This window comes from Qipengyuania sp. NPDC077410, from assembly GCF_044543405.1.
In the GTDB taxonomy this organism is placed as follows: domain Bacteria; phylum Pseudomonadota; class Alphaproteobacteria; order Sphingomonadales; family Sphingomonadaceae; genus Qipengyuania; species Qipengyuania pacifica.
This window is the reverse complement of record NZ_JBITWB010000001.1, coordinates 563239-619822: the sequence shown is the minus strand read 5'-3', so window position 1 is coordinate 619822 and position 56584 is coordinate 563239. Positions and strand designations below refer to the sequence as shown.

The window sequence follows — 56584 nt, the reverse complement described above, 5'->3', positions numbered from 1 at the left end:
ACCTATTGCCGAAAACGCGATTCGGCGCGTGAAGCAGCCGAGCACAAGGCGCGCCGTGACGCTCGTCGCGCGGCTGCTTCGGCCAAGCCCGCCATTCCGTAACGGCACACTTCGCGCGGTTGCGCACCCCCTTTGCATGCGCCATGAGTCGCGCCGCATCGTGCGGTAGAGTCGCGCGAAACCAAGCGTTCTGAGTAGAGGAGAGGCGAGTATGAGCCCGCAAGAACTGGCAGAGAAGGTTGGACAGCAGATCGGCACCAGCGAATGGGTCGAAATGAGTCAGGACCGCATTAACAAGTTTGCCGATGCGACCGGCGATCACCAGTTCATCCACATCGATGAAGAAAAGGCCAAGATGACGCCCTTTGGCGGGACAATCGCGCATGGCTTCCTCACATTGTCGATGATCCCCTATCTCGGCGCCAAGTCCGACATGCCCAAGATCGACGGCGTGAAGATGGGTGTGAATTATGGCGGTAACAAAACGCGCTTCATCTCGCCCGTTCGCAGCGGCAAGCGCATTCGCGGCCACTGGAAGCTGGTGGAAATGATCGAAAAGCGTCCCGGACAGTGGCAGCAGACCAGCGAGATCACCATGGAGATCGAGGGTGAGGAAAAGCCGGCTCTGATCTGCGAGTGGATCACCCAGATTTTCGTCTGATTCCCCCCTCCTCCCCGGTGAGGATCAGGTACATTTAGCAATCCAAGGAAATACCCATGCGTGACGCAGTCATCGTCTCCACCGCCCGCACCGCAATCGGCCGCGCGTACAAGGGCGGGTTCAACGACACCAAGGGGGCCACGCTCGGCGCTTATTCGCTGAAGCCCGCAATCGAACGCGCCGGCATCGAGCCCGGCGAAGTCGACGACGTATTGTGGGGCAGCGCGCTCCAGCAGGGCACGCAGGCCGGCAATCTTGCTCGCCAGGTGGCTCTGCGCGCCGGTTGCCCGATCGGCACCAGCGGCATGACCATCGACCGTCAGTGTTCAAGCGGCCTGATGAGCATCGCCACGGCGGCAAAGCAGATCATCACAGACCGCATGGACGTGGTCGCCGCCGGTGGTCAGGAGAGCATCAGTCTCGTCCAGACCAAGGAAATGCGCGTGATGCCGGATCCGGAACTGATGCAGATGCATGGCGCAATCTACATGCCCATGCTCCAGACTGCCGAGACGGTCGCGCAGCGGTATGGCATCAGCCGCGAGGCGCAGGACGAATATGCGCTGTCGAGTCAGCAGCGCACTGCCGCCGCACAGGAAGCAGGCCTGTTCGACGATGAAATCGTCCCCGTCACCACTACGCACAAGGTGCAGGACAAGGAAACGGGCGAGATCTCCGACGTCGAGATCACCATCGCCAAGGACGAAGGCAATCGCCCCTCGACCACGCTGGAAGGGCTGCAGGCGCTCAAGCCGGTAATGGGTGAAGGCACCACGATCACGGCAGGCAACGCTTCGCAGCTGTCGGACGGTTCGTCGGCCAGCGTGTTGATGGAAGCCAAGATTGCAGAAAAGAAAGGCCTGACGCCGCTGGGCCGCTATGTCGGCATGGCGGTTGCGGGCACGGAACCCGATGAAATGGGTATCGGCCCGGTCTTCGCCATTCCCAAGCTGCTCGAGCGGTTCGATCTCAAGGTCGACGATATCGGCATCTGGGAGTTGAACGAAGCGTTTGCAGTGCAGGTGCTTTACTGCCGTGACAAGCTCGGCATCCCGGGCGATCTGCTCAACGTCAATGGCGGTTCCATCTCGATCGGCCACCCCTATGGAATGACCGGTGCGCGTTGCACCGGGCATGTGTTGCTCGAAGGCAAGCGTCGCGGCGCCAAATACGGCGTTGTCACCATGTGCGTCGGCGGCGGCATGGGTGCAGCCGGCCTGTTCGAGATCTTCTAAGGAGAATTTTCGATGACCGAGTGCTGGCCAGAACTCGATTTCGCGGCCCAGCGCCCGGTCATCGAAAGCTTACATGCCTATCTTCAGGTGATCGGCAAACTGCCGACGCGCAGTTTGCCCTGGTGCAACCACAGCTGGCATCTCGCCTTGCGCGTGGTCCCTCGCGGGTTCCGAAGCTACCCTGTCTTCGCGCAGAATGGCGAAGCAGAGGTAATGGTGGACTGCCACCATTCGACCGTCGGGGTCGAGACATCGGCGGGCTTTGCCGAAAGCTTCGCAATTACCGGCCAGAGCGTTGCGGATTTCCACGAGCAGCTGACTCAACTCCTTCGTCATGCAGGAGTGGAAACCGACATATCCGGAGCCCCGAACGAAGTCGAAGACGCCGTTCCCTTTGCGCAGGATACGCGCTGCAGGGTGTGGAACCAACAAGCAATTGCGAAGATACATCGCGCCTTTTCCGACACCAACCGGGTCTTCGAGCAATTCCGGACCGGCTTTGTCGGAAAATCCAGCCCCAGCCACCTATTCTGGGGAAGCTTCGATCTGGCAGTCACTCGTTTTTCCGGGCGGGAGGCGCCCGTGCATCCAGGCGGGTTTCCCAATCTTCCCGACGACGTGACGCGGGAGGCATACAGCCACGAAGTAGCAAGTGCCGGATTCTGGCTTGGCGGCGGGGGCGTCGAGGAAGCTGCATTTTATGCGTACGGATATCCTTCGCCAGAAGGGCTGGAGAACGCGAAGGTGGGACCGCAAGCCGCCTATTGGCACGAACAGCTTGGTGAATGGGTGTTGCCCTATGCCCGCGTGCGCGGGTCGGATGATCCGGACGCGATGCTGATGGAATTTCTCGAAACGAGTTATACCGCAGTGGCTGAGCTTGCGAAATGGGACCGGGCAGCGCTGGAAATTCCATTCGGTGCATACGGAAAGCCTTATGATGTGGCACATCATCGCGCCGATTGACTTGTCCCAAAGGGCATTGGCGGCGTAGCCTCGTAATCATGGGTGTGATGGAGATCATCGGCATAGCGGGGTGCGTGAGCCTGCTGGCGGGATGGCGGCTCTATCTGTGCATCTTTGCAACGGGGCTTGCCATGCGGATGAATGCGCTACCCTTGCCCGAGCATCTTGCCAGTCTCGACGTCTTGGCGAACCCATGGGTTATGTGCATTGCCGCGCTGGCGGCAATTGTAGAATTCCTTGCCGACAAGGTGATGTGGCTCGATACTGCCTGGGATGCCGTTCACACCATTGTCCGGCCGATCGGCGGGGCGCTACTGGCGCTGGCAATCATCGATCCGTCCGACCCCGGTACGCAGGTTATCGCTTTTCTGCTGGGTGGCGGCGCGAGCCTTGCTGCCCATGCAGGTAAAGCCGGCGCCCGCGGAATGGTCAACGCCAGCCCCGAGCCAGTCAGCAATGTTACCGTATCGACAGCGGAAGATGTGGCGACGGTCGGACTTTTGTATCTCGCTTATGAATTCCCGCTGCTGGCCGGCGGGATTGCACTGTTCCTGCTGGCCCTGACCATCACGCTACTCGTGATTATCCGGCGGGCCATTGGCAAGGTGCTGGCGCGGCGCAGACCGCCGCCGCCAGCGTGATCTGCCTCAGCCGTGCGCGGCGATGAATTCCTCTACCACCGGAGCGATCTTCCCGCGCCACTTGCTGCCGTTGAAAATGCCGTAATGGCCCGCGCCTTCCGCCATGTAATAACGCTTTTTCCTGTCCGACAATTTGGGCGTCAGGTCGAGCGCGGCCTTCGTCTGGCCGAGACCTGAAATATCGTCACGCTCGCCTTCGATCGCGAGCAGAGCGGTCGCTGTAATGTCGGCAAGATCGACGGGTTTGTCGCGATGGACGAAAGTCCCGTTGGGGAGCGAATGCGTCTGGAACACTTCCTCCACCGTCTGGAGATAGAATTCCGCGGTCATGTCGCAAACGCTGCGATACTCGTCGTAGAAATCCTTGGTGGCCTGAGCGCTCTCGTCGTCGCCCACGGTGAGGTGTTTGAACATCTCGTAATGGCTCATCATGTGATTGCCGAGGTTCATGCTCATGAACCCGGCAAGCTGCATGAAGCCGGGATAAACGCGTCTTCCGGCCCCGCGATACTGCATCGGCACTGTGGCGATAACGCTGTGGCGGAACCATTCGATCGGACGTTCCATGGCGAGATCGTTGACGCTGGTCGGTGAACACCGCGTGTCGATCGGCCCGCCCATCATGGTCAGCGTCTTGGGGGTGCAGGGATGCTTGTCGGCGTTCATGATCGCAGTCGCAGCGAACACCGGTACCGATGGCTGGCACACAGCCATTACGTTTGCGCCGGGCCCGATGTGTTCGAGATAGGCGATGACGTAATCGATGTAATCATCCAGATCGAATTCGCCTTCGTGCAGCGGAACGGTCTTGGCATCCGCCCAGTCGGTTACGAAAACGCGATAGTTTTCCAGCATCCGTTCGACCGTGCCGCGTAGAAGAGTAGCGTAATGCCCGCTCATCGGCGCGACTACCAGAAGGCGCGGAGCATCTTCGGGCAAATCTTCGCGATAGAACTCTTTCAGATCGCCGAACGGCATGTTGACGACCGTTGATTCGATGACCGGATGGGGTTCGCCGCCCGCGTCAACGGCTTCGATGTTCCATGCCGGCTTGCCATAAGTGGCGGTGGCATGCGCGAACACTTCGAGTGCGCTCGCCGCGATAGGGCCGATATTCATGTAGCCCATGGGGCCTACGTAATTCAAAGGATTGGCTGGATTGTTCAGCATTTCCACCCCGATCGAGGCGAAAGTGCTGGCCGAATTGAGCCAGCTGCGCTGGAGTTCATGGGCGTGGTAAAGCAATGCGTATCCCCTGCTGACCCGGCCTTTTTTCTTGTCTCGTACCGGGCGAAAGACAGCTATCCTGCCTTTCCGGCATCTCTTGTGCAATGCACAAATTACCAAATTGTGCCTTCGCGCATGCAGCAGTGTGGATTTTCCGCGTCCGCCCACCTAACTGAATGCCATGGGATCCAAGGACGATACCGAAACCGAGGGCCGCGGACGTTTTTCGCGTAAGCGGGCGGCCAAGGACAATCCGCGCGAACGCTCTCTTCGCCCCTTGAGGATGGTTTATCGTGCCGGCGCCAATTATCCCGGGCACGTCGCGTTGGCTCTGGTTGCTCTGTGCATTACCGCCGCCGCGACGCTCGCCATTCCGGCAGGCTTCAAGCTGGTGATCGATCGCGGATTTGCCGATGGTGCCGATCCGGGCAACATGGCGCGCTGGTTTCAGTATCTTCTCATGATCGTGGGCGTCCTGGCGATTGGCACGGCCATGCGGTTCTATTTCGTGAGCTGGCTGGGTGAACGCGTTGTCGCCGACATTCGGCTGCGTGTGCAGGAAAATCTGCTGCGACTGGCGCCGGGTTTCTATGAAGAGAACAGTCCGAAAGAAATCTCCAGCCGGATGACCAGCGATACGACGCTGATCGAGCAGGTGGTGGGCACAACCGTATCGGTTGCGCTTCGTAATCTTCTCATGGCGATCGGCGGGACGGCGTATCTGTTCTGGCTCGTGCCGGGGCTCACCATGGGGCTGCTCCTGCTCATCCCCGCAATCATTATTCCCATAACCATATTCGGACGGCGGCTGCGCAAGGTGTCGCGCACCAGCCAGGATCGGGTGGCCGATATCGGCGCGATGGTCACCGAAGTGCTCTCGGCCATGAAGATCGTTCAAGGTTTCAACCAGGAAGGCCGCGAGCACGGTCGGTTCCAGGAGGCGGTCGAGCGTACCTTCTCCGTCGCGAGGCGCCGGGTCATGATCCGCGCAGCCATGACTGCTGTCGTCATCCTGCTGGTGTTCGGCGGAATTACCCTGCTGGTCTGGCGGGGCGCGCAGGCTGTAAGCGAAGGAACGATCACAGGCGGGACGATTGCGGCTTTCGTCTTGACGGCAGGCCTCGTCGCCGGCGCCATCGGAGCGCTTACCGAGGTATACGGGGACTTGTTACGCGGTGCGGGCGCGGCAAGTCGCCTGTCCGAATTGCTCGATGAAAAGCCTGTGATTACCGCTCCTGCCCGTCCGCAGGAACTACCCGTTCCCCCGCGGGGCGGGCTATCCTTCCGCAATGTGACTTTTCGTTACCCCACACGGCTGGAAGCTCCGGCAATCACTGATTTCAGTCTCGAAGTTGAGCCAGGAGAGACAGTTGCCATCGTCGGGCCTTCGGGTGCAGGCAAGTCGACGATTTTTCAGCTGGCCGAGCGGTTCTACGATCCGCAGGCAGGATCCATCCGCCTCGACGGAATTCCGCTAACGGGCGCTGACCCCGCCGAAGTGCGGCGTCGTATCGCCTATGTACCCCAGGAAGGGGTTCTCTTCAGCGCCAATGCACGCGATAATCTGCGCTATGGAAATTGGGACGCAAGCGAGGAACATATCTGGGCAGCGGCGCGCGCTGCCAATGCGTCCGGCTTCCTGCAGAAACTTCCGCAGGGCCTAGATACCTATCTCGGGGAAAGCGGTACTCAGCTGTCTGGCGGTCAGCGTCAACGCATAGCCATTGCCCGCGCTTTGCTGCGCGATGCGCCGATCCTGCTGCTTGATGAGGCGACCAGCGCGCTGGACGCGGAAAGCGAACGCCTGGTGCAGGATGCGCTGGAACATCTGATGGAAGATCGCACCACGCTGGTTATTGCGCATCGCCTTTCCACTGTTCGTGCAGCAGACCGTATCGTGGTGATGGAAGATGGCCGGATCGTCGAACAGGGAACGCACCAGCAGCTTTCCTCGAACGGCGGTCTCTATGCGCGGCTGGCTTCGCTCCAATTCGGGCTCGAAAGCGCCTGATCCTTCTGCGGACTGCCCGTGCGCTCCGATGAACCGCTTCGCCGCTACGACCAAACGTGTTAGATCGCGAGGCCTGAGGCCCGTTCGGGCCGGTCGCATTGAATCTCGGGAGAATGCAGAAATGATCCGTACCATGCTTGCCGCTGGAGCGAGTGCGCTTGCGTTGACGCTGGCCGCACCTGTTGCCGCACAGGACGAAACCGATACGCCCCTACCCACGATGAGCTTCGGCGAATGGGGTTTCGATCCCGCCTATATCTCGCAGGACATCGAGCCGGGCGACGACTTTTTCGCCTATGCGAACCAGAAGTGGCTCGAGGCCAATCCGCTCCCTGCGGAATTCAGCCGTTTCGGCGCATTCAATCTGCTTCGTGAAAAGTCGACGAGCGATGTTCAGACGCTGGTAAACGAGCTTCTTAAGAAAGACGCTTCCACTCTCTCGGCCGATGAGAAGCGCATTGTCGATGCGTACAATGCCTACCTCGATACGAACAGCATCGAGGCCGCGGGTCTTACCAACATCAAGCCCTATCTGGACGCGATTGACGGCGCGGAAACCCCGGCAGCGCTCGCCTCGCTCTGGGCAACGCCTGGCTATGCTTCGCCCCTAGGCGGTTATGTTTCTGTCGATGCGAAAGAACCGAGCCGGTACTCTGTCTATCTGGGGTCGGGTGGCCTGGGTCTCCCGGATCGCGATTATTATCTCGACGACAGCGAGAAGGGCCGCAACATCCAGGCCAAGTATCGCGAATATCTGGCGTTTCTGCTGGGTGAAGCGGGCTATGCGGATGCTGCCGGCATGGCCCAGAAAGTGTATGATTTCGAAGACACCATCGCCCGCACCGTAAGCTGGGACCGTGCAACGCGGCGCAACCGGGACCTCACCTACACGGCTCTGACACACGCCCAGGTGGACGAACTCGCCAATGGCTTCCCGCTCGAGACCATGCTGCAGAAGATGGGTCTTGGGCAGACCGATCGTTTCATCGTGAGCGACATGCCGCCGAGCGCCGAACGCGCGGCGGAACTCGGGCTGGACGAAGCGACGCTGGCGAAGATCGGCGGAGGCACTCCGGCGATGACATCGCTCATCATGAATACGCCTGTCGATGTATTGCAGGCGTGGACGGCCAAGGAGATGCTGGAAAACAACGCGGCGATCCTGCCCAAGCGGTTCGACGATGCCGATTTCGCTTTTTACGGCACTTTGCTGCAGGGCACGCCCGAACAGCGCCCGCGTTGGAAGCGCTCGATCGCGGCTACCGAAGGCATGCTCGGCGAACTCGTCGGCAAGTCCTATGTCGAACGCTATTTCCCCGCAGAGAACAAGGCCGCAATGATCGACCTGGTCAGCAATCTGCGCAAGGCGCTAGCCGAAAGCATCGATGAAATCGACTGGATGAGCGATGCGACCAAGCGCGAAGCTATGGCCAAGCTCGACAGCTTCGATCCAAAGATCGGCTATCGCGATAATCTCGAGACCTATCCGGATCTCGCTATCACAGCCGGCAATCCGGTTGCGAACAGCATGGCGGCCGCCGAATGGGGCTGGCAGGACATGGTCTCCAAGCTCGGCCAGCCGATCGACCGGACCGAATGGTTCATGCTGCCGCAGACGGTGAATGCCTATTACAACTCGACCAAGAACGAGATCGTGTTTCCCGCTGCCATCCTGCAGCAGCCCTTCTTCGGCATAAGTGCCGATGATGCGGTGAATTACGGCGGCATCGGCGCTGTAATCGGCCACGAAATGGGCCACGGCTTCGACGATCAGGGTTCCAAATCGGACGCAACCGGCATGCTTCGCAACTGGTGGACCGACGCTGACCGCCAGGCTTTCGACAAGCTCGGAAACGCAGTAGTCGCGCAATACGACCAGTTCTGCCCGCTCGATGACGGCGAAACCTGCGTGAACGGACGGCTCACGCTTGGCGAAAATATCGGCGACCTTGGCGGACTGAGCCTTGCCTACCGCGCCTACAAGCTATCGCTCAACGGCCAGGAAGACGAAGTCATCGACGGGCTCACCGGCGATCAGCGCTTCTTCCTGGGCTGGGCGCAGGTCTGGCGCTCGCAGCAGCGCGAGGACGCCGCTCGTCAGCGTCTGCGTACCGACCCGCACAGTCCCGAAGAATACCGGGTCAACGGCGTCGTGCGCAATATGGACGAATGGTACGAAGCTTTCGGCGTGACGCCGGATGATGAACTCTACCTTCCGCCGGAAGAGCGCGTCCGTATCTGGTAAAGCCCGGTTTGCCGGTAATCTGCCATGGGGCGGAGCGGGTCGCTTGACTTGCTCCGCCCTTTCTTCATGGACGCATGCGCATGAACGATTATCTCACCGCGATCTTCCTCGGCATCGTCGAAGGACTGACCGAATTCATCCCGGTATCCTCGACCGGACATCTCATTCTCGCTACCGAATTGTCGGGCGCCGATCCGAGCGAATGGGCGATGTTCAATGTGGTGATCCAGCTCGGTGCCATTCTGGCGGTGGTGTATCAGTATTGGGGCACGTTCTGGTCTGCTGGGATGGGCGTTCTGCGGCGCGAGCGGGAAGGTCTCATGTTCGCCCGCAACATTCTGCTCGGCTTTCTGCCCAGCGCCGTTATCGGCTTCACGCTTTACGAAAATTTCGAGGCCATGCTCGGCAATCCCGGCATCGTCCCCTGGGCGCTGATCGCTGGCGGTATCGCCATCATCGTGATCGAACGGCTCGCCAAACCGCGTGAGGACGGTCAGGGTGTTGCCGATCTGTCTTTGACAAAGGTTCTGGCGGTCGGTTTCGCCCAGTGTCTGGCCATGGTGCCGGGCGTCAGTCGTTCGGGCGCAACCATCATGGGCGCGCTGGCCATGGGCATCAACCGCAAGACCGCAGCGGAGTTTTCATTCTTCCTCGCCGTGCCAACTATGGTTGGGGCGACCACCTTGGAAATGGCGACCAAATACGACCAGTTGATGGCCGGTGCGACGCGCGTGGGCTGGGACGAAATCGCGATCGGCTTCGTCGTGAGCTTTATCGTCGCGCTCTTCGTGATCCGAGCCTTCGTCGCTTTCGTCAGCCGGAACGGTTTCACGCCCTTTGGCTGGTACCGGATTGTTGCGGGCACAGCGGCGCTGCTGTGGCTCGGCCTCGTGTAGCAGGTGTTGCAATATTGCGGCACCAATGTTTCCATTCGGCAGATTTGGCGGAACCTTTGCCCGCCTGCGCGTTTTTCCAATTCGTATGAAACGCAAATGTAAGTAGGCACCGATGGGTTTGTTGATCCTGATTGTCGTGGGCGCTCTTCTGGGATGGTTGGCAACAATCATTCTTCGTATCGAGGATGGTCGCGGCATTTTGGCCAATGCACTGATCGGCGTGCTCGGCTCGCTGGTAACCGGTCTTATCGCCGGAAACGGGGCGATTTTCGGCACGGTAAGTGGGACAGCCCTACTGTGGGCCGTGCTTGGATCGGTTGTCGCCATCGGGCTGTTCAATCTCGTACGACAGCGCGCTTACAGCTAAACCGGTCCCCCGATATCTTGGGGTTTCCCGACGCGTCCCGGTCTTTTGCCGAGGCGCTTTTCTTGCTTTGCTCAATACGTTCGACCGTGAATGGAAAAAGACGGGAACTCGCATCTGTCCGGCCCGTTCATCACATTCTCGCCGCATTTCGTTTACGGCGTTAACACGGCGTCGCCATTGCGGCGCGATACAAGGTCAAGGGGAATACACATGAAATTCACCAAAGCTTCGCTCGTCGTTTCGGCTGCCGCTCTTAGCCTCGGCCTCGCCGCTTGCGACGGCCCGAACGAAAACGCCATGGAAGATGCCGGCGAACAGCAGGCAGAAGCCGTCAACGAACGTGTTGATGCCATGGAAGACGCTGGTACGATCAGCGACGCACAGTCGGACGCTATCACCGACCAGGCAGAAGATAAGGCAGATGCCATGGAAGAGCAGGGCGAAGCCATGGATGATGCCCAGGGCATGTAAGCTCTGAGTTATTCTAACGAGAACGGCCCCGGAGCGATCCGGGGCCGTTTTCTTTTAAACAGGCTTTGCGCCGGACCCACGACCGCCGCGCAGAGTATATTCCAAAGTGCCCCGGTTTACCACGTAGTCGACGTCGATCACCGCCGTATTGGCGTAGGTGAAACCGGGCCCCAGGTTCCGATAGAGCTTGTCGAAATCGCGCTCTACTGTCTGGCGGTAAAGATCCTCGAAGCTTTCGATGACGAAATATGTCGGCTGCAAATCGCTGATGACATAATCGGTGCGCATCACACGATCCACATTCAGCATGATGCGGTTGGGGCTTTCCGCCTCGATTGCGTAGACCACCTCGGTCGGGCCCGACAGAATGCCGGCGCCATAAGCCTTGATGCCGTCTTTCTCCTCGATCAGCCCGAATTCCACCGTGTACCAGTAAAGCGAGCCCAGTGCCTTGAGGCGATTGTGCCGCATGGCTTTCCAACCCGCGCGGCCATATTCCTGCATATAGTCGGCATAGACCGGATCGGTCAGCATCGGGACATGCCCGAATACGTCGTGGAAGACGTCGGGCTCCTGGATGTAATCGAAGGTTTCGCGCGTGCGGATGAAATTACCCGCAGGAAACCGGCGGTTGGCCAGATGCCAGAAGAACACATGATCAGGGATGAGCATCGGCACCGGAACGACGCTCCACCCGGTCAAGGCGGTCAGGTCTTCCGAAAGCTTGCCGAATTCCGGCACACCGCCGCGATTGAGATTGAGCTTCTGTAGCCCGGCCATGAAAGCGCTCGCTGCCCGCCCCGGCAACACGCCCATCTGGCGCTCGAACAGATCGTTCCAGATTGCATCGTCATCGCTATCGTACTGCGTCTGCTGGGGCTCGAGCCAGTCGTCGCCGACATGATCCGGCTTCTTCAACGGTGCGGTGAATACCTCTGCCGGAAGGTCGGGTAGCCGGCTAAAGTCCTGTTCGGTTTCTTCGAATGTAGCCATATTGTTGCTGTTGATACTAGCATTGCGTTCACCATTCAAATCCGGCGCGGGAAAACCATGAAAAAGAGCGATTACGAAGCCGAGTTGGCGCCGATGAAGGCCGAACTTGTCGGGATGGCACGCTGGGCGCGCGCGACGGGTCAGCGGATCGTGGTCCTGTTCGAAGGGCGGGATACCGCAGGGAAGGGCGGCGCCATCCGCGCCGTGTCCGAACCACTGAACCCCCGCCAGTGCCACATCGTAGCGCTGCCGAAGCCAACGGATACGCAGCAGACCCAGTGGTATTTTCAGCGTTATGTCGAACATCTTCCCAGTGCCGGAGAAATCGTTCTGTTCGACCGCAGCTGGTACAACCGGGCCGGGGTGGAAAAGGTGATGGGCTATGCCGAGGAAAGGCAGGTCGGCGCTTTCCTTTCACAGGCGCCAATATTCGAAAAGCAGTTGGTCGATGATGGAATACTGTTGTTCAAATATTGGCTGACGACCGATCAGGCCCGGCAGGAGGAGCGGCTGCGAGAACGGCTCGATGATCCGTTAAAGCGCTGGAAGCTGTCTCCAGTCGACTTGGCAGCACGGGACAGGTACGAGGCCTATACCGAAGCGCGCGAAGCCATGCTGTCCGCCACGCATACGGAGTGGGCCCCGTGGACATTGGTGGATTTCAACGATCAGAAGCGTGGTCGGTTGACGCTGGTGCGCGATCTGCTCGATCGGCTTCCCGATACGAATGTGCCGCCCGAAGATATAGAACTGCCCGAACTCGGGCACGAACCGCTGGCGGAACGTTACACGGTGCTTCAACCTATCGCAGACTATCCGGTGAACTAAACCAGGCTGGCAGAAGCTTTCGTCACCTCACGCCCGTCGGTTGCGAAACCACCCATTTCGATTGCCTCTCCCCTACCCCGCATGACGAGATGCAGGGGCTCGCCCACTATTGCGGGGCTGACGCCACGAAAGGAGAAGCTCGCCAGACGGTTCTCGGCGAAACTTCCTGCAGCAAATTGCAGCAGCAAGCTCGCAATCAGCGGCCCGTGGACGACCAATCCACGATAGCGCTCTACATCGCGCGCATAGGGTGCGTCGTAATGGATGCGATGGGTGTTGAAGGTGAGGGCGGAAAAACGGAACAGCAGCCGCTCGTCGGGAGTGGCGATGTGGTGAGCCTCCCATGCGGAAGGATCGAAGATTTCGCCTGTCGGCTCCGGTGGAACCAGAGGCGCCGCGCTATCCTGCGCATCCAGGTAGACGAGCGTTTGCCGTTCGGTCACTGCCAGTTGCCCGTCGGCGCCGGTCTCGTGGTCGATGTCGACGAAAACCAGATCGCCCCGGCTTCCGGACTTGGCTTCGATGGAAACCACGCGGCTCACGCGATCTATGGCCGAGCCTATGGATATGGGGGCGTGAAACCGGATGGCACTCGATGCCCACATGCGCCTTGGCAAAGGCACTGGCGGGAGGAAGCTGGCCGGACTGTCCTCGCGCGAAGGGTGACCGTCCGCGCCAAGTTGGCCTGTTCGCGCCTCGGGCGTGCACAGGCAGAGGTGAATGCCCTGCGGCATCGCATCGCCCGGGGGGGCATCGCGGTCGAAGGTTGCGCACCAGCGCGCGGCAAGCGGCGGGTCGAGCTGGTCGGCACTGCGCTGCTCGCGCCCGATCCAGTCCGACCACTCAGTCGTCATGCAGCGCGCTCGAATACCGCAGCCATGCCCTGACCCCCACCGATGCACATGGTTTCAAGCCCATAGCGGGCTTCGCGGCGTTGCATCTCGTGCGCCATGTCCGCGAGGATGCGGATGCCGGTCGCGCCGATCGGATGGCCAAGCGATATGCCGGAGCCATTGACGTTGACGATCTCGCGTCGGCTGTCGTCTTCGCTGAAGCCCCAGCCCTTCATCACGGCGAGCGCCTGAGGGGCAAATGCCTCGTTGAGCTCAATCAGATCGATATCGTCCCAGCCGAGACCGTTCCTCGCGAACAGCCGTTCGACAGCCGGGACCGGCCCGATACCCATGCGGCTGGGATCGCAGCCGGCCGCGCTCCACGAGTGGAACCAGAGAATGGGCTCGAGGCCTAGTTCCTCGACCTTGTCTTCGGCGACGACGAGGCAGGCCGCCGCCGCATCGTTCTGCTGGCTGGCGTTGCCGGCCGTCACGATGGCATCCGGGTCGCGCTTCACATCGATGGCGCGCAGGGCCCCGAGCGTTTCGATGGTTGCGTCGGAGCGGAAGCCCTCGTCCCTGGCGAAGACGAGCGGATCGCCCTTGCGCTGCGGGATTTCCACCGGGACCAACTGGTCATCGAACTTGCCTTCGTCCCATGCGCGGGCGGCGTTCTGATGGCTGCGCGCAGCGAAGGCATCGGCTTCTTCGCGCGTAATGCCGTAATCCTTGGCGAGGTTTTCCGCCGTTTCGATCATGCCGGTGATGACGCCGTACCGTTCGATCGGCTGGCTCATCAGGCGGCCGCGGGTCAGGCGATCCCACAGTTGCAGGTCGCCGAGGCGGGAGCCGTGACGGGCCTTGGTCGTGTAATGTTCGACATTCGACATGCTTTCGACACCGCCGGCCAGCACGCAATCGGCGACGCCGGTCTGCACCATCATGGCGGCCGTTGCGACGGCCTGCAGGCCCGACCCGCAGCGGCGGTCCAGCTGGAAGCCGGGGACTTCTTCCGAATAGCCTGCCGCCAGCCAGCTCCAGTGGCCGATGGCCGGCGCTTCGCCGCTGCCATAGCCTTGGCTAAAGACGACATCGTCGACGCGCGTAGGATCGATCCCGCTGCGTTCCACCAAAGCCTTGATGATGATGGCGCCAAGCTGCCCGGCCTCGAGCGGGGCAAGAGTGCCGAGAAAGCGCCCGACTGGGGTTCTGAGCGGCTTGCAGATGGCTACGCGGCGGTTAGTCGTCATGGGTCAGTCCTTGTCAGAAAGGCGGGCGATGCCCCGGTCGACGAGATCGCCGATGGCGCCGGAGGCGAGGCCGAGGCGGTCGGCCAGGACTTCCTCGGTGTGCTGGCCCAAGTAGGGAGCGGCCCGGGGCAATCCTGCATCGAGGGTGGGGATGTTGGCGAAACTGCGGGTTGCGGGGTATTCGAAGCCGCTGGGGTTGGCCGGCGAGGGGCCGAAAAGAGGATTTTCCGTCACCAGTTCCGCATCGTTGGCGGCTTCGTGCATGGTACGATAGCGCTCGAACGTGGTACCGTGCTGCGTCAGACGGTCCGACAACGCATGCCAATCATACGTTTGACTGCGGGTGCCGAACAGCTCGAACAGTCGGTGCCGGTGTTCGAAACGCGGCCGATCACCGTCGGCGAAGCGCACGTTCAGTTCGTTTTCGAGTTCGGCGATCTCATCGGTGAGATCGAAAGCGGCGACGAGGCCGTCCCATTGCTTGGCCGTCAACGCGGCGACCATGAAGCGCACGCCATCGCGGCTGCGGAAATCGCGCCCGAAAGCGCCCCAGATGGCATTGCCGAGCCGTTCGCGGTCGCCGCCGCGATAGAGCATTTCGGCCATGGCGCCGCTATTGGCCATGGTGCCGATGGCGACATCGCCGAGCGGCACGCGGATTTCGCTGCCCTCGCCGCTCGCGTCGCGGTGGCGCAGGCCCGCGAGCAGAGCGAAAGCGCAATAGGCGCCGGTGACGAAGTCCCAGGCGGGTAGCACCTGGTTGACCGGCGGCGCGGTGGCCGGGTCCCAGTCTTCCGGGCCGCACATGAGCGGGTAGCCGCTGGCGGCGTTGACGGTGAAGTCCATCGCCTGCCGGCCATCGTGCCAGCCTATGATGCGCACGCTGACCAGATCCGGACGCCTGGCAGCGATGGCGCCATGCGAAAGGAAGCTCTTTTCCGGCAGGTTGGTGATCAGATTGCCAGTCTTCACCGACAGTTCGACCAGCAATTCCCGCCCTTCGCCGCTGCGCAGGTCGAGCGCGACGGATTTCTTCGCCCGGTTGAGATTTTCCCAGCTGAGCGAACGGCCTTCCTTCGTCAGCATGTAGCGATCGTAATCGAGCCCGCCCGCCTTGTGATCGACGCGGATGACTTCCGCCCCCATCTGCGCGCAGTACAGACCCGCCGTCGGCGAGGCGACGAAGCTCGACGCCTCGATGATGCTCAGACCCGATAGAAGGTCGTACATTCCCTAAAGGCCAGCGGCGTAATCGCGCAGCATGTGCTTGGCGATCTGCAGCTGGAGAATCTGCGTCGTACCTTCGTAGATGCGGTAGATGCGGGCATCGCGGAAGAAGCGTTCCGCATCATATTCGGCGAGATAGCCGGCCCCGCCATAGACCTGCACCACGCGGTCGACCACGCGGCCGCACATTTCGGAGGCGAAGACCTTGAAGGCGGCGGCATGCTTGACCGTGTTTTCGCCCCGGTCGACCCGCGCCGTGACGTCGGCCATCATCGCTTCGGCGGCGTAGATTTCGGTCCAGCTTTCGCTGAGCATCTGCTGGATCAGCTGGAAATTGGCGATCGGTTCGCCGAAGGCCTGACGCTCGCTGGCATATTTGATCGCGCTGTCGAGCGCGCGGCGGGCGTAGCCCGTGCTGGCCGCGCCGACCGAGATGCGGCCATTGTCGAGGCTCATCATGGCAAAGCGGAAGCCCTGCCCGGTCTCGCCGCCCAGCAGCGCATCGCCCGGCACATGCACATCGTCGAGCATGACATCGGAGATATGGCTGCCGGCCTGACCCATCTTGTGATCCGGGCTGCCGGTCGACACGCCGGGCGTGTCCATGGACACGATGAAGGCGGAGACATGCGCGTTCTTGGGCAGCGCGTCCTTTTCCGTGCGGGCCATGATCAGGCCGACATCGGCATGCGGCGCATTGGTGATGTACCGCTTGGTGCCGTTGAGGATCCAGCCATTGCCATCGGGATCGGGCCGGGCGGTGGTCGCCATGGCGGCGCTGTCGCTGCCGGAACCGGGTTCGGTCAGGCCGAAGCAGGCAATCGCGCCATTGGCGATCCGGGGCCACCATTCGGCCTTCTGCGCATCGGTCCCGCCGTTCTTGATCGCCGAATTGAACATGCCGACATTGATCGAGAAGATCGACCGGTAGGCAGGCGCGGCATAGGCCATGGTCTTCACGACCTTGGCATATTGGGTGCAGTTCAGGCCCGCGCCGCCATATTCTTCCGGCACGGTGAGGCCGAACAGGCCCATATCCTTCATTTCGGTGATGATTTCATCGGGAATGCGGTCATCGGCGATGACCTGCTTTTCTGCCGGGAGCAGCCGTTCGCGAACGTAGCGTTCGAGCTGTTCGAGGAACTGGTCGAAGATGTCGGCATCCATGCCGGGATTGACGGTGTCGGTCATTCGGTAGCTCCATTTTCCGGACCGCCGGTTGCGCGCGTATCCGCGCCAGCGGGCATGGCATCTTCTGCGTCGGCAGCGAGTGTCCCGTCGCCTGCAGCGGGGACCGCGTCGTCCGGCAGGCGCCGCTGTTCGATCATTTCGGCAGCGTCGTCGAGCGCTTCGGCTTCGCTTTGCGAGACCGCTTCGACCGGCTGGTCATCATCGTAGCCCGAACAGGCGGACAGCGCAGACAGCGCGGCAAGAAGGGGGACGAGTCGTTTCATTGGCGCGGAAGCTAGGCGCTATCGAACGCCGCGCAAAGGACGCTACGGCGCGGCTGGACGCGGGCGAGCCGGTTGGCCCGCCCGCATGCCGATCAGTTGCTGGAGTCTTCGGACATGGCATCCATGGCTGCGGCAGCGGTATCGGCTGCGCTGTCACCAGCTTCCTGGATCTGGACTTCTTCGCTGGGCGAGGTCACCTGCGGCGCGGGTTCGGTATTGGCGGCCGGATCGGCAACCGGCGTTTCCTCGATCCCGGTCAGAGCTTCGTCGGCGGGCATTTCGACGGTGTCGGCTTCGACTTCGGTCGAGGCATCTTCGGTGCTGCCGCAGGCAGCAAGGGCGATGGTTGCGGCAGCCGTCAGGGCGATACGGAATTTCATGATAAAGTCTCCTTCGTGGAATCTGGCTGGCGGTAAAGCGCAAGCGCGGCATGCGGGGCAAGGGGAAAATTGCCCGCCAGCGGTTGCGCTTGCTCCCGCGTCTGCCATCAGGCCCCGATGAGCGGGATCGCAGGCGCATATCAATCCTTGAAAGATGTCTTCGGCTTCGACGAATTTCGCGGTCGGCAGGAAGATGTCGTCACGCGCATCCTGGCTGGCGCATCGACGCTGGCGGTGATGCCGACCGGCGCGGGCAAATCGCTGACCTACCAGCTGCCCGCCGTGATGCTGCCGGGTACCTGCGTGGTGATCAGCCCGCTGATCGCGCTGATGCACGACCAGCTTCGCAGCGCGCGCGCCAATGGCATCCGCGCGGCCACGCTGACCAGCGCCGATGCCGACTGGCGCGAAACGCAGGATGCCTTCCGGGCCGGCGAGCTGGATCTTCTGTACGTCGCGCCGGAACGGGCGAGCCAGCCGGCCTTTCGCGAATTCCTGAGTTCTGCGCCGCTGTGCCTGTTCGCGATCGACGAGGCCCACTGCGTATCCGAATGGGGCCACGATTTCCGTCCCGATTACCGGATGCTGCGCGGCCTGATCGACGCTTTTCCGCAGGTGCCGCGTTTGGCGCTGACCGCGACGGCGGATCGCCAGACGCGCGCCGATGTCATGGCGCAGCTCGGCATAGCGGAGGACGGGCTGGTGCTGGCGGGGTTCGACCGGCCCAATATCCGTTATGCGATCCGCCATCGCGACAATCCGGTGCGGCAGCTGACCAATCTGATGGAAAGCGAGCCGGGGCCGGGGATCGTCTATGCCCAGACCCGGCGCAAGGTCGAGGATCTGGCGGACAAGCTGGCAGCGGCGACCGGGCGGGCCGTGCGGCCCTATCACGCAGGGCTGGATGCGCAGGTGCGCGCGGCGAACCAGAGCGCCTTCGTTGCCAGCGAGGACATGGTGATCGTGGCCACGGTCGCCTTCGGCATGGGGATCGACAAACCGGATGTGCGCTTCGTCGCCCATGTCGGCGTGCCCAAGTCCATCGAAGGCTATTACCAGGAAACGGGCCGTGCCGGCCGCGACGGCGATCCCAGTCAGGCGGTGATGTTCTGGGGGGCGGGGGATTTCGCCACCGCACGCCAGCGGCTGGCCGAGGTGGACGAGACGCGCCGAGCGGCAGAGCGGACGCGGCTCGACGCGCTGGCGGGACTGGTGGAGACGGCCGAATGCCGCAGGGCCGTGCTGCTGCGGCATTTCGGCGAACACCCGCCGGCAAGCTGCGGCAATTGCGACAATTGCCTGGAGCAGCCCGATGTCACCGATGCGACCGAACTGGCGCGCAAGCTGCTGTCGGCGGTCTATCGCACCGGGCAGAGCTTCGGCATGGGGCATCTGCAGAAGGTACTGACCGGAAGCGAGGACGAGCGGGTGCGCCAGCGCGGGCACGACCGGCTGAGCGTGTTCGGCATCGTCGAACCGGCAGAAGCCGTGATGCTGCAGCCGCTGTCCCGGGCCTTGCAGGCGCGCGGCGACCTGGTGGCCAACGAGCATGGCGGACTGGCGCTGGGCGGATCGGCCCGCGCCATCCTGAAGGGGGAAAGCGCGGTACAGATCGTGGTCCCGCCCAAGCGCAGGCGCGGGCGACGCGGCGACATGACGCCCAACCCGGTCGGGGATCCCCTGTTCGAGGCCCTGCGCGCCCTGCGCAAGGAACTGGCCGAGGACGCACAGGTGCCGCCCTATGTCATCTTCCACGATTCAACCTTGCGCGAGATGGCGGCGGCACGACCGACCACGCTCGACCAGCTTGGCCGGTTGCCGGGCATCGGCGCCAAGAAGCTGGAAGCCTATGGCGACCGCTTTCTGCGCGCAATCGAGCGCCATTGACGGGATCCGATTGACGGAATTCATCGGCTGATATAAATATGATATCATAATTATATCGAAGGAGTGATTCGTCATGTCGGTGGAATTCAAGGGGATGAATACGAGCACCGAGCGAGCGGGGTCGAGCTTCAGCGGCTATCCCATGCTGCTGTTCATTCTGGCCCTGCTGGTGCTGGTTGTCTGGAACGTGGCGGGGAACATCCCGCCGGACGGTGCGGCCAAGGCCGTGAAGCTGACCTTTGTCGGGCTGATCATCTTCCCGCTGCTGGTGCTGGCATTTCTGGCAGCCGGGTTCTTCATGATCCAGCCCAACCAGGCGACCGTGATTACCCTGTTCGGCGAATATCGCGGGACCGAACGGCGCGAAGGGCTGCGCTGGGTGTGGCCCTGGATGATGAAGAACAAGATGTCCGTTCGCGCGCACAACATCCATTCCGAACGGGTGAAGATCAACGATCTGCGCGGCAATCCCATCGAGATCGCCTGCAACGTGGTGTGGCGGGTGGCCGATACCGCGCAGGCGAGTTTCGACGTCGACGATTACAAGGAATTCGTGAACATCCAGATCGAGGCGGGACTGCGCACGGTCGGTTCGCGCCATCCCTATGACGATTTCGAAAACGAGGAAGTCACCTTGCGCGGCAGCGCCGATGTCATCAACCGCGAACTGCTGGAGGAGCTGAACGACCGGCTGAAAGTCGCCGGCATACTGGTGGACGAGGCGGGGCTTACGCATCTTGCCTATGCCAGCGAAATCGCCAGCGCCATGCTGAAACGCCAGCAGGCCGATGCGATCATCGCCGCGCGGGCCAAGATCGTGCTGGGCGCGGTGGGCATGGTGGAAGATGCCCTGATCAAGCTGTCGCAGGACAATATCGTCGAGATGGACGATGAACGCCGCGCCGCCATGGTCAGCAACCTCATGGTCGTGCTGTGCGGCGAAAAGGAAGCGCATCCCGTGGTGAACGCGGGCACGCTGTACCAGTAGGCGGACCGGGCGGAACGCTGTCATGAAGAAGAAGGCCTTTGCCCTGCGTCTCGACCCGGCAGTCCATGCCGCGGTCGAGCGCTTGGCCGCGGCCGAACTGCGCAGCGCGAATGCCCAGATCGAGATGCTGCTGCGCGAAGCGCTGGAGAAGCGCGGCATCGATGTCGGCGTCAGCAAGGCGCCGAGGCGCGGACGTCCGGCGAAGGAGGACTGACATGGACGAAGGCAGACCCTGGTTCGCGCAGAAGCGGTATGGGTATGGCGCAGGCCTGCCCATCGCCTGGCAGGGCTGGGCCGTGCTGGGGGCATGGTTTCTGGCCGTGCCGACCGGCATCGGGCTGGCCGCATGGGACGAGGACGTGGGCCTGATCGCGGGCCTTGCATTGATAGTTCCCGCAACCGCCGCGCTGATCTATGCAAGCGCGATCAAGACCCGCGGCGGATGGCGCTGGCGGTGGGGCGGCGACGAGTGACGCCGTTACCTAAGGGGGGTAACTTATCTCGATGTTAACCATCAAATCCTATGTCGGGACGATGATGTCTCCCTTTGTCTCGCCCGCTTCGCGTCTGCCACGCTGGCTCCTGGCCGCAGTCGGCGTTGCCGCGGTGGGGGCAATTCCGCTTGCTGCCCTGCTTGCCCAGGGCGGCGGCGCGAGCAGTTTTACCGTGCTCGAAACGGGCCGCGGATACGGATCGCTGCAGGAAGCGGTCGACGCGATCGGCGACCGCGAAGGCACCGTGATCATCGCCCCCGGCAACTGGAGCGAATGCGCGGTACAGAGCGAAGGCGTGGTCCATTTCCGTGCCGCCGAAGCGGGCAAGGCCCTGCTGGGCGGGCAGGCCTGCGAAGGCAAGGCGGCGCTGGTCCTGCGCGGCCGCGGGGCGACCGTCGACGGCCTGGTCTTCGCCGATCTGGCGGTGGACGACGGCAATGGTGCCGGTATCCGGCTGGAGCAAGGCCCGCTGCGCGTTTCGCAAAGCTGGTTCCGCGACAGCCAGCAGGGCATCCTCACCGCGAACGGCGTCGACAGCGAACTGGTGGTCGACAAATCGACCTTCACCCGCCTCGGCACATGCGAGAATTCGGCCGGATGTGCGCATTCGATCTATGCCGGCGATTACGGCACGGTCACGGTGACCCGCAGCCGGTTCGAACAGGGCACGGGCGGCCACTATCTCAAATCGCGCGCATCGCGCACCGTGGTGGAAGATTCCAGCTTCGACGATTCGCAGGGCCGCGCGACCAACTATCTCATCGACCTGCCCAATGGCGGCACCGGTTCGATCCGCGGCAACTGGTTCGTGCAGGGGCGCGACAAGGAAAACTGGTCGACCATGATCGCCGTGGGCGCGGAAGGCGCGAATTACAGTTCGAACGGTCTCGTCATTGCGGGCAACGAAGCGCGGCTGGTGCCGGGCCTGTCGCGCAACCCGGCCTTCGTGGCGGACTGGACGGGCGACGATATCGTCATGAGGGACAACCAGCTCGGCAGCGGCATCAGGGCGTTCGAGAAACGCTGATACTGCGCGCCCGCGCCGCTGGTCAGAGGAGATGTCCCGACCGGTCGCGCTTGGTGGCGAGGTAATCGGTATTGTGCGGATTGTCCGGCAGGGCATGCGGCACGCGCTCTGCGACATGGACGCCCTCTGCCTCGAGCGCGCGGACCTTGGCCGGATTGTTCGTCATCAGGCGGATCGTGTCGATCCCCAGCAGATCGAGCATGCGGGCCGCAGTGGGAAAATCGCGCGCTTCGTCCGGCAGGCCCAGCCGCGTGTTGGCATCGACCGTATCGAAGCCCTGGTCCTGGAGCCGATAGGCACGCAGCTTGTTGATGATGCCGATGCCGCGCCCTTCCTGACGCATGTACAGCAGCACGCCCCAGCCGCCCCTGCCGGCTTCTGCGGCCATGGCATGCAGGGCCGCATCTAGCTGCGGGCCGCAATCGCATTTGAGACTGCCGAGAATGTCGCCCGTCAGGCATTCGGAATGCAGGCGCACCAGCGGCGTGCGGTCCGCCGACTGTTCGCCGATGACGAGTGCGACATGCTCGCGCGTGTCGTCGGGACTGCGAAACGCGACGATGCGCGCATCTTCCGCCGCAGCCACCGGCAGGCGGGCCCGCGTCGCGATCTGCAGGCGGGATGCATCGGCGAATGCGGCCACATCGCCAGCCGAAAGCGATACGGCTTCACCCGCGCCCTGCGGATCGACCAGGAAGGCGGGAAGCACGCCGGCCATGCGGGCCAGTTCCAGCGCCGCCCTGGCCTGCGTTTCCCAGCCGAGCGGGAGGGCCTTGAACGGACCCTTAAGCGGGTTCTGCATGTCGAGCGCGGGATCGGCGACGGCAAGGGCCGCCGGCAGATCGAAGGCCTGCGCCCCGCGCATCAGCACCGGCTGGCGTGGTGCCGCCGCTTCGCGCTGGTTGGCCAGCTTCAGCGTGGTCGCACGCGTGGCGGAGATCAGCATCGCCTCGCCCGTCATTTCGCCAAAGGCGGTTTCGACGGGCTGCAACAGCGGTGCGCCCTCGATCGCCAGCGGCCAGCCATGGCGCAGCGCATCGACGGCCTGCGCAGCGCGGCGCGAAGGCGAGCCTGCGCTCAGAGCGCGAACTCCGTCACCAGCGGAACGTGGTCGGACGGTTTTTCCCAGTCGCGGGCATATTCGTGGACCGAGTGGCCGACAGCCTGTTTCGCCAGTTCGGGGCTCGCCCACATATGGTCGAGCCGGCGCCCGCGATCGTTCGTCTTCCAGTCTTTCGAGCGATAGCTCCACCAGCTGTAATAGCGATCGGGCGCCTTGATGTGTTCACGGCCGATATCGGACCAGCCGTGCGCGTCCATGAAGCGTTGCAGGCTTTCGACCTCGACCGGCGTATGACTGACCACCTTGAGCAATTGCTTGTGGTTCCACACATCGCTTTCGAGCGGGGCGATGTTGAAATCGCCGACGATCAGCGTGGGCCGGTCGATCGCGTCGGCCCAGCGGGTCATGCGTTCGAGAAAGTCGAGCTTCTGGCCGAACTTGTGGTTTACCTCCCGGTCGGGCTCGTCGCCGCCGGCAGGCACGTAGACGTTTTCCACGATCATGCCCTGATGTTCGGGCAGCTCCACCCCGACATGACGCGCTTCGCCATTGTCCTGCCAGTCGTAACGGGAAAATTCCCTGAGCGGCGTCTTCGATACGGTCGCCACGCCGTGATAGCCTTTCTGGCCGTGCACCGCGAAATGTTCGTACCCCAACGCGCGAAAGGCTTCGTAGGGGAACTGGTGTTCCTGACACTTGATCTCCTGCAGGCACAGGACGTCGGGCGCCTTCTCCTCGATGAAGCGCGCGACGATCGGCATCCGCAGACGAACCGAATTGATGTTCCAAGTAGCAACAGTGACCATGCGCAGCGAGGTAGGCGAGCGCCCCTTTTCCCGCAAGCGTCACACTTTTGTCTTGTGGGTCACTGATATACGACCTCACGAGTTTAATTTCGGAGATACTGCATGATGTTCCGTTCGTTCTGTCTGGCGACCTGCGCCGCCACGCTGGGCCTGGGTGGCTGCACCGCGACAGTCGCGCGGGATGCGCCGCAGGCCGCCGCCGCCCCAGTGGCGGCGAGCGAACAACGGGCCAAAAACGTCATCCTGTTCATCGGCGACGGCATGGGAATATCCACGGTTACCGCCGCGCGAATCTACGCCGGGCAGAAGCAGGGGCAGACGGGCGAGGAATATGTCCTGCCGTTCGAGAATTTCGATCATGTCGCGCTCGTAAAAACCTACAACAGCAATGCGCAGGTCCCCGACAGCGCCGGGACGGCCAGCGCCATGAACACGGGCGTGAAAACGAATATCGGCATGCTCGGCTTTGGCCCCGGGGCAACCCTTGGCGACTGTGCATCCGGCAAGGGGAACGAAGTGCCGCTGGTAAGCGAAGAGGCACGCGACAAGGGCAAGGCGCTCGGCATCGTCAGCACGGCCCGCATCACCCACGCCACCCCCGCAGCCGTCTATGCGCGCAGTGTCAGCCGGAACTGGGAAGGCGATTCGGAAATTCCCGAAGGCCAGCGCGGCCTCGGCTGCCTGGATATCGCCCGCCAACTTGTCGAGACGCCATTCGACGTCGCACTCGGAGGCGGGAGCGCGGCCTTCTTCGGTGAAGGCAAGGGCGGTCGCAGGCTCGATGCAGGCGCAGATCTTCCCGGAGAGTGGACGGCGAAGACCGGCGGAACCTTCGTTACGAGCATGGACGAAATGACCGCTGCACCCGCAGGAAAGCCGCTGCTGGGTCTTTTCTCACCCAGCCACATGACGTTCACGGCGGACCGCACGCCCGAAAGCACGGAGCCCACATTGACCGACATGACGGCCGCGGCCGTGGGCCGGCTGCGTGGCGATCCGCAAGGATATTACCTGATGGTCGAAAGCGGGCGGATCGATCACGGTCACCATGCGGGCCAAGCCGGTTACGCGCTTGAAGAGGCCGTGGAATTCGCCCGCGCCATTCAGTGGGCGATCGACAACACCGATCCCGAAGAAACGCTGATCCTGGTGACGGCGGATCACAGTCACGTGTTCACCATGGCGGGCTATCCCCGCCGGGGGAACGACATCCTCGGCCTGGTCGTGCCGCCCGCCGGTGGCGGGGAGGATGGCGATACGGGCGAAGGCCCCTCGCTCGCGGCCGATGGCACGCCCTATACGACGCTGGGCTATGGCAACGGCCCCGGGGCGATAAAGCCCGGCGGTCGCGAAATGCCGGAAACCGGCGTGGCCGCGCATCAGCAGGCTGCCATTCCCACCGGTTCGGAAACCCATGGCGGCGAGGATGTGGCGCTCTATGCCAATGGCCCGGGGGCGCAGAACGTGCGCGGAGTGATGGAGCAGAACCTGATCTACGATGTGATTCGCAAGGCCTTCGGCTGGGCCGACTGATCGGTGGATCGTCTACGGGGGACGCAAAAAACCCCCGCGCCGGGGGCATTGGCACGGGGGTTTCCTGTGAGCGTTCGTCACGCTTGGAACAAGATGAACTAGATGGAAGGGGTCAACAGGGGGGAAACCCGCTTCGCGTCATCTCGTGATTTGAAATCTAGGCGCGCCCCGCTTGCTGTTCAATGAACGCATAGGGGCGGGATGTCGCATAGATGACACCTTTCGCCGCTGATCCGTTTAACCCGGGCGACGGGATGATTGGCGCGGGTCACGGAAGGTGAACGCGCTGTCGGCTACCGACACGCCGTAACGCTGGTTCGACAGCCTGACGGTCGTACGGTGATTCTGCGAATCGAGCGCGACCCAGTGGGTCAGCTTCAGCCCGCCGGGCGCCGACGCATCGCGGGAAAAGATCAGGGTGATCACGCCGTATTCGGGGCGATTGGTATCGCGCACCTCGACACTGACGACGTCGGGATGGCTGGTAGGAACCAGCTTGCCGTATTTCTTGACGTCGCGACTCGGGTCGAGCAGCGCACCCAGGGGCGAATTGCTGACGGGCCAGCGCTGGACCTGATTGACCTCGTAATCGACCATGTACATCGACTTGCCGTTCGATACGACGAGCATGGGCACGCCCTTTTCGTATTCGAACCGGATCTTGCCGGGGCGCTTCAGCGTCATGACGCCGCGCACGGATTGGCCCGCACGGTCGGTCTGGACGAAATCGGCCTTCATGGTGGATATGCCGCGCAGGGCAGCGACCGCTTTGTCGAGGTCGCCTGCCGCGGCTTGTGCCGGGGCAGGGGCCAGGATGGCGGACGCGGGAAGCGCCGCAGCCAGCGATAAAGCCAGCGCGGCGCCGATCGATTTGTTCTTTTTAGAAGACAAGGTGCTCATGCTCCTGCGTTTAGATTTGGAGCATTGAACCATCACTGAACCCGGCTCGTTCCCGCGGTTCAGCTTGGCGCGCATTACTTGATCTTGGCTTCCTTGAACTCGACGTGCTTGCGCGCGACGGGATCGTACTTGCGGAAGGTGAACTTTTCCGTGTGGTTACGCGGGTTCTTCTTGGTCACGTAATAGAAGCCCGTGCCCTCGGTCGAGACGAGCTTGATCTTGACGGTTGCGGGCTTCGCCATGGCGTGTTCCTAAAGATCTTTCTGATGAGCCTGCCCAAAGCGGGCGAAAGGCCGAAATAATTATGGCGGCGCGTGCAGCACCGCCGTCCGGCGCGCCCATTGGGTGATTCACGGGTAAAAGTCAAGCGTCGTGGCTTGCCGGCTACCAGTCTACCTTGCCCCTGTTCGCCTTCACCGTCCCGCGAACCTTCTTCGCCTTCAGGCGCTTGACCTTGCCGACCCGGTTGACGCGGCTCTTGGCGCGTTTGCGCGGCGGGGTAAGCGCTTCTGACAGCAAACCGAGAAGCCGTTCGCGTGCCGCTTCGCGATTCTGGTCCTGCGTGCGGTATTCGTTGGCGGTCAGGACTATTTCGCCGCCTTTGGTCATTTTGCTGCCCGCAATGTCCTTGAGCCGTTCGAACGCTTCGGGCGGCATGCCCAGCTGGAAAACGTCGACACGCAGCTGGACTGCGGTCGCAACCTTGTTGACGTTCTGCCCGCCGGGACCGGAGGAGGCGATGAACTTCTCCTCCGCGATTTCGATAGCCTTGTCCGCTATGCGTCCCATTCAGTCCTGGCCGTCGACGAAGCCGAGCGCGGTAAAGTCGCGCGGCAACGGAGCCGTTGCGGCGATCGGGGGCTTGCCATCGCGGGGCACGCCGATCGCTGCGGCGTGAAGCATGGTGCGCGGTGCGCCCTTGCCGTTACCATATACCGGATCACCGAGCAGCGACATGCCAAGGCAAGCCTGGCAATGTACGCGAATCTGGTGCGTGCGCCCCGTTTCGGGCCGGAATTCGAGCAGCGCGTGGCCATCGATTTCGGCGAGAACGCGCCAGTGGGTGATCGAGGGCTTGCCCTTCTTCGCCGCGATCATGCGCCAGCCTTTTTCGGCGCTGCTGATCTTCGACAGGGACAGTTCGATCGTGCCCTCGCTGGTCGAGGGGACGCCTGCCAGTACGCCGAGGTAACGCTTTTCGACGAGCCGATCCTCGAAAGCCTTGGCGAATCGTTTCAGCGCCTTGGGATTGCGGGCCAGCAGCAGGCAGCCGCTGGTGTCCGTATCGATCCGGTGAACCGGCATGGGCGGGCGCTGAAAGCCGAGCTTGAGCTGTTCGAAATGGTCTTCAAGACTTGCCCCACCACGACGCGGACGTTCGATGGGGAGGCCGGCGGGCTTGTCGATTACCAGCGCTTCGCCGTCTTCGAACAGGATCGGAATATTGGTCATGTCTTGAGTTTCGCGTCCATCATCAGGCGCAGCGCATTGCCTAGGAAGAAGCCGTTTTCCAAGTCTTCTATATGTAATTCGGCTTCGCGCGCCTTACCTTCGTCCAGCAGGGTCTGCCGGAAAACGCCGGGTAGCAGGCCGAGATGGGCGGGCGGTGTCAGCAAGACCCCGTCTTCGCCGCGAACGAAAATGCTGGTGACGCAGCCTTCGGTAAGCAGCCCGTCCTCGCGCACGAACAAGGCTTCCTGCACGCCGTGCGCGCGGGCTACGCGCTGCCCTTCCTCGTAAAAGCTGCGATCCGTGGTCTTGTGTCGAAGGCGCCAGTCGCCGGGATCGACCGGGAGGGGAAGGACGATCGCCTGTGCCGGTTCCGGCCAGGCTTCGGGAACGTCGTGCGCTTCCAGCGAAATCGCACCCGATCGCGCCGCCAGCAGGCGGACCCTGCTGGGTTTCTCGAGCACGAAGCAGAGTGCGTGCATCTGGTTGCGGGCCTCGTGGCGGTCGAAGGAAAATCCCAACTCTGCCGCGCTGGCCTTCATCCGCATGAGGTGCGCCTCGAGCAGGGGGATGCCCTTGTCGGGGGTGAAACGCATGGTTTCGACCAGATCGAATTGCGCGGCGCGGTGTTCGGGCGAGGACGTGCGCGCGAAGGCACCCTTGAGCAAGGCCTCGCGCCATTCGCTGCGCGGTTCGCTGTCGGCGACGATCGCACCGCCCACGCCCAGCACGGCCTTGCCCCGGCCATTTTCGATTTCGGTCAGGCGCAGAGTGCGGATGGCCACGTTGAACGCCGCATCGCCATCTGCGCCGATACGACCGATCGCGCCGCAATAGGGCCCGCGCGCAGCGCGTTCGACCGCGTCGATCAATTCCATGGCGCGGATCTTGGGTGCCCCGGTGATCGAACCGCAGGGGAACAGGGCGCGCACCAGATCGACGGCGCTCTGGCCTTCATCCAGGCGTGCCCGAATGACGCTGACCATCTGGTGGACGGTGGGGTAGGTTTCGATTGCGAAGGGTTCGTCCACATGCACGCTGCCCGCCTGGGCAACGCGGGACAGATCGTTGCGCATGAGGTCCACGATCATCAGGTTCTCGGCCCGGTCCTTGACCGACCCGGCCAGCTCGGCCGCCATCGCCGCGTCCGATGCCGCATCGCTGCCGCGCGGGCGCGTGCCCTTCATCGGCTTGGCCTTCGCTTCGCGTCCCTTGAGCGAAATGAAAAGTTCGGGGCTCAGGCTCAGCAGCCAGTGCGATCCGTCGAAGATCACGCCGCCGTAGCCGGCCTGCGCTGCCGGGCGCAGCGCGGCGTAAAGGCCGACGGGATCGCCCGTGAAATTGCCGGCGAGCGGAAAGGTGAGGTTCGCCTGGTAGATATCGCCCGCCCGGATCGCTTCCTGCAGCGTGGCGAACGCCTTCTCGTAGCCGCCGGGTGAAAGCTGCGGATCGAGCGGTCCCACACTGCCGGGACCCTGCGCATGGGCGGCCAGCCAATCGGGCATGTCGGCGGCGGCAATGCGGGTAGGCGCGTCGAACAGGCCAAGCCAGACAAGCGGGCCGGCCGCCCCGCTGCGCGCATGGGCCAGCGGACGCAGCCTGTCTTCCAGCGCCAGCCCGGCTTCGTAAGCGATGAAACCGGCCAGCTCGCCGCCGGATTTGCGCGCTTGTTCCGCTGCGCAAAGGACGTCGGCAACTTCGTCCGGCCGATGGGCAACGAAGACTTGGCGCGGGTTTTCGAACAGCAAGGCATCTGCCGCACCGTGTTCGCGCGCATCGTCGAGCAGGACAAAGGGATGCCTCTCCGCCATCGGTGCCAGCCTTTACCCTATGCGCTGCGCCTGTCGAGGGATTGCTTGACCGCGCCCACAAGCCTTTGCCACATCACCGGGGACGAAACAGTGGCGGGAGTACGGGCGGGTGAGCGAGATTTTCATAGGTCTGGGGGCGAATGGGGAACGGCAGGTCCTGCGGCTGGACCAGGCCAATCGCCACGGCCTGATCGCAGGCGCCACCGGTACCGGCAAGACGGTAACCCTGCAGGGGCTTGCCGAAAGCTTCTCTACCGCGGGCGTTCCGGTATTCGTCGCCGATGTGAAGGGCGATCTTGCAGGCATATCGATGGCCGGATCGCCCCAGTTCAAGAATGCGGACAAGCTGGAAAGCCGGGCCAGGGAACTCGGCATGGACGACTATGCCTATGCCGACAATGCCGCGGTGTTCTGGGATCTGTACGGCGAACAGGGGTTTCCCATCCGCACGACGATTTCGGAAATGGGGCCGCTGCTTTTGTCCCGCCTGCTCGATCTGAACGATACGCAGGAAGGCGTTCTCAACATCATCTTCCGCTATGCGGACGACAACGGGCTGCTGCTGCTCGACCTGGGCGATCTCCAGGCGATGCTGGCCTATGCTTACGAGAACGCGAGCGAGCTTTCGGGCAGCTATGGCAATGTCACCCGGCCGAGCGTTGGCGCCATCCAGCGTCAGTTGCTGGGCTTCGAAAGCCAGGGCGCCGATCTGTTCTTCGGCGAGCCGGCGCTCGAGATCGACGATTTTCTTAAGGTCGACGATCGGGGCCGCGGCATGATCAACGTGCTGGCCGCGGACAAGCTGATGCGCGGGCCAAAGCTGTATGCGACCTTCTTGCTCTGGCTGCTGGCCGAACTGTTCGAAAGCCTGCCCGAAGTGGGCGATCCGGATAAGCCCAGGCTGGTCTTCTTCTTCGACGAGGCCCATCTGCTGTTCGACGAGGTGCCCGAAGCGCTGGAAGACAAGGTCGAACAGGTCGTGCGCCTTATCCGGTCGAAAGGCGTGGGAGTCTATTTCGTCACCCAGAACCCGATCGACATTCCCGAAAAGATCGCCGGGCAGTTGGGCAACCGGGTCCAGCATGCCCTGCGCGCTTTCACTCCGCGCGACAAACGCGCGATCAGGGCGGCGGCAGAAACCTTCCGCATCAATCCCGACCTCGATGTGGAACAGGCGATAACGGAACTGAAGGTGGGCGAGGCGCTGGTGTCCACGCTGGATGAAGACGGTGCGCCCGGCGTGGTGCAGCGGACCTTGGTCAAACCGCCCTATTCGCGGCTCGGTCCCGTGACGGAAAAAGAACGCAAGATCGTCAATTCGGTTAGCGATCTCGATGGGAAATATGACGACGCCGTCGATCGTGAAAGTGCGGAGGAAGTGCTCGCTGCGAAAGCTGCAGATGCGGCTGCCACGGCTGCGGAGGTGGAAGAGGCCGGCCGCAAGGAGGTGGGCAAGCGGAGCCGCAAATCGACCTCGCTCTGGGGCCGTGCGGGCAAGGCCGCTGCAACCGCAGCCGCCGGTTCTCTCAGCTCGATTGCGGTGGCGACGGTCCTTGGCAAGAAATCCAGTGCCGACCCGTTGCGCACCGGGGCAACCGCCTTTGTGCGCAACATCATCGGCGGATTGATGCGCTAGACCGGAATTCGAAACTCTGCGCGAAGGCCGCCTTCCGGCCGGTTCGCCAGCACCAGCGCGCCGCCGTGCTGTTCGGCCACGGCCCGCGCCAGCGTAAGACCCAATCCCGCCCCGCCGGTTTCGCGATTGCGGCTGGCTTCGCCGCGGGTGAACGGTTCGAGCATGTCCTGAATGCGGTCGGCAGGAATACCCGGCCCGTCGTCGTCGACGCGCAGGACGGCGTGGCCGTCTTCGCGCAGAATGGTGACGCGCGCAGTTCCTGCATAACGCAGCGCATTGGTGATCAGATTGCGCAGCCCGCGCTTCAGCCACGTCAGGTGCACCGGGGCGACCACGCGGCCTTCCGTATCCAGCGTTACCGGACGCCCCATGTCCTCGAATTCCTCCACCACCGATTCGGCCAGCGCGCCCAGTTCGGTTCTTTCCGGCTTCGCGCTGGTGCGTCCGATGCGAGCGAGCGAAAGGATTTCGTCGAGCGTGTTGGTGATATCCTCGATACTGTCCGCCATCTTCGCGCGAGCGGCTTCGTCCTCGACGCTTTCGATGCGCACGCGCAGTGCCGCCAGCGGAGTCTTGAGATCGTGGCCGATGGCGCCCAGCATGACGTCCTTCTCGTCGAGCATCGAGCCGATCCGCGCCTGCATCGCATTATGCGCTTCGATCAGGCGGCGGATATCCTGCGGGCCCGATACGGCCAGCGGTTCCTCCGCCATCCCCGCGCCGCCGAACCGCCGCGTGCGCTCGGCCAGCGTGTCGAGCGGGCGGGTGATCCGCCGCAGGACGAAATAGAGCAGTCCTACGAGTACCAGAAACAGTATCACCGTCTGCATGGCGAGCGTGCGGACGATGGCGCGGTCGCGCTGGGGCAGCGGCAGGCGGGCCACCTGCCACGTGTCGCTCCCTGCCTGCTTCAGCCCCACGACGAGAAGATCGTGTGGTGTCGCATCGGCCCTGGCCTTCAGCAGTGGACGGCGTTCTGCGGCAGCGCGGACCAGTCCGTCATCCAGCAAAGGGCGCTCGAAGACGACGAGTTCTTCGACATCGACCCCTTGTGCGGCCAGAATATCGGCCAGTTCGGTTTCGCGCTCGGCTTGGCGCGCCTGACCGGGGACCAGCGGCGATTGGCCCGCCTCGCGGTACCGGATATTGCGCGGAAGCCGGATGCGGCGCTCTCCTTCGCCGGCGGGTGAAAGCGGGCGAGCCAGACGCCGCGCCCCCCGCCTCTCGCCGCGTTCGGACGGCGCGCGCTCGGCCCGGCGGGCGCCGGCGAGCAATTGAAAGGCCGCTGCGTTCATGATGGCGAGCTCGCGCCGTTCCGACGCGGCGCGATAGAGCATCACCGCCGAAATGCCCTGCGCGATCAGCAGCGCGGCCGCCATCGACAGCATCACCTGGCCGAGCAGGCTCTGCGTAAACCGGCGCATCAGCCCTCGTCCGCGCGGCGCAGGCGCGCGACATCGGTGGCGAACCGGTATCCGCCGCCCCGGACCGTCTGGATAAAGCGCGGGTCGCGGCTGTCTGCTTCGATCTTTCGCCTGAGGCGGCTGATCTGATTGTCGACCGCGCGGTCGAACAGATGCGCTTCGCGGCCCTGCACCATGTCGAGCAGCCGGTCGCGGTCGAGCACCTGCCGCGGATGGTCGCAAAAGGCGCGCAGCATGCGGAATTCGGCCGTGGAGAGCGGCACCAGCGCGCCGTCCGGATCGGTCAGCCGATGCTTGAGCGGATCGAGCTGCCAGCCTTCGAATTCATACAGGAGTTCGTCATCGGTCGCGGGCGCTGCCGGGCGCTCGGCCCGGCGCAATACGGAACGGATCCGGGCGACAAGTTCGCGCGGCTCGAACGGCTTGGTCACATAATCGTCGGCGCCGATTTCCAGGCCGATGATCCGGTCCATCGCTTCGCCTTTGGCGGTAAGCAGAATGGTCGGCAGGCGTCGGCTTTCGACCAGATGGCGGCACAGCGACAGCCCGTCCTCACCCGGCATCATGATATCGAGCAGGACCAGATCGGGCGTCGCCTGCGCCAGCCTCGTGCGGGCCGCGGCGGCGCTTTCGGCCTCCTGCACCACGAACCCCTGGCGAGTGAGATACTCGGCCAGGGGCTCGCGCAGGGTCGGCTCGTCGTCGACCAGCAGAAGGGTGGTAGGCGCGGGTTCGGTCATGATCGGTCCTCGCCCGCGATTACCTGTGATTTGGGCCTGCTAGCAAGCGGCTTACTGGTTCTGCCGTGCTTCGCGCTTGGCTTTCCATTCGGCGCGCATGGCATCCCGGGCGGCCTTGCGTTCGTCCTGCGTGACCACACCATCGCCATTGGCGTCCATCTTGGCAAAGCGTGCTTCGATCGCTGCATCGAATTCGGCGCGCGTGATCGAACCGTCGCCATTGGTGTCGGCCATGCGCATCATCATGCCGCCGCCGCGCATGCCGTGGCCACCGCGCATTCCGCGTTTGCCCTTACCTGCACGTTCGCCGCGCGCTTCGCGCTTTGCGGCCATTTCCTCGGCGGAGACGCCGCCCGAACCATCGGTATCGAGCTTGGCAAAGCGTTCCGCCATGCGGTCGCCGCGGCGTTCGCTGCGGGCTTCACGTCGCTGTTCGCGGCGCTGCTGGCGGGCTTCCTGCGCGGCCTGCATTTCGGCCTGCGAGATTTCGCCGTCGCCATTGGTGTCCATCTTGGCGAACATCTGCTGACGGCGCACTTCGCGGTCTTCGGCGTTGATGACGCCATCGCTATTGGCATCCATCCGGGCGAACATCTTGTCGCCGCGGGCCTTCATGTCGGCAAGGGTGAGATCGCCGCCGCGATCCTGCTGCTGGGCGATGGCGGCGGTGCCGGTCAGCGCCAGCGTGGCGGCCGAAAAGGCGAGAAAGGTCTTGCTGTTCATTTCATATCTCCAAAACTCTGGAGAGCTGCGGCGGACCTGGGACCGGAGGGGAGGGGGAATGTCTGAAGCCCGCCGCAGCTCGTGTACCCTGTCTAGGCCTGCAATGTCGCAGGATTATGCCGGATCGGGGTCGAATTGTATCGGTTTGTCGCACGCGGACCGTGCCGTTCACCGCAGGGAAAGTCGGCGAGGGCGGAAAAGTCAGCGGGGGCGGTGCTGCGTGCCTTCGCCTGCCGTGATGAAGATGGCTGTCGCTTCCCGCGTAATATCGGCGATGTGCCACACGCCGGGCGGGTTGATGGCATATTCGCCGGGGCGCAGCGTCACGCTCTCGCGCCGACCGTCGGGAAATTCCTGCGTCAGTTCCATTTCCCCGGCAGTGCAGATCACCACTTCTTCGCCTGCCGGGTGCATTTCCCAGCCCGGCCAGTCTTCGGTGAAGGTATACTGGCTGACCAGCCGCCCTTCGCGCCCGTCCGCCCCGTGCCGTTCGCCATAGGCGCCATACCATTCCATCCCGTCGAACGGCGGCTGGGGCACGGCGGTTGCGCCGAGCCCCAGATGGATGAAACGCTCGTCGAGACGGGGCGGCTGGATCATGTCAGTTCACCTTGTCCATCAGGAAGGCATTCAGCTTGTTGCCGTCCGGATCGCGAAAATAGGCGGCGTAGAACACCATCCCGTTTTCATCGGGTTCGCCGCGCGGGCCGGGTTCGCCTTCGCTGCTGCCGCCATTGGCCAGCGCGATGTCGTACAGTCGCTTCACCTGATCGCGATCCTTGGCCTCGATCGCCACCATCGTCCCGTTGCCGACCGTCGCTTCCTTGCCGTCGAACGGCTTGGTCGCGGCGATACCGGGCGCCCCTTCGGGTTTGCCCCAGGCGATGAAGGTCCCGAAATCCATCATCCGCCCCACCCCCATTTCGGCGGCGAGGGGATCGTAGAACCGGGCTGCGCGCTCGAGGTCGTTGGTCCCGAGAGTGACGTATCCGATCATGGCAATGCTCCTTGAAAACGACTCGCGACCAAGAGAACATTATGTGAACATTTCCTACATCACAAGGGGGCGCATTCTGCTTCCAGCCATTCGAGATCCGCGCCATCCAGTTGCGGCGCCACGATGTTGCGAACCTTGGCGTGGTAGTCGTTCCACCAGCCGATTTCGGCGGGCGAGAGCAGGTCCTTGTCCACCAGCCTGCGGTCGAGCGGGACGAAGGTCAGCGTCTCGAAACCGAGATAGTCGCCTTCGCTTTCGATGCCGGCGGGCACGACGAGAACCAGGTTCTCGATCCGGATGCCGTAGGCCCCGGCCTTGTAATAACCGGGCTCGTTCGAAAGGATCATGCCTTCGCGCAGTTCGGTTTCCGTGCCGGGGAATGCGCCGCCGGGCTTGGAGATACGCTGCGGCCCTTCGTGGACCGACAGGTAGCTGCCCACGCCGTGGCCGGTGCCGTGGCCGTAATCGACCCCGCCGTTCCACAGATGCATCCGCGCCAGCGCGTCGAGCGCGCCGCCGCTCGTACGGTCGGGGAATTTCTGCATATCGAGCTGGATGTGGCCCTTCAGCACGCGGGTGTTGCGCTCGACCATTTCGGCACTCGGCTCGCCCGGGCCGACCCAAACCGTACGGGTGATGTCGGTGGTTCCGTCCAGATACTGGCCGCCCGAATCGACCAGATAGATCGACGATGGCGGGATCGGGATATTGCTGTCTTCGTCGACCTTGTAGTGCGGCAGGGCAGCATGCGGCCCTGCAGCGCTGATGGTGTCGAAGCTGGCGTCTTTGAGCACGCCGCCGGCCTCGCGGAATTCGCGCAGCTTGGCGGCGGCGGTCAGTTCGTCCACCCCGCCCTTGGGCGCTTCGATCGAAATCCAGCGCAGGAAACGCGAAACGGCCGCGCCGTCGCGCGCCTGGGCATCGCGGTGGCCCTGCTGTTCGGCAGGGTTCTTGATCGCCTTGGGCAGAACGGTCGGATCGGCATCGCGCACGACCGTCGCGCCGCCTGCCGCCAGGGCGTGGAAGATGCCCGCCACCGCATGGTTGGGATCGACTGCGACGGTCTTGCCCTTGAGCGCCTCGAGCGCGGGCTGGAATTCGTCGCGATTGCGGACGGTGACGGCGTTGCCGAGATGCTTGGTCAGTTCTGGCGTGACCTTGTCGGGCGCGATGAACAGTTCCGCCGTGCCGTCTGCATGGGCCAGCACATAGGACAGCGAAACCGGCGTGTTGTCGACGTCGGTGCCGCGCATGTTGAGCAGCCAGGCCACCGAATCCAGCGCACTGATGACGGTCGCATCATAGCCTTCGTTCTTCAGCCAGTCGGCGATTTCGGCGCGCTTGTCGGCGCTCGACCGGCCGGCATGCTCGTCGGCATGCGGCACGGCTGCCGCAAGCGAAGCTTCGGGACGGTCGTCCCAGATCGCATCGATCGGATTGCCGTCGACCGGCACCAGTTCGATGCCCTTCTTGGCGAACAGCTTTTCCGCTTCTTCTGCCCAGCCGATGCCGTGCAGCCAGGCATCGTAACCGATCTTTGCGCCTTGCGGGGCATGGGCGGCAATCCATTTGGCGGGCGATGTTGCGGGCACATCCTCGTAATCGTAAAGCTTGCCGTCCACCTGCTCGCGCACCTGCACGGTGTAGCGGCCATCGGTGAACATGGCCGCCGCGTCTTTCAGCACTGCGGCACTGCCCGCGCTGCCGCCGAAGCCGGTCAGCCATTTCAGGCGCTGTGCGTAAGAGCCGACATATTCGCTCATATGTTCATCGGAAATCGGGATCACGAAGCCATCCAGGCCGCGGCGGCCCAGTTCCTTGCGTAATCCATCGAGGCGAGCTTCGTATGTCTGCATCAGCATGAGGCGAAAAATATCCTTTCATCGGGGCCGGTGGCGCGCTGGCCGACTCGGCGCTTGCGGCCAGACGGGCAGCCGCATAATCACCCTGCCTTCATAGTCATCCGCGGCGCGCCTTTCCACCTTTGCGCCGCGCAAGGGGGGACAGGTCATGGCTTTCAAGCGATACACCGCATGCCTATCTGCCGCGACGCTGGCACTCGCCGCGCCGCTTTATGCGCAAAACACCGAAGGAACACACGTGACACAGCCGACTTCCCCGCCCACAGCCGAGAAGCGCGATCACAGCTATTCGCATCACGGGATCACCATCGCCGATCCCTATTACTGGCTCAAGGACCAGTCCTATCCGACCGTGGACGACACGGACATTCTCGATCACCTCAAGGTGGAAAACGCCTGGTTCGGAGCGCGGATGAAACCGCAGCGGGCGCTGGTCGACGAACTGTTCGAAGAAATGAAGGGCCGGATCAAGGAAGACGATTCCACCGTGCCGCAGAAAGATGGCGACTGGCTCTACTGGTCCGAATTCGAAGAAGGCGCGGAATACCGCAAATATTATCGCAAACCTGTCGCGGGCGGCGATGCTCAGCTGATCCTGGATGAAAACGCGCTGGCCGATGGTCATGAATATTTCCGGCTGGGTGCCTTCTCCGTGTCCAAGAACGGGCGCTATCTCGCCTATTCGGCCGATACCAATGGCTCGGAACGCTTCACTGCGCGGATCAAGGATCTCCAGATCGGCGAATTGCTGCCCGACGAAATCCCCGGCACGCTCTCGGGCCTCGTCTGGGTGAAGGGCGATACCGCCCTCGTCTACGGCCTCGCCGACGACAATTGGCGGGTTCACGATGCCACCCTGCACGTACTCGGCACACCGGTGAGCGACGATGTGGAACTCTACCGCGAAACCGCGGACGAAGGGTTTCGGGTCGGCACCGGTCTCTCCGCTCAGGAAGACTGGCTGGTCATCGCCACGGGCGACAACGAGACGAGCGAAGTGCGCCTCGTGCCTGCCGACGATCCCACGGCCGAACCGATCCTCGTCAAGGCACGGCAGAAGGGCGTCGAATATGATGTCGACGTGCGCGACGGGACACTGTGGGTCCACACGAATGACGATCACGTCAATTTCAGGCTGGCTACCGCCACGCTGGATGCGCCGGGCGAATGGACCACGCTGATCCCCGGATCGGATGAATTCTACCTCACCGATTTCGACCTGTTCAAGAATTTCTACGTCACCGAAGGGCGGCTGCGCGGGCTCGATCAGATCCAGCTGCGCGACTATGCCGATCCGAACCTGGTCAAGCCGATCGCCTTCACCGAAGCGAGCTTCGATGCGGGGCTCAGCAACAATCCCGAATACGATCGGAACACGCTGCGCCTTGCCTATGAAAGCATGGTCACGCCCGATTCCGTGTTCGATTACCACGTCGACAGCGGCGAACTGGAACTGCTCAAGCAGCAGGAAATCCCCAGCGGATACGATGTCGATCTCTACACGACCGAGCGCGTGGAAATCCCCGCGCGTGACGGTACGATGGTCCCGGTCAGCATCGTGATGCGCAAGGACCGCCCGAAGACCGGCCCGCTGCATCTCTATGCTTATGGCGCCTACGGCTATGCCGTGCCGCCCGGCTTTTCGACCACGCGCCTCAGCCTGATCGATCGCGGCTATGCCTATGCCATCGCGCATATCCGCGGGGGCGATGATCTGGGCCGCAAATGGTATCTGCAGGGCAAGCTCAACGAACGGACCAATACCTTCAACGACTTCGTCGATGTGGCGAAGGGGCTGGTGGACAAGGGCTATACCGAAAAGGGCAAGATCAGCATTTCCGGCGGTTCGGCCGGTGGCGAACTGATGGGTGCGGTGGTCAATACCGATCCCGATCTGTGGGGCGCCGTGGTGGCGCATGTTCCCTTTGTCGATGTGCTCAACACCATGCTGGACAAGGATCTGCCGCTGACGCCGGGCGAATGGCCCGAATGGGGCAATCCGATCCTGTCCAAGCAGGCCTTCGCCTATATCCTCAGCTACTCGCCTTACGATCAGGTCGTGGCGCAGGACTATCCGCCCATGCTGGTGACCGCCGGTCTCAACGACCCGCGCGTGACCTATTGGGAACCTGCGAAATGGGTGGCCAAGCTGCGCGAGGTCAAGACCGACGATAACGAACTGCTGCTCAAGACCAATATGGGCGCGGGCCATGGCGGCAAGTCGGGCCGGTTCGAATCCATTCGGGAGGCGGCCGAAGAGGTGGCCTTCATACTGTGGCAGCAGGGCAGCGCGGACCGTTCGGCTGCCGAACAGGCCAAATAATACGTATGATCCGCACCTTTTCTGCAGCACCTGAGCACATCGACGAACTCGGTCACGTCAATAATGCCGTCTGGGTGCAGTGGATCCAGGACATCGCCACCGCCCATTGGGATGCGGCTGCACGCCCGGAAGATCGCGCCGCGTTCTTCTGGGTCGTGACCCGCCATGAAATCGATTACCGTGGAAATATCGATGCGGGTCAGAGCGTTACGGGTGAAACCTGGATCGACGGCCCCGCCCGCGGCGCCACGTCGCTGCGTCGCGTCGATTTTCGCAATGCCGCCGGAAAGGTCATCGTCAGCGCGGCCACCACCTGGGCCATGCTCGACCGCAAGACCAATCGCCTGGTCCGGGTCCGGCCCGAAGTGCTCGCCCCCTTCTCGACCTAAGCCACGGCGCTCGCCCCCCCGTCCGCCTGCGGCACGAACCATTCCAGTGCATCGCGCCCCGTGCGGTTGCGGCCTGCACATTTGGCATCGTACAGGAGCTGGTCGGCTCTGGTGTAAAGGCTCCAGAAGTCGAGATCCGGGTCGTCGGCCACAGCCGTGAAATCGAGCAGACCCATGCTTGCCGTGATCGGCCGGTCCAGCCCGTCCATAGTCGCCAGCGTACGCGCCGTGATGGCCCGCCTGCGTGCCTCGGCCCGCTCTGCCGCATCCTTGCCCCGCAGCATCAGGAGGAATTCCTCACCGCCGATGCGGAAGGCGATCAGATCCTTGTCGTCGCTCGCCCGCAGCGCCGCAGCCACGCACACCAGCACGCTATCCCCATACGGATGCCCGAATATGTCGTTGATGGGTTTGAAGTGGTCGATGTCGATGACGGCAATCGTGTGAAAGCCAGCCGCCACGAGCGAATCAAAGCGCGTGTCGAGCGAACGCCGGTTTCGCAGCCCGGTCAGCTCATCCCGTTCACTCAGCTTCTCGAGCGAGCGCGCCTCGTCTCGCGCCTGGTCACGCTCATGCTTGATCGAAATGAAGCGGTCGGCCACGCCGAGCGCAGTGGCGACGACTTCGAACAACAGGGCGAAATTCTGCGGCCAGGTTTCGTCGAACGTCCCGATCTGCGGCAGCAGCGTGACCGAGGCGAACTGGATGACGACTATCGCACTGAACGGCGCAAAACCGAGAATGAGATAGGACGCCATACGGCTTCCGCTTTCCCTGGCGCGCCAGAGGACGGCAAAATAAGTAGCTAGTATCGCCAGATAGGCGCCGAAATAGAAATGATCGATCCACGCGCCGAACCATTCGGGATAAAATGTAGTCGTCAGGCCGCTTGCAAGCGCCAAGGATGCAAGGGAGAGCAGAATCGCTCGGGCCCGCCGGGAAACGAAGTCGGTCTCGATAAAATTGCTCACAAAGAGCAAGGTAGCAGCGACCATTACGTCGAGACTGAGATAGGTGATGTCGAGTTCGCTGGCGAAGTCGATTGCAGTCACCAGGGGAATTAGGCCCGAAACCGCGGCCGTCTGCACAGCGGCCATGGCACAGAAGAGTGCATGCCACAGCGGAAACGGTTCGCGTAGCGCCCGAAAATAGCCGAAGTCGAATACGATCGGGGCCAATAGCAAACCGCAAATCAGGGCGGCCAGCAAATGTGCGAGGCCGGCGATCGGAGGGACCGACGGTTCGGCAAGCAGATCCGCTTCGGCCAGCGCTTCCGGCCACTGGCTGCCGTCCAAGGTGAATATCACCGCAATGGGCTGACCGTCGAATTCAGGCAGATCGATCATCGAGCGCAGGCTGGAAGCCCCAAGCCAGGTATCGCCGAAACCGTAAGTGCGACTGCGGCTTTCGCCATTCTCGTCGATCAGTGTGGCGGTGAGCTTCTCAAATTCGTGTCGATCGAATTCGGCATGGCGTATCGTCGCAGGATCGGCGGCACGGCCACGTAGATCGATACGGATGAGTTGCCGCGCAGCGTCCCAATCGCTGATCGACCCATCGCAGGTCCACGCATCTGCGCGCTGCGCCACATCGTTCAGCCGAAGGGTGTCGTCACCGGAAATCCAGCAGACGGATTGCTGTGCGAAACCCGGGGCCGCCACGGCGGAAGCAGGCACAGCGAACTGGCCCGCAAAGATTGCGAGCAGAACCAGCCGCACGAAAAGCAGCACATCAAATGATGAAGCCCGTCCCACGCGCCCGCGGTAGGGCGAAGGGTTTAAAGGACGATTAAGGAATTAGCCGCGTAGCGCGTTTTAACGAAGCAGGTCCGCCACCGGTCGATAATCATAGCCGAGTTCGCTTGCGACGGCCTCGTACGTGACTTCGCCCTTGTGGACGTTGAGACCTTCGGCAAGATGCGGGTCGGCGGCGAGCGCGTCTTTCCATCCCATCCGGGCGATGCGTAGCGCATGCGGCAGGGTGACATTGTTCAGCGCATAGGTGCTGGTGCGGGCAACGGCCCCAGGCATATTCGCGACGCAGTAATGAACCACGTCGTCCACGACATATGTCGGATCGGCATGAGTGGTTGCACGGCTGGTTTCGAAACAGCCCCCTTGGTCGATCGCGACATCGACCAGCACGGCGCCTTTCTGCATGTCTTTCAGCGTTTCGCGCGTAACCAGCTTGGGCGCTGCCGCACCGGGGATGAGGACTGCCCCGATCACGAGATCGGCAGTGGTGACCGCGTCATAGAGGTTGGCGGCGTTGGAAAAACGCGTGCTGGCGCGCGCTTCGAAATGGGTGCCCACCTTTTCCAGAACTTCGGGATCGCGGTCGAGAATGGTGACATCAGCACCGAGGCCCACTGCCATTTGCGCTGCATTGAAACCGACCACGCCGCCACCGATGACCACGACTTTGCCAGGCATGACGCCAGGTACGCCGCCAAGCAGCACACCGCGACCGCCATGGGCCTTTTCCAGTGCAGTCGCACCGGCCTGCACGCTCATGCGGCCTGCCACCTGGCTCATTGGCTTGAGAAGGGGCAACTGGCCGCGCGGGCCGGTGACCGTTTCATAGGCGATGGCAGTGACGCCGCTGTCCAGCAGATCCTTCGTCTGATCCGGGTCGGGTGCCAAATGGAGGTAGGTATAAAGGATCTGTCCCTCGCGCAGCTTCTTGCGCTCGACCGCCTGCGGTTCCTTGACCTTCACCACCATTTCGCACTCAGCGAAAATAGGATCGGGGCCGTCGACGATCTTCGCGCCCGCCGCCACATATTGCTCGTCGGTTGCGTCTATGCCGCAGCCGGCCTCGGTTTCGATCCACACCTCGTGACCCTGCATGACGAGCTCTTTCACGCTCTCCGGCGTCAGGCCGACGCGATATTCGTGGTTCTTGATTTCCTTGGGGCTGCCGATGAGCATTTGGGGGAACTCCTTATCTGCGGCAGCCCGTTACAACTGCAACCATGTGGGGGCAAGCCCGAGAGCCGATCTCAGGATGCGGGCGCCGTGGACCAAACAGCGGTCACCGAGTTTCCTTCTCCCGAAACCTGCGTGTCGAAATAACGCGCGGAATCGCCAAGTGCCTGGGTGACAGCCGTCAGAGCGTTTTGGCTGCCGGTCAGGGCTATGCGAACGCCCGTGCGCCGGGCCGCCCATCCGAGCAACGCCACGCGTCCGGAATTGTTCGTGTCGAGGCCGTCTTCGCCAACATTAACGGTGGGTAGCGGCACCAGTGGGGGACGAAGTTCGACAGTCCAGCCGGGCGTAGTCTGTTCGAGCCGTCGTTCAAGTTCGCGATATCCCGACAGGTCGAGCCCTTCGAGCGGCTGAGCAATTGCCTGGGTCCGCTGGTTCTCGCGGTCCAGCAATACGTCCTTGCGCTCCACCCCGGCAATCAGGGCAAGGCTTTGGGCCAGTACGGCAATCTGCCTTTCGCTCGCTTCTGCAGCCTCGCGCGCTCTTGCCTGAGCAAGAGCTGCCTGTTCGGCAGCGCCCGGGTCGGTGCCGACCTGAAACTGGTCGATATTTACCACGACGGATCGGCCAAGACGTTCTTCCAGTCGCTTGGCCACTTCCGTATCTGCGTTGGAATTGAAGTCCGGGGTAAAGACGCTGGCCGACACGGTCAAAGGTTCGGAATCCCAGTTCACGATCGGCTGTTCGACCCTTGCCCTGTCGGTAAAAGCAGATGCGACCTCCTGATTGACAATGCGCTGGCCGTTGGCCTCCCAAGCGATGGTCCGTAGAGAGAAAGCGAGAGGGATCGCCAGCACTACGAAGACCATGGCGATCCCGAGCGACTGGAGACGGGACTGGCGATGGCTCAGGTCGGACTGGAAGCCGTAGAGCCGGGCCATGACGGCGGCGGTCAGTCCGATGGTCACGAGGTTGGTTACGAACAGGCCGAGTGCGCCTGCAAATACAGGCCAGTTGAAGGTTGCCAGACCGAAGCCCACCACTGCGATCGGCGGCATAAGGGCCGTAGCGATGGCGACCCCGACGATCGTGCCTTCGCGCCCGCGGATCACCGCATAGGAACCTGCAAGGGCGGAAAATAGCGCAACCAGCAGGTCGAACAGGTTTGGCCTGGTGCGGGCCGCGATTTCTTCCGTCACCGTTTGCAACGGTGAGAGAAACACGATCACCGCGCAGAACAGTATGGCAAACAGGGATCCTGCAATCAGGGCCTTCCCGCAGCGGCGCAACCAGTCCGCATCGCCGGTTGCAAGGGAAAACCCCGTTCCGATGATCGGGCTCATCAAGGGCGACAGGAGCATGGCCCCGATGACGACTGCCGGCGAAGAAAGCAGGAGGCCGAGGATCGCGATACCCGCGCTCATCGCGATCATGAAGATATAGCGGCTGGTCAGGAGCGATTCGCCGCGCACCCTCTCGATTGTCGCGACATGGTCCAGGTCGGCGATAACCCCTTCATTCCACCACAGGCGCATTTCCGCGATGGCGCGCAGAATGGTAAGACGACTGATCGGCCGTCGCTTGGCATAGTCTGGACCCGGCTTTTCGTCGTCGGACCAGTCGTCGGCGGGGTTTTCTTTCGTAGGTGCCATTGGATCGGGACTTAGCGAGCCATCCAGCGCAAGTCCCGCCCAAATTTCGAAACTTTTCAGCTTCTAAAGCGGATTTCCGTCCTGATCGCGGAAGATCTCGCGACGCCCCACATGGTTGGCCGGCCCTACCAGCCCTTCACCTTCCATGCGCTCGATCCATTTGGCAGCGGTGTTGTAACCGACCCCCATCTGGCGCTGAAGCCAGCTGCCAGACGCTTTCTGGTTCTCGATAACAATCTGACAGGCCTGTCGATATTTCCGTTCTTCCGGATTATCCGAAGCGGTGAATTCGTCTTCGAAATTGAAGCCGCCATCTTCCGGTTCTTCGGTAACCGCGTCGACATAGTCGGGCTTGCCCTGTCCACGCCAGTGATCGGCCACACGTTCAACTTCCTCGTCGGACACGAAGGGGCCATGCACGCGGATCATCGCGCCGGTATTGGGTTTATACAGCATGTCGCCTTTGCCGAGCAGCTGTTCGGCCCCCTGTTCCCCAAGGATGGTGCGGCTGTCGATACGGCTCGTCACCTTGAAGCTGATGCGGGTCGGGAGGTTGGCCTTGATGACGCCGGTGATGACATCGACCGAAGGGCGCTGTGTCGCCATGATCAGATGGATGCCGGCGGCGCGCGATTTCTGGCTGAGACGCTGGATCAGGACTTCGATTTCCTTGCCAACAGTGACCATGAGGTCGGCCAGTTCGTCGACAATGAGTACGATGAGGGGCAGGGGCTCGTAATTGAGCTGCTCTTCCTCGTACAATTCTTCGCCCGTTTCGGGATCGAAGCCCGTCTGCACGCGGCGACCCAGTGGCGAACCCTTCTCGATCGCCTTCTTCACCTTTTCGTTGAAGCCCGCGATGTTGCGTGAATTCACGCTGCTCATCATGCGGTAGCGCTTCTCCATTTCCTCGACCGCCCATTTCAGCGCCCGGACCGATTTGTGAGGCTCGGTAACTACGGGACTCAGAAGATGCGGAATGTCGTCGTAAGTCTTGAGTTCCAGCACCTTGGGATCGATGAGGATCAGTCGGCACTCGTCGGGCGTGAAGCGATAGAGCAGCGATAGCAGGATCGCGTTGAGGCCAACCGACTTACCCGAACCGGTGGTGCCGGCCACCAACAGGTGAGGCATGGCAGCGAGGTCTACGACGATCGGTTCGCCTGCAATGTCCTTGCCCAGAATCATGGGCAGGCTGCCGTGATGGTCGATGAAGGCGGCCGAATTGGCGAGCTGCTTGTAACTGACCATCTGCCGGTCCGCGTTGGGCAGTTCGATCCCGATCACCGTCTTGCCCGGAATGGGAGAGACGCGCGCGGAAATTGCCGACATGTTGCGGGCGATATCTTCCGCAAGACCGACCACGCGGCTGGCCTTGATACCCGGTGCCGGCTCCAGTTCGTACATGGTGACCACGGGTCCGGCGCGCACCGCGGTGATCTCACCCTTGACGTTGAAATCGTCGAGCACGTTTTCCAGCAGGCGCGCATTGCGTTCCAGCGCCATCTTGTCGAGCTTTGGCGCAGCATTTTCGGGCGCATCATCGAGCAGATCGTGGCTCGGCAATTCGTAATTGGCGAACATGTCGCGCTGCTTGGGTTTGGCGGCAACGGGCTGAGCAGGCATCGGCGCGGGATCGGCGATTTCGGGCGCGCGGCGCGGTTCGCGCAATGGCAGATCCTCGTCATCCTTAAGGCTTTCCATCGGCTTGGCACGGGTCTGCTTCTTGGGTGTCAACGGCAGGTCGAATTCGGGCAAGTGTGCCTTGCGTTTGACGAAATCGGGCAAGGTGAGGAATTGCGCCCAGTCGATCGCGAAGACCCGGGTAACGAGCGCCACCCCGCCGCCGAGCGTGACAAGAGCGAGCAGCAGCACGATCCAGCCTGAAAAGTCGCCACCGAAACGGTCTGCGACAGCTTCGATCCCCAAGCCGCCCAACTGACCGAACAAACCCCCAAGCCCGGCCGGAAGACTGCCGGTCGCCGGCTCAAACGCCAGCGCCAGCACCGTGCCAAGCAAGGCGATGGCGGCAAGGAGCATGGCGAAGGGACCCCACCAGCGACCGGGGGTGCTATCTTCGTCGTCCCGTTCCACCCCGGTCCACAGCCGGCGGGCTGAAATATAGAGCAGCGGCAAAAGCAGCGCCGCCGGAAGTCCCAGGTAGTTAAGCGCGCGTTCGCTGGCCCAAGCGCCGGTTGCCCCCATCCAGTTGCGGATGTCGTCGCCGCCCGCTGCAGTGGAGGGACTCGGATCGGTCTGCGTATAGCTGGCGAGCGCCAAGGTCAGGAAAACAAGGATCGCGAACAGCAAGCCTGCGCCTGCCATATGTGTAGCGCGGCGAAAGGAGCGGCGGAAAGCCGCGCGCCAATCGGGTGCTGCGCCTGCGCGCGTAGCCATTTCGTATCCCCTGATCCGTCGAGAGAGTGCAGTATGAGTCCTCCCGGACAGGGAGGTCAAGCGACGTTCGTCGAACCGAGTCCGTCGATGGCGCCCCAGCGGGACCACCCCAACTCGCGCGCGCGCTCATGGGTCATTCCGCCAAGAGCGATCACCGGCACGGGCGATTGCCGGGCCAGCGCGTGAAACGCATCGATACCGAGTGTCTTGGCCCCAGGATGCGAAGCTGTGGCAAACACCGGCGAGAGGAAGATGCCTTCCGCTCCCGCTGCGACCGCCGCTGCCAGTTCGTCCGCGTTATGGGCAGTAGCAAGAAAGAGGCCATCTCTTGGCCTGGTTGCAGACCCGTAGTGGCCGTCGGCGCCCCAATCGTCATCACCGGACAGGACTACCGTGTGTCCACATTGATGAGCGATCGCTGCAAGCTCGTCGAACCGCGCACGCCGCGTGTCGGGATCGAGGTGATAGTGGCGAAAGACGAAGCCCGAACCACTTGGCAGGCTTCGAAGCGCCGTCTCAATTCCAGCGTCGTTTCGCCGATCGCTCAGCAACCACAACAACGGGAGGATGGGCCGATCGGCTCCGGGATGATGCTGGCGTCGTGTCACACACACGCTATAGCGCGACGCGATGGAAATGGCAGACACCCCGCTACGGCAAGTACAGGCGAATATCGCCAAGGCTTGCACAATCGCCCGCCGCGAACCCGGCGATGTTACGCTTATTGCGGTCAGCAAGACCCATCCGGCCGAGGCGATCGAACCATTGCTTGTGCAAGGCCAGCGCCATTTCGGAGAGAACCGCGTTCAGGAAGCGCAGGACAAGTGGCCCGCCCTGCGGGAAGCCTACCCTGCAGCCCAATTGCACCTCATCGGCCAGCTTCAGTCGAACAAGGCCGACGACGCGGTGGCTTTGTTCGATGTCATCCACTCGCTCGATCGGCCAAGCTTGGTCAAGGCGCTTGCGAAGGCCATGGATAAGCTGGATCGGCGCATTCCGTGCTTTGTCCAGGTCGATGTGGGCGTTGAGGAACAGAAGGGCGGGTGCCCGGTGGCCGATCTGCCAGGACTGGTCGAGCAGGCTCGCGCGGCCGATATTCCGGTGGCGGGACTCATGTGCATTCCGCCCTTCGAGATCGAGCCTGCGCCATTCTTCGCATTCCTTGATCGGCTAGCCAGCGATCACGGTCTCGACGGGCGCAGCATGGGCATGAGCGGGGATTACGAAACAGCAGTGAAACTCGGCGCTACGCATGTGCGCGTGGGTACTGCGCTATTTGGCGGCCGCGCGTCGCCCCGCTAGCGATCTGCTGCCCGCGCGCTCAGGCGTTCTCCAGCCGATCTTGCGTTGCGTCACTTGCGGCCTCCATGAGCCGCGCCTCGATGCGGTTCATGCGGTCGCCGCGCTCCAGTTTTCCGCCGGTAAGGTCGGTGATGTAAAACGTATCGGCAGCCCGCTCCCCGTAATTGGTAATATGGGCGGAATGGACCACCAGTCGGCTTTCGAACAGCGCACGGGCCAAACGGTTGAGCAGCGCGGGCCGATCGCGGGCGTTGACTTCGACCACGGTGAACTTGTTCGACGCCTTGTTGTCGAACAGGACCCGAGGCGCGACATCGAAAGCACGCGCACGGCTATGCGCCAACGGGCGCTGTGCCAGTCGGGGCGCCAGATCGACCTTGTTCGCCAGCGCATCGGCGATGCTGCTTTTCAGCCGTTCCAGCTGGCCTTCTTCGGCAAAGGGTTCACCGTGGGGATCCTGCACCAGGAAATTGTCGAGCGCCCAGCCCATGCGCGTGGTGTGGATGCGGGCATCAATGATGTTTCCGCCTGCGAGATGGATGCCGCCGGCAATTCTATAGAACATGCCCGGATGGTCGGCCGCGATTACCGTGACCAGCGTCGCACCGCGCGCTTCGTAATATTCGCAGTGGATGGAAAGCTGATGCTCCCGTTCGCGCGCGGCAGCGTAATGCACTAGGTTCAGCGCGATGATATCGATCGGTTCGGCGATCCAGTATGCGTCGCCCATGGTCTGGGCCAGATCTGCGACGAGATGGCCCTTTTCCCCGAGAACGTCTGCCACCTCCGCCTGCTTGTGCGCGATTGTCTGTTCGCGACCATGCCGCATGTGCCCCAGGCGCAAGCGCTCGCTCGATATGTCGTAAAGTTCGCCCAGCAGCTGGCCCTTCCAACTGTTCCAAGTCCCTGGGCCGACCGCGCGTATATCGACCGCGGTGAGGATTGCGAGATGCCGCAGCCTTTCCTGGCTTTGCACCTGACCGACGAAATCTTCTATTGTCTTGGGATCGGTAAGATCGCGCTTCTGCGCCGTGTGGCTCATCAGCAGGTGATTGAGAACCAGCCAGGCCACCATCTCTGTTTCGCTCTCGCTCAGGCCGAAACGCGGGCACAGATCCCGCGCAACTTCCGCCCCGAGCACGGAATGGTCGCCCCCGCGGCCCTTGGCGATATCGTGCAGCAACGCGGCGACATAGGCGACGCGGCGCGAATTCACCTTGTGGATCAGACGTGCGGCACGCGGATGATCATCCGTTAGTTCGCCCTTTTCGATACGGTTCAACAGTCCGATCGCACGGATCGTATGTTCGTCCACCGTATAGTGGTGGTACATATCGAACTGCATCTGCGCGTTGACCTTGCCGAAATCCGGTACGAATTTTCCGAAAACGCCAGCTTCGTTCATCCAGCGAAGCACCATTTCGGGATCGTTGCGCCCGCACAATAGGTCGAGGAACAGTGCGTTGGCCCGTTCGTCGTTGCGGATCGCATGATCTATGAGGCCCGTTTCACGGTTTGCCTGGCGCATGGTGTCGGGGTGGATTTCCAGTTCTTCGGATTCGGCCAGCTGGAATATCTCGATCAGCCGCACGGGGTCCTTGCGAAACCAGTCCTCCGACGGTGCGGCGATCTTGCCCCCGTAAACGCGGTAACCCTTCAGTTGCCGTGCCTTCTGTTTCCACCCCGCGAAGAAGCCGCGGCGCGCCGTTCTGGCCTCGAACTGCTCGTCGATATGGGCCAGGAAGATTCCGGTAAGGGAGCCGACCCGTTTGGCCTGCAGGAAGTAGAGCTGCATGAACCGTTCTACCGCGCTCTTGCCCGGGCGTTCGGCGAAATTCATCCGCTCCGCGATACGCCGCTGCAGGTCGAAGGTCAGGCGGTCTTCGGCACGGCCCGTCAGCACATGCATGTGGCTGCGTACGGCAAGGAGGAAGTTCTCCGCCCGCCTGAAACTGCGATATTCGGCCGGGGTGAACAGGCCGATCTCGACCAGTTCCGACGCCGTGCGCACGCGATGGATGAACTTGCCGATCCAATAGAGCGCATGCAGGTCGCGCAGCCCGCCTTTGCCATCTTTCACATTGGGTTCGACGACATATCTGCTGTCGCCCATGCGTTTGTGGCGCGCGTTGCGTTCAGCCAGCTTCTCGGTCACGAAGGTGCGTTCATTGCCCCGCACCACCTCGGCCGTGTAGCGGCGCGAACCCTCGTCGTAGAGCTCCTGATCGCCCCAAACATACCGCCCTTCGAGGAGGGCTGTGCGAATGGTGAGGTCGCTTTTCGACAACCGGATCGCTTCGTCCAGCGTACGGGTCGAATGGCCTACTTTGAGACCCAGATCCCACAGCATATAGAGCATCGCTTCGACGACCTGCTCGCACCACGCCGTTTTCTTGCCGCCGACGAGGAACGCGATGTCGACGTCGGAATGCGGCGACATTTCCGACCGACCGTATCCGCCGACAGCCATGATCGCCAACCGCTCCGCCTTGGAACGGTTGGCACTGGGATAGAGATGGGCGGTCGCGTGATCGTGGATCACGCGGATCAGTTGGTCGATCATGAATGCGAAACCGCCCGCATTCTCATGCCCGGCGGACGGTTTCTCTTTCAGGCGGCGCTCGAGCTCGGCCCGGCCTTTGTCGAGCGCAGTCTTGAGCAGTTTTACGACATGAGGACGGGCTTTGTCGCCGTGCTCCCCCACCAGCGCGTCGATTTCGGAAGCAAGGGCGCGCCGGTCGATTATCGCACGCTGTCGGGGGACACGCAGGGCATTCAAGCGGCGAGGTGCTCCTTGGCAAAATTCGCCTTCACGGTGCGCTTGTCGACCTTCTGGGTGCCGAGGCGAGGCAATTGCTCATCGCTCTTCCAGATGACCGAAGGCACCTTGAACGCAGCAATATGCTCGCGCAGGAATTCCTGCAGATCCTCGACCGAGAGATCCTTGCCGTCGTGGGTGTAGTAGACGGCAGCGGGAATCTCGCCGAAGCGTTCGTCGGGAAGGCCAAAGACCGAACATTCGGCCACTGCCGGATGCGCGTAGATCGCTTCTTCCACTTCGATGCAGCTGATATTCTCGCCGCCACGAATGATAATGTCTTTCTTGCGATCGACGATGAACAGGTAATCGTCCTCGTCGAGATAGCCGAGGTCGCCCGTGCGGAAATACCCGTCGGCGGAAAAAGCCGCCTTGGTCGCTTCCTCGTTCTTCCAGTAGCCGAGGAAGTTGCACACCGAGCGGATCGAAACCTCGCCAACCTTTCCGCGCTCCATGGGTTTGCCGTCGTCGTCGAGAATGGCCATGTCGACCAAGGGCCGCGAAGGCATGCCCGTGCTGTTGGGTTTGGCGAGATAATTTTCGTTCAGATTACCTGCGCCCACGCCATTGGTTTCGGTCAGGCCGTAACCCAGAGCGGGAAAGCCGTCTTTGAACGCGTCCTTGATCTTCTTCACATGTTCGATCGGGCGCGCTGCGCCGCCGCCAGCGAAGGTCTTGCATTGCGACAGATCGTATTTTTCACGATCCGGATGCACGGCGATCTCGTAACTCATCAGGGGAACGCCAACGAAATAGGTGATCTGTTCGTCTGCCAACAGGCGTAGGGCCTCGGTTGCATCCCATTTTGGCATCAGCACCAGCTTGCGCCCCATCGCGAAGCTCTGGAGGAACAGCGGCACTTCGCCAGTGACGTGGAAGAGCGGCACGGCGACCAGTGCGGAAGGCTGGACGGTTGGGGCATCACCCTTTTCCGTGAGAAGCTGCAGGATCATCGCGGTCTGGCAGACATAGTTCATGGTGCCGGAAACGACGCCGAGATGATCCGAATACGCCCCCTTTGGGCGCCCGGTCGAACCGGATGTATAGAGGATGGTGGCAAGGTCATCCGGGCCGATCTGGCCGAGCATGGCCATGGCCGTGCCGCCTGCCGCCCATACCGGGGCCAGACCTTCCGAAGGCTTGCCGTGATCGAAGACCACAAGCTTCGAGGCATGCTTTACGCCATCGAGCCGGGCCGCACGCGGGGGATCGGCGAGGACGAGCTTGCATTCGCAAAGGTCGATTCCGTAAGCGAGTTCTTCCCCGGTCCACCAGCCATTGAGCAGTGTCGCACAACCACCGGCCATGAGAATGCCCATGTAGGCGACGATCCAGTTCGTCGAATTGCGGGCCGCAAGACCAACGCGGTCACCCTTTTCAATTCCATGCAGCGTGGCAAGACCGTGGGCGACATGGCTGGCAGCGTGCCATATCTCGCCGAAGGTCATACGGATGTCGCCATCGACGATGAACGTATCGTCTTTCTTTTCGTTACAGAAATGCGCGAAGTAATGGACGACACTGGGAGGTGCGTTCTTGAACGCGGGCATCTGCACGCCGCGGCGCGTCACTTCTGTCAATTCGAACATCTGGCCGGGCGCGGTGACGGCATCGGTAATGCGATGGATGTCCTTGTCGAGTTCTGTCGGCATCGGTCGTAAAATATCCTCTCCAATCGGCGCAGAACCTCCGGTTCGAGGCATGCGCAATAACTGCGGCTCGACGCAGGCTTCCCCCCAAACCCCTGCTATGCCAAAAGCCGCCCCGATGGGTCGCCGGTCGCGGCCTTGGATTCACCTCTAAGGGGATAAGCACTTGCTGTCACTACTGGCTGCATCGGGCGCGGCAGAACCGATCTACTGGGAAAATCTGGGCTTGCGGCCCTATCTGTTCGAGGTCGGCGGTTTCCAATTGCGATTCTACTCGCTCGCCTACCTCTTCGGCATATTGCTGGCCTACTGGCATCTGTCGAAAATGATCAAGGCACCGGGATCGCCCATGGCCCAGCGCCACGCGGACGACCTCTTTTTCTATTGTACGCTTGGGGTCATCCTCGGCGGCCGGCTCGGTTATGCCGCATTCTACAAGCCGGAACTGTTCGGCGGTGTGGAACTGTTCAAGCTGTGGGAAGGGGGAATGAGCTTCCATGGCGGGGTTATCGGGGTGCTCATTGCAATCAGCTGGGTCGCATGGCGCAACGGACTGAACTGGCTGCGCATCTGCGATTACATCTCGGTGAATGTGCCCTTCGCCTACATGCTTGGCCGGCTGGCGAACTTCATCAACGGCGAATTGTATGGCCGCCCCGTAGAGAGCGATTTTCCTTTCGCCATGGTTTTCCCAACCGATCCGGACCAGCTCGCCCGCCATCCAAGCCAGCTATATCAGGCCGGATTCGAAGGGCTTTTGCTAGGTGTGCTGCTTTTCGCGCTCTTCTGGAAAACGCGTGCCCGTTATCGGGCCGGACTGCTGGTTGGCGTGTTCACCATAGGCATGGGTCTCGGCCGGTTCCTGATGGAATTTTTCCGCGAACCGGACGCCTACCTCGCTTATGTCGTCGTGGAAACGGGCCTCTCCCGCGGGCAGTGGCTCAGTCTTCCGATGATCGCGGTAGGTATCGTCGTTGTGATCTATGCGATGATGAAGCCGCCCGTTGGCGGCCCGGCCAGGGCTAAACCGCAGTCCACATGAGGGACCGACCAGAGACGGATCTGGCGCGCACGTTTCGCCGCCTGATCGACCAGCACGGACCGATGCCCGTGCTGCGCTATATGGGTGAAAGCAACGCGCGTTATTATACGACGCGCGATCCGTTGGGCGCTGCTGGCGATTTCACCACTGCGCCGGAAATCAGCCAGATGTTCGGCGAAATGGCTGGGCTGTGGCTCGCGGACATCTGGGTGCGGGCGGGGCGACCGGCAAATCCGATCTATGTCGAACTTGGCCCAGGCCGTGGGACGTTAGCCAAGGATGCGCTGCGCGCCATGGCCAGTCAGGGGCTGCGCCCGGACGTGCATCTGGTCGAGGGTTCCGAGGCCTTGCGCAAAGTGCAGGGCGGTGTGCTGGCGGGAGCCCAATTTCACGATACGATCGATAGCGTCCCGGATGGTCGCCCCATTCTTTTGCTGGCGAACGAATTCCTGGACGCCTTGCCCATCCGGCAACTGGTAATGACAGAAAGGGGGTGGCGCGAACGTATGGTCGGCATCGAAGGGGGGGAGTTCGCCTTCGTGTCCGGACCCAACTCGATGGACGACGCTGTGCCGGAAGCCCAACGCGCAGCACCCGCGGGGACTGTGATCGAAACCTGCCCCGGAGCAGCAGCCCTAGTCGAAGCCGTGGCTCGCCGGATAGACGTGCAGGGCGGCGCCGCGCTGTTCATCGATTACGGGCACGTCGATGTCCGCAGCGGATCCACCTTGCAGGCGGTAAAATCGCACGAAAAGCTCGACGTGTTCGACGCGCCGGGAGAAATGGATCTCACGGCGCATGTCGATTTCGCCACCCTAGATACTATTGCTCGCCGCGAGGGGCTGGCCAGTTCGCTGACAACCCAGGGGGCATGGCTCGGCGCTATGGGCATCGCATTGCGGGCAAAGGCACTTGCAAAGGCATCCCCCTCTCGCGCCGATGAAATCGAAACTGCGGTCGAACGGCTGGTGCAGCCGGACGCAATGGGCGAACTGTTCAAGTGTCTCGCGATTACGGCGCGCGACTGGCCGCGCGGTGCGGCTTTCCCCGAAGGCGAGCGGCGCAAGCCCACGGCGACTTAGGAGCCGCCGAGTCCCACGCGCCGAGCCAATCTATTGGCTGCTTCGCCGAACGACAGTTTGTCATCCTCGCGATCGACGGACAGGTTCGCTGCCCGCATCGCCTCCACATCTATCGCCCCTACCAACGGCCTGAGCACCGCCAGCAGGCGGGCGTCCCGGCTTGCCTGAGGCGAGACGAGGAGGATGGCGTCGTAGTTCGGCAGCGCGCCTTCGGGATCATCCAGAATGACCAGATCGTCGGCAGCGATGCGCCCGTCCGAGGTGTAAGCACCAATCACGTCGGCCTCCCCTGATCGCAGCGCGTTGTACATGAACGTGGGTGAGAAGGTGCGCTGGTCTGCGAAACGCAGGCCATACGCATTGCGCACTGAGACCCATTCGGGCCGCTCGAAAAACTCAGGGTCACCGCCAATCGTCAAGCTTTGCGCGCGGACCGCGAGATCGCCGATGGATCGAACTCCGCCTTGTGCAGCCTTTGTGCGTGGCATTGCGAGGCCATAGGCGTTTTCGAAACCAAGCCTTCCTACTACATTCGTACCGCTGGTGTGCTGTTCCCAATCCACGATTTCGGCGAGCATCGCGTCGCGGTCGGGATTGTCGCTGCGTTGCATCTCGTTGGCCCAGATCGTTCCTGTGTAATCCACCATGATGTCGATGGCGCCGGTGGAAACGGCGCGATGCGCGACTGCCGAACCCAGGCCGTCTCGATAAGCGACCGTATATCCGTTCGCTTCCAGCCGCTGACCGATAAGACGAGCAAGGACATATTGCTCTGAGAAGCTCTTTGCCCCGATCACGATACGATCATCGTCGCGGCCGCCGAAGGAAACGAACAGCGCTGCCAGAATGCCCAGAAGGACCGCTGCGAGCCCTCCCAGGCTCAGGACCCGGCGCCGTGTGCGAAGCCCCCTTTCGATGGTCCCGAGAAGCGCATCGGCGACCATCGCCAAGCCGGCGCTGGCGATACAGCCTGCGAGCACCAGCACCCAATTCTGTGTCTGCAATCCGGCAAATATAGGATCGCCGAGGCTCGGTTGGCCGATCGTGGTGGACAGTGTCGCAGCGCCAATGGTCCAGACGGCCGCGGTACGGATGCCCGCCATGATGTAAGGGGACGACAGTGGCGCTTCGACCAGTCGCAAGCGCTGCCAGAAAGTCATTCCTACACCGTCAGCAGCCTCGATTACCCCTGGGTCGAGATTGGTCTGCGCTGTCACAGCGTTGCGGAGGATCGGCAGGAGGGCGTAGAGCGAAAGGGCAAGAAATGCGGGCAGAAAGCCGAGCGTTGGCAAGCCTTCCCCGAATATTGCGCGAAGGTTCAGCAGGATCGGGAAAAACAGGGCCAGCAGGGCAAGCGCGGGAATGGTCTGAACCAAGCTGGCGAAACCAAGCGTGATCCGCGCGATCGGTGGCGAGCGGCTTGCCCAGATTGCCGTCGGCAGTGCGACCGCGATACCCAGCATGATCGCCGCGGCCGAAAGCAGGACATGAGCCGCAAGCTTGTCGCCCAGGCCGAGAAGGGCCGTCCAGATATCGCTCATCGGGTGAGCTCGGCCAGCCGGTCCGCTTGCGTGCGCGGCACGGCGACGAGACTTTGTGCGATCTGGCCGCCACTCCCGTGGAGCAGGGACTGCGGGGCTTCATCGGCAACGATGGCTCCTGCTTCCATCACAAGAACCCGATCGGCCAGTAGCAGTGCTTCGGCCATGTCGTGGGTGACCATCACCGTGGTCAAATTCAACTCGCGATGCAGGCTTCGCACACGCTCACCCAAGGCATCGCGGGTGACCGGGTCGAGCGCACCGAACGGCTCGTCCATCAGCAGGAGCTGCGGCTCGTTCGCCAGCGCGCGGGCCACACCGACCCGTTGGCGCTGCCCGCCGGACAGTTCGTTCGGCATGCGCGTGGCCATGGAGCGTTCGAGATCCACCAGGTCGAGCAGTTCCGCGATCCGTTCGCGCGTCAACTTCTGACCGCT

Annotated in this window: 53 protein-coding genes (2 of these 53 running past the window's edge); 23 read left to right on the top strand and 30 right to left on the bottom strand. The window is 62.5% G+C overall.

Going from position 1 to position 56584, the window contains the following annotated elements; translation table 11 throughout:
• The 5 genes from ACIGGE_RS03085 to ACIGGE_RS03065 all read left to right on the top strand — a co-directional run.
• Positions 1-102 carry the end of a DUF5935 domain-containing protein gene (locus ACIGGE_RS03085; RefSeq protein ID WP_397489399.1) on the top strand. Its footprint begins 1281 nt before the window's first position, so the window shows 102 of its 1383 coding nt (coding positions 1282-1383); the start codon falls outside the window, past its left edge; it ends in the stop codon at positions 100-102.
• Between the two features lie 109 nt (positions 103-211).
• Positions 212-661, top strand: a complete 450-nt coding sequence (locus ACIGGE_RS03080) for a MaoC family dehydratase (protein ID WP_103023968.1) — start codon at positions 212-214, stop codon at positions 659-661.
• A 56-nt stretch (positions 662-717) separates the two neighbouring features.
• Positions 718-1896: an acetyl-CoA C-acyltransferase gene (locus ACIGGE_RS03075; protein ID WP_397489398.1), complete on the top strand. Its 1179-nt coding sequence runs from the start codon at positions 718-720 to the stop codon at positions 1894-1896.
• 12 nt (positions 1897-1908) lie between these two features.
• On the top strand, positions 1909-2862 hold the full coding sequence (locus ACIGGE_RS03070; protein WP_397489397.1) for a DUF5996 family protein: 954 nt from the start codon (positions 1909-1911) through the stop codon (positions 2860-2862).
• A 38-nt stretch (positions 2863-2900) separates the two neighbouring features.
• Positions 2901-3503 (top strand): DUF4126 domain-containing protein, encoded by a 603-nt coding sequence (locus ACIGGE_RS03065; RefSeq protein WP_397489396.1) that lies wholly within the window; start codon positions 2901-2903, stop codon positions 3501-3503.
• 6 nt (positions 3504-3509) lie between these two features.
• Here the strand turns inward: ACIGGE_RS03065 and ACIGGE_RS03060 are convergent, their stop codons facing one another.
• Positions 3510-4748, bottom strand: coding sequence for a polyhydroxyalkanoate depolymerase (locus ACIGGE_RS03060; RefSeq protein WP_397489395.1), 1239 nt, complete (start codon positions 4746-4748; stop codon positions 3510-3512).
• Positions 4749-5013: 265 nt separating this feature from the next.
• Here ACIGGE_RS03060 and ACIGGE_RS03055 point away from each other — a divergent pair, with 265 nt between their 5' ends.
• The 5 genes from ACIGGE_RS03055 (at position 5014) to ACIGGE_RS03035 (ending at position 10720) form a co-directional block, all read left to right on the top strand.
• The gene (locus tag ACIGGE_RS03055) at positions 5014-6741 is read left to right on the top strand and encodes an ABC transporter transmembrane domain-containing protein (RefSeq protein WP_397489922.1); all 1728 of its coding nucleotides are present in this window, start codon (positions 5014-5016) and stop codon (positions 6739-6741) included.
• Positions 6742-6862: 121 nt separating this feature from the next.
• Positions 6863-8986, top strand: coding sequence for a M13 family metallopeptidase (locus ACIGGE_RS03050; protein ID WP_397489394.1), 2124 nt, complete (start codon positions 6863-6865; stop codon positions 8984-8986).
• Between the two features lie 80 nt (positions 8987-9066).
• Positions 9067-9882: an undecaprenyl-diphosphate phosphatase gene (locus tag ACIGGE_RS03045; RefSeq protein WP_369828439.1), complete on the top strand. Its 816-nt coding sequence runs from the start codon at positions 9067-9069 to the stop codon at positions 9880-9882.
• Positions 9883-9994: 112 nt separating this feature from the next.
• On the top strand, positions 9995-10249 hold the full coding sequence (locus ACIGGE_RS03040) for a GlsB/YeaQ/YmgE family stress response membrane protein (RefSeq protein WP_196847131.1): 255 nt from the start codon (positions 9995-9997) through the stop codon (positions 10247-10249).
• A 210-nt stretch (positions 10250-10459) separates the two neighbouring features.
• On the top strand, positions 10460-10720 hold the full coding sequence (locus ACIGGE_RS03035) for a hypothetical protein (protein WP_103023977.1): 261 nt from the start codon (positions 10460-10462) through the stop codon (positions 10718-10720).
• 54 nt (positions 10721-10774) lie between these two features.
• On the opposite strand, the gene phhA is transcribed toward ACIGGE_RS03035, so the two are convergent.
• Entirely contained in the window at positions 10775-11713 is a 939-nt protein-coding gene (gene phhA / locus ACIGGE_RS03030; RefSeq protein WP_103023978.1) for a phenylalanine 4-monooxygenase, read from the bottom strand.
• A gap of 57 nt (positions 11714-11770) precedes the next feature.
• On the opposite strand from phhA, the gene ppk2 reads away from it, so the two are divergent.
• Complete coding sequence (gene ppk2 / locus ACIGGE_RS03025) at positions 11771-12541, top strand: polyphosphate kinase 2 (RefSeq protein WP_397489393.1); 771 nt, start codon at positions 11771-11773, stop codon at positions 12539-12541.
• On the opposite strand, the gene ACIGGE_RS03020 is transcribed toward ppk2, so the two are convergent.
• The 6 genes from ACIGGE_RS03020 to ACIGGE_RS02995 all read right to left on the bottom strand — a co-directional run bounded on the left by ACIGGE_RS03020 (position 12538) and on the right by ACIGGE_RS02995 (position 17685).
• Positions 12538-13395 carry a MaoC family dehydratase N-terminal domain-containing protein gene (locus ACIGGE_RS03020; RefSeq protein WP_397489392.1) on the bottom strand — a complete coding sequence of 286 codons (858 nt, stop codon included), beginning with the start codon at positions 13393-13395 and terminating at the stop codon, positions 12538-12540. The genes ppk2 and ACIGGE_RS03020 overlap by 4 nt on opposite strands.
• Positions 13392-14624: an acetyl-CoA C-acetyltransferase gene (locus ACIGGE_RS03015; RefSeq protein ID WP_397489391.1), complete on the bottom strand. Its 1233-nt coding sequence runs from the start codon at positions 14622-14624 to the stop codon at positions 13392-13394. The genes ACIGGE_RS03020 and ACIGGE_RS03015 overlap by 4 nt, the downstream gene beginning before the upstream one ends.
• 3 nt (positions 14625-14627) lie before the next feature.
• Complete coding sequence (locus ACIGGE_RS03010) at positions 14628-15854, bottom strand: CoA transferase (RefSeq protein WP_397489389.1); 1227 nt, start codon at positions 15852-15854, stop codon at positions 14628-14630.
• 3 nt (positions 15855-15857) lie between these two features.
• Complete coding sequence (locus ACIGGE_RS03005; protein WP_397489388.1) at positions 15858-17042, bottom strand: acyl-CoA dehydrogenase family protein; 1185 nt, start codon at positions 17040-17042, stop codon at positions 15858-15860.
• A complete protein-coding gene (locus ACIGGE_RS03000) occupies positions 17039-17305 on the bottom strand; it encodes a hypothetical protein (protein ID WP_196847126.1) in 267 nt (88 codons plus the stop codon). Before ACIGGE_RS03000 ends, ACIGGE_RS03005 begins: the two co-directional genes overlap by 4 nt.
• A gap of 92 nt (positions 17306-17397) precedes the next feature.
• On the bottom strand, positions 17398-17685 hold the full coding sequence (locus tag ACIGGE_RS02995; RefSeq protein WP_103023984.1) for a hypothetical protein: 288 nt from the start codon (positions 17683-17685) through the stop codon (positions 17398-17400).
• Positions 17686-17802: 117 nt separating this feature from the next.
• Between ACIGGE_RS02995 and recQ the strand changes: the two genes are divergently transcribed.
• The 5 genes from recQ to ACIGGE_RS02970 all read left to right on the top strand — a co-directional run bounded on the left by recQ (position 17803) and on the right by ACIGGE_RS02970 (position 22081).
• Positions 17803-19572: a DNA helicase RecQ gene (gene recQ, locus ACIGGE_RS02990; protein WP_397489387.1), complete on the top strand. Its 1770-nt coding sequence runs from the start codon at positions 17803-17805 to the stop codon at positions 19570-19572.
• A gap of 73 nt (positions 19573-19645) precedes the next feature.
• Entirely contained in the window at positions 19646-20560 is a 915-nt protein-coding gene (locus ACIGGE_RS02985) for an SPFH domain-containing protein (RefSeq protein ID WP_234003177.1), read from the top strand.
• Between the two features lie 22 nt (positions 20561-20582).
• Complete coding sequence (locus ACIGGE_RS02980; RefSeq protein WP_196847124.1) at positions 20583-20774, top strand: toxin-antitoxin system HicB family antitoxin; 192 nt, start codon at positions 20583-20585, stop codon at positions 20772-20774.
• 1 nt (position 20775) lies between these two features.
• Positions 20776-21033, top strand: a complete 258-nt coding sequence (locus ACIGGE_RS02975) for a hypothetical protein (protein WP_397489386.1) — start codon at positions 20776-20778, stop codon at positions 21031-21033.
• A 31-nt stretch (positions 21034-21064) separates the two neighbouring features.
• Positions 21065-22081 (top strand): right-handed parallel beta-helix repeat-containing protein, encoded by a 1017-nt coding sequence (locus ACIGGE_RS02970; RefSeq protein WP_234003178.1) that lies wholly within the window; start codon positions 21065-21067, stop codon positions 22079-22081.
• 22 nt (positions 22082-22103) lie between these two features.
• On the opposite strand, the gene ribA is transcribed toward ACIGGE_RS02970, so the two are convergent.
• Together ribA and xth are read right to left on the bottom strand one after the other, a co-directional pair.
• Positions 22104-23210, bottom strand: coding sequence for a GTP cyclohydrolase II (ribA, locus tag ACIGGE_RS02965; protein ID WP_397489921.1), 1107 nt, complete (start codon positions 23208-23210; stop codon positions 22104-22106).
• Positions 23159-23950, bottom strand: a complete 792-nt coding sequence (xth, locus tag ACIGGE_RS02960) for an exodeoxyribonuclease III (RefSeq protein ID WP_397489385.1) — start codon at positions 23948-23950, stop codon at positions 23159-23161. Before xth ends, ribA begins: the two co-directional genes overlap by 52 nt.
• A 102-nt stretch (positions 23951-24052) precedes the next feature.
• Here xth and ACIGGE_RS02955 point away from each other — a divergent pair, with 102 nt between their 5' ends.
• Positions 24053-25483 (top strand): alkaline phosphatase, encoded by a 1431-nt coding sequence (locus ACIGGE_RS02955; RefSeq protein WP_397489384.1) that lies wholly within the window; start codon positions 24053-24055, stop codon positions 25481-25483.
• A gap of 237 nt (positions 25484-25720) precedes the next feature.
• Here the strand turns inward: ACIGGE_RS02955 and ACIGGE_RS02950 are convergent, their stop codons facing one another.
• From ACIGGE_RS02950 to pabB, 5 genes are all read right to left on the bottom strand, one after another.
• A complete protein-coding gene (locus tag ACIGGE_RS02950) occupies positions 25721-26383 on the bottom strand; it encodes an outer membrane lipoprotein carrier protein LolA (RefSeq protein WP_103023991.1) in 663 nt (220 codons plus the stop codon).
• Positions 26384-26457: 74 nt separating this feature from the next.
• Positions 26458-26625, bottom strand: coding sequence for a 50S ribosomal protein L33 (rpmG, locus tag ACIGGE_RS02945; protein ID WP_103023992.1), 168 nt, complete (start codon positions 26623-26625; stop codon positions 26458-26460).
• Positions 26626-26767: 142 nt separating this feature from the next.
• Positions 26768-27172: an alternative ribosome rescue aminoacyl-tRNA hydrolase ArfB gene (arfB, locus tag ACIGGE_RS02940; RefSeq protein WP_103023993.1), complete on the bottom strand. Its 405-nt coding sequence runs from the start codon at positions 27170-27172 to the stop codon at positions 26768-26770.
• Positions 27173-27835: an RluA family pseudouridine synthase gene (locus ACIGGE_RS02935; protein ID WP_397489383.1), complete on the bottom strand. Its 663-nt coding sequence runs from the start codon at positions 27833-27835 to the stop codon at positions 27173-27175.
• Positions 27832-29643, bottom strand: coding sequence for an aminodeoxychorismate synthase component I (gene pabB / locus ACIGGE_RS02930; RefSeq protein ID WP_397489382.1), 1812 nt, complete (start codon positions 29641-29643; stop codon positions 27832-27834). Before pabB ends, ACIGGE_RS02935 begins: the two co-directional genes overlap by 4 nt.
• A 109-nt stretch (positions 29644-29752) precedes the next feature.
• Between pabB and ACIGGE_RS02925 the strand changes: the two genes are divergently transcribed.
• Entirely contained in the window at positions 29753-31279 is a 1527-nt protein-coding gene (locus tag ACIGGE_RS02925; protein WP_397489381.1) for a helicase HerA-like domain-containing protein, read from the top strand.
• Here the strand turns inward: ACIGGE_RS02925 and ACIGGE_RS02920 are convergent.
• The 6 genes from ACIGGE_RS02920 to ACIGGE_RS02895 all read right to left on the bottom strand — a co-directional run bounded on the left by ACIGGE_RS02920 (position 31276) and on the right by ACIGGE_RS02895 (position 37025).
• The gene (locus ACIGGE_RS02920; protein WP_397489380.1) at positions 31276-32703 is read right to left on the bottom strand and encodes an ATP-binding protein; all 1428 of its coding nucleotides are present in this window, start codon (positions 32701-32703) and stop codon (positions 31276-31278) included. The genes ACIGGE_RS02925 and ACIGGE_RS02920 overlap by 4 nt on opposite strands.
• Positions 32703-33443: a response regulator gene (locus tag ACIGGE_RS02915; protein WP_375245186.1), complete on the bottom strand. Its 741-nt coding sequence runs from the start codon at positions 33441-33443 to the stop codon at positions 32703-32705. Before ACIGGE_RS02915 ends, ACIGGE_RS02920 begins: the two co-directional genes overlap by 1 nt.
• A 51-nt stretch (positions 33444-33494) precedes the next feature.
• Positions 33495-34166 (bottom strand): hypothetical protein, encoded by a 672-nt coding sequence (locus ACIGGE_RS02910; protein WP_397489379.1) that lies wholly within the window; start codon positions 34164-34166, stop codon positions 33495-33497.
• 201 nt (positions 34167-34367) lie between these two features.
• Entirely contained in the window at positions 34368-34766 is a 399-nt protein-coding gene (locus tag ACIGGE_RS02905) for a cupin domain-containing protein (protein WP_397489378.1), read from the bottom strand.
• 1 nt (position 34767) lies between these two features.
• On the bottom strand, positions 34768-35163 hold the full coding sequence (locus tag ACIGGE_RS02900) for a VOC family protein (protein WP_397489377.1): 396 nt from the start codon (positions 35161-35163) through the stop codon (positions 34768-34770).
• Between the two features lie 59 nt (positions 35164-35222).
• Complete coding sequence (locus tag ACIGGE_RS02895) at positions 35223-37025, bottom strand: aminopeptidase P family protein (protein WP_397489376.1); 1803 nt, start codon at positions 37023-37025, stop codon at positions 35223-35225.
• A 148-nt stretch (positions 37026-37173) separates the two neighbouring features.
• Here ACIGGE_RS02895 and ACIGGE_RS02890 point away from each other — a divergent pair, with 148 nt between their 5' ends.
• Both ACIGGE_RS02890 and ACIGGE_RS02885 read left to right on the top strand, forming a co-directional pair.
• On the top strand, positions 37174-39348 hold the full coding sequence (locus ACIGGE_RS02890) for a S9 family peptidase (protein WP_397489375.1): 2175 nt from the start codon (positions 37174-37176) through the stop codon (positions 39346-39348).
• A 5-nt stretch (positions 39349-39353) separates the two neighbouring features.
• Positions 39354-39737 carry an acyl-CoA thioesterase gene (locus ACIGGE_RS02885; RefSeq protein ID WP_397489374.1) on the top strand — a complete coding sequence of 128 codons (384 nt, stop codon included), beginning with the start codon at positions 39354-39356 and terminating at the stop codon, positions 39735-39737.
• On the opposite strand, the gene ACIGGE_RS02880 is transcribed toward ACIGGE_RS02885, so the two are convergent.
• The 5 genes from ACIGGE_RS02880 to ACIGGE_RS02860 form a co-directional block, all read right to left on the bottom strand.
• The gene (locus tag ACIGGE_RS02880; RefSeq protein ID WP_397489373.1) at positions 39734-41467 is read right to left on the bottom strand and encodes a diguanylate cyclase; all 1734 of its coding nucleotides are present in this window, start codon (positions 41465-41467) and stop codon (positions 39734-39736) included. The genes ACIGGE_RS02885 and ACIGGE_RS02880 overlap by 4 nt on opposite strands.
• Positions 41468-41551: 84 nt before the next feature.
• Positions 41552-42667 carry an alanine dehydrogenase gene (ald, locus tag ACIGGE_RS02875; RefSeq protein WP_103024006.1) on the bottom strand — a complete coding sequence of 372 codons (1116 nt, stop codon included), beginning with the start codon at positions 42665-42667 and terminating at the stop codon, positions 41552-41554.
• Positions 42668-42738: 71 nt separating this feature from the next.
• Positions 42739-44316 (bottom strand): DUF389 domain-containing protein, encoded by a 1578-nt coding sequence (locus ACIGGE_RS02870; protein ID WP_397489372.1) that lies wholly within the window; start codon positions 44314-44316, stop codon positions 42739-42741.
• A 63-nt stretch (positions 44317-44379) separates the two neighbouring features.
• Positions 44380-46713: a DNA translocase FtsK 4TM domain-containing protein gene (locus tag ACIGGE_RS02865; RefSeq protein WP_397489371.1), complete on the bottom strand. Its 2334-nt coding sequence runs from the start codon at positions 46711-46713 to the stop codon at positions 44380-44382.
• Positions 46714-46769: 56 nt separating this feature from the next.
• A complete protein-coding gene (locus tag ACIGGE_RS02860; RefSeq protein WP_397489370.1) occupies positions 46770-47321 on the bottom strand; it encodes a thiamine phosphate synthase in 552 nt (183 codons plus the stop codon).
• Positions 47322-47343: 22 nt separating this feature from the next.
• On the opposite strand from ACIGGE_RS02860, the gene ACIGGE_RS02855 reads away from it, so the two are divergent.
• Complete coding sequence (locus ACIGGE_RS02855; RefSeq protein WP_397489369.1) at positions 47344-48015, top strand: YggS family pyridoxal phosphate-dependent enzyme; 672 nt, start codon at positions 47344-47346, stop codon at positions 48013-48015.
• A 19-nt stretch (positions 48016-48034) separates the two neighbouring features.
• Here the strand turns inward: ACIGGE_RS02855 and ACIGGE_RS02850 are convergent, their stop codons facing one another.
• On the bottom strand, positions 48035-50794 hold the full coding sequence (locus tag ACIGGE_RS02850) for a [protein-PII] uridylyltransferase (RefSeq protein ID WP_397489368.1): 2760 nt from the start codon (positions 50792-50794) through the stop codon (positions 48035-48037).
• Complete coding sequence (locus tag ACIGGE_RS02845; protein ID WP_222827064.1) at positions 50791-52485, bottom strand: class I adenylate-forming enzyme family protein; 1695 nt, start codon at positions 52483-52485, stop codon at positions 50791-50793. The genes ACIGGE_RS02850 and ACIGGE_RS02845 overlap by 4 nt, the downstream gene beginning before the upstream one ends.
• Before the next feature lie 163 nt (positions 52486-52648).
• Here ACIGGE_RS02845 and lgt point away from each other — a divergent pair, with 163 nt between their 5' ends.
• Together lgt and ACIGGE_RS02835 are read left to right on the top strand one after the other, a co-directional pair.
• Positions 52649-53524, top strand: coding sequence for a prolipoprotein diacylglyceryl transferase (lgt, locus tag ACIGGE_RS02840; protein ID WP_397489367.1), 876 nt, complete (start codon positions 52649-52651; stop codon positions 53522-53524).
• Positions 53521-54606, top strand: a complete 1086-nt coding sequence (locus ACIGGE_RS02835; RefSeq protein ID WP_397489366.1) for a class I SAM-dependent methyltransferase — start codon at positions 53521-53523, stop codon at positions 54604-54606. Before lgt ends, ACIGGE_RS02835 begins: the two co-directional genes overlap by 4 nt.
• Here ACIGGE_RS02835 and ACIGGE_RS02830 read toward each other — a convergent pair.
• Together ACIGGE_RS02830 and ACIGGE_RS02825 are read right to left on the bottom strand one after the other, a co-directional pair.
• Positions 54603-56147: an ABC transporter permease/substrate-binding protein gene (locus ACIGGE_RS02830; protein WP_397489365.1), complete on the bottom strand. Its 1545-nt coding sequence runs from the start codon at positions 56145-56147 to the stop codon at positions 54603-54605. The genes ACIGGE_RS02835 and ACIGGE_RS02830 overlap by 4 nt on opposite strands.
• Positions 56144-56584: the 3' portion of an ATP-binding cassette domain-containing protein gene (locus tag ACIGGE_RS02825; protein ID WP_397489364.1), read on the bottom strand. Its footprint extends 327 nt past the window's final position; only the last 441 of its 768 coding nucleotides appear in the window; its start codon lies off the right edge, out of view — the gene reads right to left on this strand; its stop codon occupies positions 56144-56146. Before ACIGGE_RS02825 ends, ACIGGE_RS02830 begins: the two co-directional genes overlap by 4 nt.

Excerpts from the sequence above, each read along its gene's own strand:
- ACIGGE_RS03080 (WP_103023968.1), top strand. The coding sequence starts at position 212 with ATGAGCCCGCAAGAACTGGCAGAGAAGGTTGGACAGCAGATCGGCACC.
- ACIGGE_RS03075 (WP_397489398.1), top strand. The coding sequence starts at position 718 with ATGCGTGACGCAGTCATCGTCTCCACCGCCCGCACCGCAATCGGCCGC.
- ACIGGE_RS03070 (WP_397489397.1), top strand. The coding sequence starts at position 1,909 with ATGACCGAGTGCTGGCCAGAACTCGATTTCGCGGCCCAGCGCCCGGTC.
- ACIGGE_RS03065 (WP_397489396.1), top strand. The coding sequence starts at position 2,901 with ATGGGTGTGATGGAGATCATCGGCATAGCGGGGTGCGTGAGCCTGCTG.
- ACIGGE_RS03055 (WP_397489922.1), top strand. The coding sequence starts at position 5,014 with ATGGTTTATCGTGCCGGCGCCAATTATCCCGGGCACGTCGCGTTGGCT.
- ACIGGE_RS03050 (WP_397489394.1), top strand. The coding sequence starts at position 6,863 with ATGATCCGTACCATGCTTGCCGCTGGAGCGAGTGCGCTTGCGTTGACG.
- ACIGGE_RS03045 (WP_369828439.1), top strand. The coding sequence starts at position 9,067 with ATGAACGATTATCTCACCGCGATCTTCCTCGGCATCGTCGAAGGACTG.
- ACIGGE_RS03040 (WP_196847131.1), top strand. The coding sequence starts at position 9,995 with ATGGGTTTGTTGATCCTGATTGTCGTGGGCGCTCTTCTGGGATGGTTG.
- ACIGGE_RS03035 (WP_103023977.1), top strand. The coding sequence starts at position 10,460 with ATGAAATTCACCAAAGCTTCGCTCGTCGTTTCGGCTGCCGCTCTTAGC.
- phhA (WP_103023978.1), bottom strand. The coding sequence starts at position 11,713 with ATGGCTACATTCGAAGAAACCGAACAGGACTTTAGCCGGCTACCCGAC.
- ppk2 (WP_397489393.1), top strand. The coding sequence starts at position 11,771 with ATGAAAAAGAGCGATTACGAAGCCGAGTTGGCGCCGATGAAGGCCGAA.
- ACIGGE_RS03020 (WP_397489392.1), bottom strand. The coding sequence starts at position 13,395 with ATGACGACTGAGTGGTCGGACTGGATCGGGCGCGAGCAGCGCAGTGCC.
- ACIGGE_RS03015 (WP_397489391.1), bottom strand. The coding sequence starts at position 14,624 with ATGACGACTAACCGCCGCGTAGCCATCTGCAAGCCGCTCAGAACCCCA.
- ACIGGE_RS03010 (WP_397489389.1), bottom strand. The coding sequence starts at position 15,854 with ATGTACGACCTTCTATCGGGTCTGAGCATCATCGAGGCGTCGAGCTTC.
- ACIGGE_RS03005 (WP_397489388.1), bottom strand. The coding sequence starts at position 17,042 with ATGACCGACACCGTCAATCCCGGCATGGATGCCGACATCTTCGACCAG.
- ACIGGE_RS03000 (WP_196847126.1), bottom strand. The coding sequence starts at position 17,305 with ATGAAACGACTCGTCCCCCTTCTTGCCGCGCTGTCTGCGCTGTCCGCC.
- ACIGGE_RS02995 (WP_103023984.1), bottom strand. The coding sequence starts at position 17,685 with ATGAAATTCCGTATCGCCCTGACGGCTGCCGCAACCATCGCCCTTGCT.
- recQ (WP_397489387.1), top strand. The coding sequence starts at position 17,803 with ATGAGCGGGATCGCAGGCGCATATCAATCCTTGAAAGATGTCTTCGGC.
- ACIGGE_RS02985 (WP_234003177.1), top strand. The coding sequence starts at position 19,646 with ATGTCGGTGGAATTCAAGGGGATGAATACGAGCACCGAGCGAGCGGGG.
- ACIGGE_RS02980 (WP_196847124.1), top strand. The coding sequence starts at position 20,583 with ATGAAGAAGAAGGCCTTTGCCCTGCGTCTCGACCCGGCAGTCCATGCC.
- ACIGGE_RS02975 (WP_397489386.1), top strand. The coding sequence starts at position 20,776 with ATGGACGAAGGCAGACCCTGGTTCGCGCAGAAGCGGTATGGGTATGGC.
- ACIGGE_RS02970 (WP_234003178.1), top strand. The coding sequence starts at position 21,065 with ATGTTAACCATCAAATCCTATGTCGGGACGATGATGTCTCCCTTTGTC.
- xth (WP_397489385.1), bottom strand. The coding sequence starts at position 23,950 with ATGGTCACTGTTGCTACTTGGAACATCAATTCGGTTCGTCTGCGGATG.
- ACIGGE_RS02955 (WP_397489384.1), top strand. The coding sequence starts at position 24,053 with ATGATGTTCCGTTCGTTCTGTCTGGCGACCTGCGCCGCCACGCTGGGC.
- ACIGGE_RS02950 (WP_103023991.1), bottom strand. The coding sequence starts at position 26,383 with ATGAGCACCTTGTCTTCTAAAAAGAACAAATCGATCGGCGCCGCGCTG.
- rpmG (WP_103023992.1), bottom strand. The coding sequence starts at position 26,625 with ATGGCGAAGCCCGCAACCGTCAAGATCAAGCTCGTCTCGACCGAGGGC.
- arfB (WP_103023993.1), bottom strand. The coding sequence starts at position 27,172 with ATGGGACGCATAGCGGACAAGGCTATCGAAATCGCGGAGGAGAAGTTC.
- ACIGGE_RS02935 (WP_397489383.1), bottom strand. The coding sequence starts at position 27,835 with ATGACCAATATTCCGATCCTGTTCGAAGACGGCGAAGCGCTGGTAATC.
- pabB (WP_397489382.1), bottom strand. The coding sequence starts at position 29,643 with ATGGCGGAGAGGCATCCCTTTGTCCTGCTCGACGATGCGCGCGAACAC.
- ACIGGE_RS02920 (WP_397489380.1), bottom strand. The coding sequence starts at position 32,703 with ATGCGCCGGTTTACGCAGAGCCTGCTCGGCCAGGTGATGCTGTCGATG.
- ACIGGE_RS02915 (WP_375245186.1), bottom strand. The coding sequence starts at position 33,443 with ATGACCGAACCCGCGCCTACCACCCTTCTGCTGGTCGACGACGAGCCG.
- ACIGGE_RS02910 (WP_397489379.1), bottom strand. The coding sequence starts at position 34,166 with ATGAACAGCAAGACCTTTCTCGCCTTTTCGGCCGCCACGCTGGCGCTG.
- ACIGGE_RS02905 (WP_397489378.1), bottom strand. The coding sequence starts at position 34,766 with ATGATCCAGCCGCCCCGTCTCGACGAGCGTTTCATCCATCTGGGGCTC.
- ACIGGE_RS02900 (WP_397489377.1), bottom strand. The coding sequence starts at position 35,163 with ATGATCGGATACGTCACTCTCGGGACCAACGACCTCGAGCGCGCAGCC.
- ACIGGE_RS02895 (WP_397489376.1), bottom strand. The coding sequence starts at position 37,025 with ATGCTGATGCAGACATACGAAGCTCGCCTCGATGGATTACGCAAGGAA.
- ACIGGE_RS02890 (WP_397489375.1), top strand. The coding sequence starts at position 37,174 with ATGGCTTTCAAGCGATACACCGCATGCCTATCTGCCGCGACGCTGGCA.
- ACIGGE_RS02885 (WP_397489374.1), top strand. The coding sequence starts at position 39,354 with ATGATCCGCACCTTTTCTGCAGCACCTGAGCACATCGACGAACTCGGT.
- ald (WP_103024006.1), bottom strand. The coding sequence starts at position 42,667 with ATGCTCATCGGCAGCCCCAAGGAAATCAAGAACCACGAATATCGCGTC.
- ACIGGE_RS02870 (WP_397489372.1), bottom strand. The coding sequence starts at position 44,316 with ATGGCACCTACGAAAGAAAACCCCGCCGACGACTGGTCCGACGACGAA.
- ACIGGE_RS02865 (WP_397489371.1), bottom strand. The coding sequence starts at position 46,713 with ATGGCTACGCGCGCAGGCGCAGCACCCGATTGGCGCGCGGCTTTCCGC.
- ACIGGE_RS02855 (WP_397489369.1), top strand. The coding sequence starts at position 47,344 with ATGGAAATGGCAGACACCCCGCTACGGCAAGTACAGGCGAATATCGCC.
- ACIGGE_RS02845 (WP_222827064.1), bottom strand. The coding sequence starts at position 52,485 with ATGCCGACAGAACTCGACAAGGACATCCATCGCATTACCGATGCCGTC.
- ACIGGE_RS02835 (WP_397489366.1), top strand. The coding sequence starts at position 53,521 with ATGAGGGACCGACCAGAGACGGATCTGGCGCGCACGTTTCGCCGCCTG.
- ACIGGE_RS02830 (WP_397489365.1), bottom strand. The coding sequence starts at position 56,147 with ATGAGCGATATCTGGACGGCCCTTCTCGGCCTGGGCGACAAGCTTGCG.